The sequence below is a fragment of the Burkholderia sp. Tr-20390 genome (assembly GCF_017104595.1).
In the GTDB taxonomy this organism is placed as follows: domain Bacteria; phylum Pseudomonadota; class Gammaproteobacteria; order Burkholderiales; family Burkholderiaceae; genus Burkholderia.
The window spans coordinates 1-57,671 of the sequence record NZ_JAAGPC010000029.1; the positions used below are offsets into that span (position 1 = coordinate 1).

At 64.9% G+C, this 57,671-nt stretch carries 46 protein-coding genes; 14 read left to right on the top strand and 32 right to left on the bottom strand.

All coding sequences use genetic code 11. From position 1 onward, the window contains the following. Positions 1-405: MarR family transcriptional regulator (locus G3N98_RS11205; RefSeq protein ID WP_206148198.1), on the bottom strand; the 405-nt coding region annotated here is incomplete at its 3' end. 173 nt (positions 406-578) lie between these two features. On the opposite strand from G3N98_RS11205, the gene aceE reads away from it, so the two are divergent. Beyond that, a complete protein-coding gene (gene aceE / locus G3N98_RS11210; protein ID WP_206148199.1) occupies positions 579-3,263 on the top strand; it encodes a pyruvate dehydrogenase (acetyl-transferring), homodimeric type in 2,685 nt (894 codons plus the stop codon). Positions 3,264-3,322: 59 nt separating this feature from the next. Here aceE and G3N98_RS11215 read toward each other — a convergent pair whose 3' ends face one another. Genes G3N98_RS11215 through G3N98_RS11225 form a run of 3 tightly spaced genes read right to left on the bottom strand, consistent with a single transcriptional unit; the run spans position 3,323 to position 9,262 of the window. Then, positions 3,323-4,852, bottom strand: a complete 1,530-nt coding sequence (locus G3N98_RS11215; protein ID WP_206148200.1) for an efflux transporter outer membrane subunit — start codon at positions 4,850-4,852, stop codon at positions 3,323-3,325. Then, positions 4,849-8,022, bottom strand: a complete 3,174-nt coding sequence (locus G3N98_RS11220) for a multidrug efflux RND transporter permease subunit (RefSeq protein WP_206148201.1) — start codon at positions 8,020-8,022, stop codon at positions 4,849-4,851. Before G3N98_RS11220 ends, G3N98_RS11215 begins: the two co-directional genes overlap by 4 nt. A 13-nt stretch (positions 8,023-8,035) precedes the next feature. Further along, on the bottom strand, positions 8,036-9,262 hold the full coding sequence (locus G3N98_RS11225) for an efflux RND transporter periplasmic adaptor subunit (RefSeq protein ID WP_206148202.1): 1,227 nt from the start codon (positions 9,260-9,262) through the stop codon (positions 8,036-8,038). 80 nt (positions 9,263-9,342) lie between these two features. Between G3N98_RS11225 and soxR the strand changes: the two genes are divergently transcribed. After that, a complete protein-coding gene (gene soxR, locus G3N98_RS11230; protein WP_124585397.1) occupies positions 9,343-9,822 on the top strand; it encodes a redox-sensitive transcriptional activator SoxR in 480 nt (159 codons plus the stop codon). A gap of 58 nt (positions 9,823-9,880) precedes the next feature. Here soxR and G3N98_RS11235 read toward each other — a convergent pair whose 3' ends face one another. Next, positions 9,881-10,642: an SDR family oxidoreductase gene (locus G3N98_RS11235; protein WP_206148203.1), complete on the bottom strand. Its 762-nt coding sequence runs from the start codon at positions 10,640-10,642 to the stop codon at positions 9,881-9,883. Between the two features lie 108 nt (positions 10,643-10,750). Here G3N98_RS11235 and G3N98_RS11240 point away from each other — a divergent pair, with 108 nt between their 5' ends. Then, a complete protein-coding gene (locus G3N98_RS11240) occupies positions 10,751-11,662 on the top strand; it encodes a LysR family transcriptional regulator (RefSeq protein WP_206148204.1) in 912 nt (303 codons plus the stop codon). A gap of 24 nt (positions 11,663-11,686) precedes the next feature. Here the strand turns inward: G3N98_RS11240 and G3N98_RS11245 are convergent, their stop codons facing one another. Then, on the bottom strand, positions 11,687-12,340 hold the full coding sequence (locus G3N98_RS11245; protein WP_206148205.1) for a TetR/AcrR family transcriptional regulator: 654 nt from the start codon (positions 12,338-12,340) through the stop codon (positions 11,687-11,689). A gap of 149 nt (positions 12,341-12,489) precedes the next feature. Between G3N98_RS11245 and G3N98_RS11250 the strand changes: the two genes are divergently transcribed. Beyond that, positions 12,490-13,782: an NAD(P)/FAD-dependent oxidoreductase gene (locus G3N98_RS11250; RefSeq protein WP_206148206.1), complete on the top strand. Its 1,293-nt coding sequence runs from the start codon at positions 12,490-12,492 to the stop codon at positions 13,780-13,782. A 44-nt stretch (positions 13,783-13,826) separates the two neighbouring features. Beyond that, positions 13,827-14,225, top strand: coding sequence for a DUF3331 domain-containing protein (locus G3N98_RS11255; protein WP_206148207.1), 399 nt, complete (start codon positions 13,827-13,829; stop codon positions 14,223-14,225). A gap of 29 nt (positions 14,226-14,254) precedes the next feature. On the opposite strand, the gene G3N98_RS11260 is transcribed toward G3N98_RS11255, so the two are convergent. Both G3N98_RS11260 and ggt read right to left on the bottom strand, forming a co-directional pair. Further along, a complete protein-coding gene (locus G3N98_RS11260) occupies positions 14,255-15,583 on the bottom strand; it encodes a dicarboxylate/amino acid:cation symporter (protein WP_175238922.1) in 1,329 nt (442 codons plus the stop codon). A gap of 234 nt (positions 15,584-15,817) precedes the next feature. Then, a complete protein-coding gene (gene ggt / locus G3N98_RS11265; protein ID WP_206148208.1) occupies positions 15,818-17,575 on the bottom strand; it encodes a gamma-glutamyltransferase in 1,758 nt (585 codons plus the stop codon). Between the two features lie 364 nt (positions 17,576-17,939). On the opposite strand from ggt, the gene G3N98_RS11270 reads away from it, so the two are divergent. Next, on the top strand, positions 17,940-18,818 hold the full coding sequence (locus G3N98_RS11270; RefSeq protein WP_206148239.1) for a MurR/RpiR family transcriptional regulator: 879 nt from the start codon (positions 17,940-17,942) through the stop codon (positions 18,816-18,818). A 107-nt stretch (positions 18,819-18,925) separates the two neighbouring features. On the opposite strand, the gene tssJ is transcribed toward G3N98_RS11270, so the two are convergent. The 14 genes from tssJ to G3N98_RS11340 form a co-directional block, all read right to left on the bottom strand. Next, entirely contained in the window at positions 18,926-19,435 is a 510-nt protein-coding gene (gene tssJ, locus G3N98_RS11275; RefSeq protein ID WP_241025863.1) for a type VI secretion system lipoprotein TssJ, read from the bottom strand. Between the two features lie 17 nt (positions 19,436-19,452). Next, positions 19,453-21,303 carry a type VI secretion system baseplate subunit TssF gene (gene tssF / locus G3N98_RS11280; protein WP_206148210.1) on the bottom strand — a complete coding sequence of 617 codons (1,851 nt, stop codon included), beginning with the start codon at positions 21,301-21,303 and terminating at the stop codon, positions 19,453-19,455. Then, positions 21,300-24,839, bottom strand: coding sequence for an ImcF-related family protein (locus G3N98_RS11285; protein WP_206148211.1), 3,540 nt, complete (start codon positions 24,837-24,839; stop codon positions 21,300-21,302). The genes tssF and G3N98_RS11285 overlap by 4 nt, the downstream gene beginning before the upstream one ends. After that, on the bottom strand, positions 24,805-26,127 hold the full coding sequence (locus G3N98_RS11290; protein ID WP_206148212.1) for a hypothetical protein: 1,323 nt from the start codon (positions 26,125-26,127) through the stop codon (positions 24,805-24,807). The genes G3N98_RS11285 and G3N98_RS11290 overlap by 35 nt, the downstream gene beginning before the upstream one ends. Continuing rightward, positions 26,127-26,393, bottom strand: coding sequence for a PAAR domain-containing protein (locus tag G3N98_RS11295; protein ID WP_175842382.1), 267 nt, complete (start codon positions 26,391-26,393; stop codon positions 26,127-26,129). Before G3N98_RS11295 ends, G3N98_RS11290 begins: the two co-directional genes overlap by 1 nt. A gap of 28 nt (positions 26,394-26,421) precedes the next feature. Beyond that, positions 26,422-26,883 carry a hypothetical protein gene (locus G3N98_RS11300; protein ID WP_206148213.1) on the bottom strand — a complete coding sequence of 154 codons (462 nt, stop codon included), beginning with the start codon at positions 26,881-26,883 and terminating at the stop codon, positions 26,422-26,424. Positions 26,884-27,150: 267 nt separating this feature from the next. Further along, entirely contained in the window at positions 27,151-27,654 is a 504-nt protein-coding gene (locus tag G3N98_RS11305; protein ID WP_206148214.1) for a hypothetical protein, read from the bottom strand. A 337-nt stretch (positions 27,655-27,991) separates the two neighbouring features. Further along, positions 27,992-28,399, bottom strand: a complete 408-nt coding sequence (locus G3N98_RS11310) for a hypothetical protein (protein WP_241025864.1) — start codon at positions 28,397-28,399, stop codon at positions 27,992-27,994. 603 nt (positions 28,400-29,002) lie between these two features. Continuing rightward, positions 29,003-29,476, bottom strand: coding sequence for a hypothetical protein (locus G3N98_RS11315; RefSeq protein ID WP_206148215.1), 474 nt, complete (start codon positions 29,474-29,476; stop codon positions 29,003-29,005). Beyond that, positions 29,473-31,719: a peptidase M23 gene (locus G3N98_RS11320; RefSeq protein ID WP_206148216.1), complete on the bottom strand. Its 2,247-nt coding sequence runs from the start codon at positions 31,717-31,719 to the stop codon at positions 29,473-29,475. The genes G3N98_RS11315 and G3N98_RS11320 overlap by 4 nt, the downstream gene beginning before the upstream one ends. A 5-nt stretch (positions 31,720-31,724) precedes the next feature. After that, positions 31,725-34,076: a type VI secretion system tip protein VgrG gene (locus G3N98_RS11325; RefSeq protein ID WP_206148217.1), complete on the bottom strand. Its 2,352-nt coding sequence runs from the start codon at positions 34,074-34,076 to the stop codon at positions 31,725-31,727. A gap of 749 nt (positions 34,077-34,825) precedes the next feature. Then, positions 34,826-36,172 (bottom strand): nitrate/sulfonate/bicarbonate ABC transporter ATP-binding protein, encoded by a 1,347-nt coding sequence (locus tag G3N98_RS11330; protein ID WP_206148218.1) that lies wholly within the window; start codon positions 36,170-36,172, stop codon positions 34,826-34,828. 11 nt (positions 36,173-36,183) lie between these two features. Continuing rightward, positions 36,184-37,938 (bottom strand): ABC transporter permease subunit, encoded by a 1,755-nt coding sequence (locus tag G3N98_RS11335; protein ID WP_206148219.1) that lies wholly within the window; start codon positions 37,936-37,938, stop codon positions 36,184-36,186. A gap of 80 nt (positions 37,939-38,018) precedes the next feature. After that, positions 38,019-39,608: an inorganic phosphate transporter gene (locus tag G3N98_RS11340; protein ID WP_089427121.1), complete on the bottom strand. Its 1,590-nt coding sequence runs from the start codon at positions 39,606-39,608 to the stop codon at positions 38,019-38,021. A gap of 255 nt (positions 39,609-39,863) precedes the next feature. Between G3N98_RS11340 and G3N98_RS11345 the strand changes: the two genes are divergently transcribed. From G3N98_RS11345 to G3N98_RS11355, 3 genes are all read left to right on the top strand, one after another. Continuing rightward, on the top strand, positions 39,864-40,808 hold the full coding sequence (locus G3N98_RS11345; RefSeq protein ID WP_206148220.1) for a metallophosphoesterase: 945 nt from the start codon (positions 39,864-39,866) through the stop codon (positions 40,806-40,808). A 25-nt stretch (positions 40,809-40,833) separates the two neighbouring features. Then, complete coding sequence (locus tag G3N98_RS11350; RefSeq protein ID WP_206148221.1) at positions 40,834-41,166, top strand: cupredoxin family copper-binding protein; 333 nt, start codon at positions 40,834-40,836, stop codon at positions 41,164-41,166. 152 nt (positions 41,167-41,318) lie between these two features. After that, positions 41,319-42,458 carry a patatin-like phospholipase family protein gene (locus tag G3N98_RS11355; RefSeq protein WP_206148222.1) on the top strand — a complete coding sequence of 380 codons (1,140 nt, stop codon included), beginning with the start codon at positions 41,319-41,321 and terminating at the stop codon, positions 42,456-42,458. A 243-nt stretch (positions 42,459-42,701) separates the two neighbouring features. On the opposite strand, the gene G3N98_RS11360 is transcribed toward G3N98_RS11355, so the two are convergent. Further along, positions 42,702-43,862: an alpha/beta fold hydrolase gene (locus tag G3N98_RS11360; RefSeq protein WP_206148223.1), complete on the bottom strand. Its 1,161-nt coding sequence runs from the start codon at positions 43,860-43,862 to the stop codon at positions 42,702-42,704. A 247-nt stretch (positions 43,863-44,109) separates the two neighbouring features. On the opposite strand from G3N98_RS11360, the gene G3N98_RS11365 reads away from it, so the two are divergent. Both G3N98_RS11365 and G3N98_RS11370 read left to right on the top strand, forming a co-directional pair. Continuing rightward, a complete protein-coding gene (locus tag G3N98_RS11365) occupies positions 44,110-44,418 on the top strand; it encodes a helix-turn-helix transcriptional regulator (protein ID WP_089427115.1) in 309 nt (102 codons plus the stop codon). A gap of 82 nt (positions 44,419-44,500) precedes the next feature. After that, positions 44,501-45,562, top strand: a complete 1,062-nt coding sequence (locus tag G3N98_RS11370; protein WP_089427114.1) for an alkene reductase — start codon at positions 44,501-44,503, stop codon at positions 45,560-45,562. Positions 45,563-45,580: 18 nt separating this feature from the next. Here G3N98_RS11370 and G3N98_RS11375 read toward each other — a convergent pair whose 3' ends face one another. After that, a complete protein-coding gene (locus G3N98_RS11375; RefSeq protein WP_206148224.1) occupies positions 45,581-46,108 on the bottom strand; it encodes a GNAT family N-acetyltransferase in 528 nt (175 codons plus the stop codon). An 87-nt stretch (positions 46,109-46,195) separates the two neighbouring features. Between G3N98_RS11375 and G3N98_RS11380 the strand changes: the two genes are divergently transcribed. Both G3N98_RS11380 and G3N98_RS11385 read left to right on the top strand, forming a co-directional pair. After that, on the top strand, positions 46,196-46,807 hold the full coding sequence (locus G3N98_RS11380) for a LysE family translocator (RefSeq protein ID WP_206148225.1): 612 nt from the start codon (positions 46,196-46,198) through the stop codon (positions 46,805-46,807). Positions 46,808-46,854: 47 nt separating this feature from the next. After that, positions 46,855-47,811, top strand: a complete 957-nt coding sequence (locus G3N98_RS11385) for an alpha/beta hydrolase (RefSeq protein ID WP_206148226.1) — start codon at positions 46,855-46,857, stop codon at positions 47,809-47,811. Here G3N98_RS11385 and G3N98_RS11390 read toward each other — a convergent pair. After that, positions 47,808-48,728: a phosphatidylinositol-specific phospholipase C gene (locus G3N98_RS11390; RefSeq protein ID WP_206148227.1), complete on the bottom strand. Its 921-nt coding sequence runs from the start codon at positions 48,726-48,728 to the stop codon at positions 47,808-47,810. The genes G3N98_RS11385 and G3N98_RS11390 overlap by 4 nt on opposite strands. Before the next feature lie 6 nt (positions 48,729-48,734). Between G3N98_RS11390 and G3N98_RS11395 the strand changes: the two genes are divergently transcribed. Next, positions 48,735-49,757, top strand: coding sequence for a LacI family DNA-binding transcriptional regulator (locus G3N98_RS11395; protein ID WP_206148228.1), 1,023 nt, complete (start codon positions 48,735-48,737; stop codon positions 49,755-49,757). 32 nt (positions 49,758-49,789) lie between these two features. On the opposite strand, the gene G3N98_RS11400 is transcribed toward G3N98_RS11395, so the two are convergent. The 7 genes from G3N98_RS11400 to G3N98_RS11430 all read right to left on the bottom strand — a co-directional run bounded on the left by G3N98_RS11400 (position 49,790) and on the right by G3N98_RS11430 (position 57,559). Further along, positions 49,790-50,650: a carbohydrate ABC transporter permease gene (locus G3N98_RS11400; RefSeq protein WP_206148229.1), complete on the bottom strand. Its 861-nt coding sequence runs from the start codon at positions 50,648-50,650 to the stop codon at positions 49,790-49,792. Then, positions 50,647-51,516, bottom strand: coding sequence for a sugar ABC transporter permease (locus G3N98_RS11405; RefSeq protein ID WP_089442040.1), 870 nt, complete (start codon positions 51,514-51,516; stop codon positions 50,647-50,649). The genes G3N98_RS11400 and G3N98_RS11405 overlap by 4 nt, the downstream gene beginning before the upstream one ends. A gap of 34 nt (positions 51,517-51,550) precedes the next feature. Continuing rightward, the gene (locus G3N98_RS11410) at positions 51,551-52,789 is read right to left on the bottom strand and encodes an ABC transporter substrate-binding protein (protein ID WP_206148230.1); all 1,239 of its coding nucleotides are present in this window, start codon (positions 52,787-52,789) and stop codon (positions 51,551-51,553) included. Between the two features lie 289 nt (positions 52,790-53,078). Beyond that, positions 53,079-54,287: a porin gene (locus G3N98_RS11415; RefSeq protein WP_206148231.1), complete on the bottom strand. Its 1,209-nt coding sequence runs from the start codon at positions 54,285-54,287 to the stop codon at positions 53,079-53,081. A 167-nt stretch (positions 54,288-54,454) separates the two neighbouring features. Beyond that, the gene (locus tag G3N98_RS11420) at positions 54,455-55,393 is read right to left on the bottom strand and encodes a helix-turn-helix domain-containing protein (RefSeq protein WP_039344159.1); all 939 of its coding nucleotides are present in this window, start codon (positions 55,391-55,393) and stop codon (positions 54,455-54,457) included. Between the two features lie 61 nt (positions 55,394-55,454). Continuing rightward, entirely contained in the window at positions 55,455-56,060 is a 606-nt protein-coding gene (locus G3N98_RS11425; RefSeq protein ID WP_206148232.1) for a DUF3156 family protein, read from the bottom strand. Continuing rightward, positions 56,057-57,559: an APC family permease gene (locus tag G3N98_RS11430; protein WP_206148233.1), complete on the bottom strand. Its 1,503-nt coding sequence runs from the start codon at positions 57,557-57,559 to the stop codon at positions 56,057-56,059. Before G3N98_RS11430 ends, G3N98_RS11425 begins: the two co-directional genes overlap by 4 nt. Between the last annotated feature and the right edge of the window lie 112 nt (positions 57,560-57,671).

The following is a 57,671-nucleotide window of genomic DNA, read 5'->3' on the forward strand; positions in this document are numbered from 1 at the left end:
TGCGGCGGCCATCGCCGCCTGCTCCTTGCCGCCGAACTGATCGAGAAAGAGTTCCGAGACCGTCGACTGATACACCTTCCACATCTTCTTGCGCAGCGTCCGCCCCTTGTCGGTGATGCTCGCATAGGCGGCGCGGCCATCGTCCGCCGAACGGGCGCGCGTGACGAGCCCCTCCTGTTCGAGCCGGTCGACGAGCCGCGTGAGGTTGTAGCGCTCGATCGCGAGCACGTCGGCCAGCTCGTGCATGCGGCGCGTGCCGTCGGGCCCGCTTTCGAGCCCCCACAACGCGTCGTACCACGCATAGGCCGGCAGGCCGGCCGCCGCAAGGCGGCGCTCGATCTCGCGAATCATCGTCCGGTGTGCGCGGACGAACGAGAACCACAGATCGGGTTCGGGTGCGCTCATGTCAGGTCGTTCCTCTCGTTGAATTGCAGTTGCAATTAAATTTTACCTCGATAACAATTGCCCTCATACGATTGCAATTGCAACCATCTGCCCGCCGATCGGCGGGCGCTCCGTCGCGCGTCGCGGCGCCACGACCGTCGCCCCGCGCAGCCTTATGCTTCTGGAGACACTGCATGACCGCACCTCTCACGCTACCCGACATCGACCCGCAGGAAACCCGCGAATGGCTCGATGCGCTCGAATCCGTGATCGCGCTCGAAGGCCGCCCGCGCGCGCACTACCTGCTCGACCGGCTTTCCGATCTCGACGCGGCACGCCACGGCGACCTGCACGGCCGCGTGACGACCGCGTACGTGAACACGGTGCCGCGTGAACGGCAGCCGGCCTACCCGGGCGATCTCGCGCTCGAACGGCGCCTGAACGCGATGATCCGCTGGAACGCGATGGTGATGGTGCTGCGCGCCGGACGGCTTTCGAACGTCGGCGGGCACATCGCGACCTACCAGTCGGCCGCGGTGCTGTACGACGTCGGCTTCGATCACTTCTTCCGCGGCCGCACCGATACCTTCGACGGCGACATGGTCTACATCCAGGGCCATTCGGCGCCCGGCATCTATGGCCGCGCCTATCTGGAAGGCCGCATCACGGACGCGCAACTCGACAACTTCCGCCGCGAGACCGGCCGCGAAGCGGGACGCGACGGGCTGTCGTCGTATCCGCATCCGCGGCTGATGCCGGATTTCTGGCAATTCCCCACGGTATCGATGGGGCTCGGGCCGCTCACGGCCGCGTATCAGGCGCGCTTCATGCGCTACCTCGAATATCGCGGGCTGAAAGCGCATCAGGGCCGCAAGGTCTGGGCATTCCTCGGCGACGGCGAAATGGACCAGCCGGAATCGCTCGCCGCGATCTCGCTCGCCGGGCGCGAACGGCTCGACAACCTGATCTTCGTCGTCAACTGCAACCTGCAGCGCCTCGACGGCCCCGTGCGCGGCAACGGCAAGGTCATCCAGGAGCTCGAAGGCACGTTCCGCGCGGCGGGCTGGAACGTCATCAAGGTAATCTGGGGCGCCGGCTGGGATCGCCTGCTCGAACGCGACACGACGGGCCTGCTGCGCCAGCGCATGATGGAATGCGTCGACGGCGACTACCAGACCTTCAAGTCGCAGAGCGGCGCGTACGTGCGCGAGCATTTCTTCGGCAAGTATCCCGAGTTGCTCGAACTCGTCGCGGACCTGTCCGACGACGACATCTGGAAACTGGCACGCGGCGGCCACGATCCGGAAAAGGTGCACGCGGCCTATGCGCAGGCGATGCGCGCGGACGGACGGCCGACCGTCGTGCTCGCGAAGACGGTCAAGGGCTTCGGGATGGGCGAAGCCGGCGAAGGCCAGAACGTGAACCACCAGTTGAAGAAGATGAGCGCGGATGCCGTACGCGCGTTTCGTGACCGGTTCGCGCTGCCGGTGAGCGATGCGCAGCTCGACGAACTGCCTTATCTGAAGCCGGAACCGGGCAGCGCCGAGGCACGCTACTTCGCCGAACGCCGTGCCGCACTCGGCGGCCACGTGCCGGCCCGCTTCAGCACCGTGGCGCCGCTGCCGGTACCGCCGCTCGCCGCGTTCGACGGTCAGCTCAAGGACAGCGGCGAGCGCGGGCTGTCGACGACGATGGCGTTCGTGCGCATCCTCGGCACGCTGCTGAAGGACCCGGCACTCGGCAAGCTCGTCGTGCCGATCGTGCCGGACGAATCGCGCACGTTCGGGATGGAGGGCCTGTTCCGCCAGATCGGCATCCACTCGCATCTCGGCCAGCTCTATACGCCGCAGGACGCCGGCCAGCTCAGCTACTACAAGGAAGCGAAGGACGGGCAGATCCTGCAGGAAGGCATCAACGAATCGGGCGCGATCGCGTCGTGGATCGCGGCCGGCACTGCGTACAGCAACCACGGCCTGCCGGCGATCCCGTTCTACATCTTCTATTCGATGTTCGGGTTGCAACGCGTCGGCGACCTCGCGTGGGCAGCCGGCGACGCGCGTACGCGCGGCTTCCTGCTCGGCGCGACGTCGGGCCGCACGACACTGATGGGCGAAGGGTTGCAGCACGACGACGGGCACAGCCACGTGCTGTCGTCGGTGATTCCGAACTGTGTGTCGTATGACCCGACCTATGCGTACGAACTCGCGGTGATCGTGCGCGACGGCCTGCGGCGGATGTTCGCGGAACAGGAAGATGTGTACTACTACATCACGCTGCTCAACGAGAACTATCCGCATCCGGCAATGCCGGACGGCGCGGAAGCCGGCATTCTCAAGGGGCTTTACCTGCTGCGCGAAGGCACGTCGCACACGGTCGAAGCGCCGCATGTGCAGTTGATGGGCAGCGGCGCGATCCTGCGCGAAGTGATCGCCGCGAGCGACCTGCTCGCGCAGGACTTCGGCGTGTCGAGCGACGTGTGGAGCGCGACGAGCCTGAACGAGTTGCGCCGCGACGGGCTTGCCGCGGAACGCTGGAACCTGCTGCATCCCGAGCAGGCGCCGCGCGTGCCGTACGTGCAGCAATGCCTCGACGGCCGCACGGGGCCGGTGGTGGTGGCGACCGACTACATGAAGATCGTCGGCGACCAGATCCGCGGGTTCGTCGACGGCCGGCGCTTCGTATCGCTCGGCACCGACGGCTTCGGCCGCTCGGATACGCGCGACGCGCTGCGCACGTTCTTCGAGGTCGACCGGCACTTCGTCGTGATCGCGGCGTTGAAGGCGCTCGCCGATGACGGTGCGATTCCGCGTGCACGCGTCGGCGAAGCCATCCGGCGCTACGGCATCGACATCGACAAGGTCGATCCGGCCAGCGTGTAATCAAGCGGCGCGCGGCAGGCGGGATTACTCCGACCTGCCGCGCCGCCGCCCTGTCCGCGCTACTGCGCTGACTGCCCCGCCTGCGCGAGCGGGCCTTGCTGCGGGCCCTGCCCGGTTCCCGACGGCCAGCCGCCCGCCAGCGCCTTGTACAACGCCACCGTCGACGACGCGCTGCGCATCTGCCCGTCGGCCGCCGCATCCTGTGCCTGCAGCAGCGTGCGTTGCGCGTCGAGCACTTCGTAGTAGTCGATCGCGCCCGCCGAAAACCGCGCCTGCGCCAGTTGCGCGGCACGCGCGCTGTCGGTCGCGGCCTGCACCAGATGGCCCGTCTCGTCACGCGTGCGGGCGGCGCGCAGCAGCGCGTTCTCCGTTTCCTCCAGCGCCCCGAGCACGGTCTGCCGGTACTGCGCGAGCTGCCCGGCCGCTTCCGCATCGCTCGCGGCGATCCGCGCACGCACGCGGCCGACGTCGAGGAACGACCAGTCGATGCCGAGCGCGATCAGGTTCGTATCGCTGCCCGCGCGGAAGAACCCGTAGCTGCTCGTCGCACTGCCGAGCAGCCCCGACAGCGTGAAGCGCGGAAACAGGTCGGCCGTCGCGACGCCGACGCGTGCGGTCGCCGCGTGCAGCCGTGCCTCGGCGGCCGCGACGTCGGGCCGACGCCGCAGCAGGTCGCCCGGCGTGCCGGGATCGATGTCGGCGGCCAGCGCCGGCAGCGGCACCGGTGTGCCCGCCGACACGGCGGCCTTCGGGAGATCGAAGCGGCCGATCAGCGCGTCCGGCGTCTGTCCGGTCAGCACCGCGAGCCGGTGCTCGTCGACGCCGATCGCCGCTTCGTACACGGCGATCCGCGACGTCGTCGATTCGTATTGCGCGCGGGCCCGCGCCGCATCGAGTTCGGAGCCTCTCCCCGCGCCGACGCGCGCATTGATCAGCGCGAGCGTCTGCTTCTGGTTGTCGGCGTTCTCGCGCGCGATCCGCAGCCGCTCCTGCGAGCCGCGCAGATCGACGTACGTGCTCGCCACCTCGCCGGCGATCGCGACGCGCACCGCGCGCACGTCCGCCGCGCTGGCGGCCGTTTCCGCACGCTGCGACTCGATCGAACGGCGCACGCGGCCGAACAGGTCGAGCTCCCACGCCGCATTGATCCCGACGCTGGACGTCGGCGTATCGCGCTGGCTGCGCGGCGCGCCGAACGCCTGGTCCTTGCTCATCAGTTGATGGCCGATGTGTCCGCTCGCGGTGATCGTCGGGTAACGATCGAACGTCGCCTGTGACAGCAGCGCATTCGATGCGTCGTAGCGCGACACGGCGACCTGCAGGTCCTGGTTAGCCGCGAGCGCCGTGTCGATCAGCTGCGTCAGCGCAGGATCGCCGAAGCCGCGCCAGAACGCGGCATCGGCATCGGCCGACGCGTCGGGCGGCATATCCGGCGTATCCGGCGTCATACCGGACGACCCCGCCGGATGCGCATCGCGCGCGAACCGCGCGGCCGTGGCCGTGTCGGGCCGCTTGAAATCGGGGCCGACTGCGCACGCGGCGAGCGTCACCGACATCGCGAGCGCGGAAAGACGAAAAACGGCGCTCATCGGTTTTCTCCTTCGAGGGTGCCGTGGTGTTCGCTCCACACGGCCGGCGCGCCGCCCGCGAGCTTGCGGATCGCCACATAGAACACGGGCGTCAGGAACAGCCCGAACAGCGTGACGCCCAGCATCCCCGCAAACACGGTGATGCCGGTGGCCGCGCGCACTTCGCTGCCCGCGCCGCCGCCGATCAGCAGCGGCACCGAGCCCGCGATGAACGCGACCGACGTCATCACGATCGGGCGCAGCCGCAGCTTGCACGCTTCGAGCGCGGCGTCGATCACGCCCTTGCCCTGGATTTCGAGCTCGCGCGCGAACTCGACGATCAGGATCGCGTTCTTGCACGCCAGCCCCATCAGCACGACCAGACCGACCTGCACGAACACGTTGTTGTCGCCCCCCGACAGCCACACGCCGAACAGCGCGGCGCAGATGCACACGGGCACGATCAGGATCACCGCGAGCGGCAGCGTCCAGCTCTCGTACAACGACGCGAGCACGAGGAACACGAGCATCACCGCGAGCGGGAACACGACGATCGCCGCGTTGCTCTGCGTGACCTGCTGGTAACTGAGGTCGGTCCATTCGAGCGTGATGCCGGGCGGCAGCACGTCCTTCGCGATCTGCTGCAGCTTCTCGATCGCCTGCGACGACGACATCACCTTCGGATCGGCGTCGCCGATCAGGTTCGCGGCCGGATAGCCGTTGTATCGCACCACCGGGTCAGGCCCGTACGCCGGCGCCACCGTCACCATCGAGCCGATCGGCACCATCTCGCCCTTCGCGTTGCGCGTGCGCAGGTTCGCGATGTCGGCGGCCGTCTGCCGGTGGCCGGCATCCGCCTGCGCCATCACGCGGTACACGCGGCCGAACAGGTTGAAGTCGTTCACGTACATCGAGCCGAGATAGACCTGCAGCGTGCTGAACAGGTCGGTCAGCGCGACGCCCTGCGCCTTCGCCTTCAACCGGTCGACCTTCACCTCGAGCTGCGGGATGTTCGCCTGGTACGAGCTGACCGGGTAGCTCATCCCCGGCGTCTTCGCGACCGCGCCCTGGAATGCGGTGAGCGCATTCTGCAAGGCCCCGTAGCCGAGCCCGCCGCGATCCTCCAGGTACAGCGAATAGCCCGAGCCGTTGCCGAGGCCCTGGATCGGCGGCGGCATCAGCGCATAGGTGATGCCGCCGCCGATGGCCGCGAAGCGCGCGTTCAGGTCCGCGTTGATCTGCGCGGCGCTGCGGTGGCGCTGGTCGAACGGCTTCAGGATCACGTACGAGTTCGTGATGTTCGGCGTGTTCACGCCCTGCAGCGCATTCAGCCCGGCAAACGCCGGCATCATCTCGACACCGTCGGTGCCGAGCGCGATCTTCGTCATCTGCTCGGTCACCTCGCTGGTGCGCGCGAGCGACGCGCCTTCCGGCAGCTTCGCGCCCGCGAACAGGTACAGCTTGTCCTGCACGGGGATGAAGCCGCCCGGCACCGCGTTGAGCAGCAGCGCGGTGGCCGCGAGCAGCACCGCATAGACCGCGAACACCACGCCGCGCCGCTTCAGCGTGCGGCCGACGAAGCCGTGATAGCGATCGGAACTGCGGTCGAAGAAGCGGTTGAACGGATGGAACAGCCAGCCGAACGCGCGGTCGAGCCCGCGCGTGAGCGCATCCTTCGGCGCATCGTGCGGACGCAGCAGCTTCGCGGCGAGCGCGGGCGACAGCGTCAGCGAGTTGATCGCGGAGATCACCGTCGAGATCGCGATCGTCACCGCGAACTGCCGGTAGAACTGGCCCGTGACGCCGGACATGAACGCCATCGGCACGAACACCGCGCACAGCACGAGCGCGATCGCGACGATCGGCCCCGACACCTCGCGCATCGCCTGGTGCGCGGCGTCGCGCGGGCTCAGGCCCTGCGCGATGTTGCGCTCGACGTTCTCGACGACCACGATCGCATCGTCGACGACGATCCCGATCGCCAGTACCAGCCCGAACAGCGTCAGCGTGTTGATCGAATAGCCGAGCAGATAGAGCCACGCGAACGTGCCGACCACCGACACGGGCACCGCGACGAGCGGGATGATCGACGCGCGCCACGTCTGCAGGAACAGGATCACGACGAGCACGACCAGCACCACGGCCTCGATCAGCGTGTGCTGCACCGCGCGGATCGATTCGCGCACGAACACCGTCGGATCCCACACGGGCCGGTACGCAACGCCGGGCGGAAAGCGCTTCGACAGTTCGTCGAACTTCGCATACACGGCCTTCGCGACCTCGAGCGCGTTCGCGCCCGGCGACAGGAAGATGCCGACCACCGCCGATGGCTTGTCGTTGAAATACGAGCGCAGCGTGTAGTCGCCCGCGCCGAGTTCGACGCGCGCGACGTCGGACAGCTTCACGACCTGCCCGTCGTCGCCGGTGCGCAGCACGATGTCGCCGAACTCCTGCACCGTGCGCAGCCGGCCGCGCACGTTGATCGACAGCAGGAAGTCGTTCTTCTTCGGCGACGGCTCCGCGCCGAGCTGGCCGGCCGACACCTGCACGTTCTGCTCGCGCACGGCGGCAATCACGTCGCTCGCGGTCAGCCCGCGCGACGCGAGCCGGTTCGGGTCGAGCCACAGCCGCATCGCATAGTCGCCGGAACCGGACAGGCCGACGTCGCCGACACCCGTGAGCCGCGACAGCTCGTCCTTCACGTGCAGCGTCAGGTAGTTGCGCAGGTACAGCGAATCGCGGCTGTTGTCCGGCGAATACAGGCTCACGTACATCAGCGGCGTGGGCGACTGCTTCTGCGTGGTCACGCCGTACTGGCGCACCTCGTCGGGCAGGCGCGACAGCGCCTGGCTCACGCGGTTCTGCACGCGCACGGCGGCCGTGTCGGGGTCGACGCCCTGCAGGAACGTGACGACCACCTGCAGGCTGCCGTCGGAACCGGCGACCGACTTCATGTACATGATGCCTTCGACGCCGTTGATCGCCTCTTCCAGCGGTTCGGCGACCGATTCGGCGATTTCCTTCGGGTTCGCGCCCGGGTACGTCGCTCGCACGACGACGCTCGGCGGCACGACTTCCGGGTATTCGCCGGCGGGCAGCATCGGGATCGAGATCAGGCCGATCGCGAAGATGACGATCGACAGCACGACCGCGAAGATCGGCCGGTCGATGAAGAATCGGGAGAAATCCATTGGCTGTCTCCCGTTACTGCGCGGCCGGCGCGCCGGCATCGGCGACGGCCTGCGCGCCGTTGACCGGCCCGTTGCCCGCGCCATTGCCGGCACCGGCGTCGGCGCGTGCGGGCAGCGTCTTCGGCTTCACCTGCGCGCCCGGATAGTAGATCCGCTGCATGCCGTCGACGACCACGCGGTCGCCCGCCTGGATCCCCTTCTCGATGATCCGCTCGCCCTCCACCCCGCGGCCGATCGTCACGTCGCGGCGCAGCGCCTTGTCGCCGGGCCCGATCACATACACGTACTTGCGGTCCTGGTCGGTGAGCACGGCCTTGTCGTCGACGAGCAGCGCATCCTGGTCGCGGCCGCTGACGAGCTGCACGCGCGCATACAGGCCCGGCGTAAACGTATGGTCCTCATTCGGCAGCCGCACGCGCGCGCGGATCGTGCCCGTTTGCGGGTCGAGCCGGTTGTCGAGGAAGTCGACGGTGCCCGCATGCGGGAAGCCCGTCTCGTTCGCGAGGCCCACGCGCACCGGATCGGCGCCGATTGCGCGATGTTTCGGATCGGCGCGCCGCGCGTTGTAGCGCAGGTAGCTCTGTTCGTCGCAGTCGAAATACACGTAGACGGGGTTCTGCGACACGACCGTCGTCAGCAGCGTGTCGTCCGCGCGCGCCAGGTTGCCGACGGTGGCGACCGCGCGGCCGACGCGGCCCGCGATCGGCGCGCGCACTTCGGTGAAGCCGAGATTGAGCTTCGCATCCGCGACGGCCGCGTCGGCCGCCTGCAGGTCCGCACGCGCCTGCTCGGCGGTGGCGCGCGCGTTGTCGAGTTCTTCCTGCGACGTCGCATGCGCATCGATCAGCGTCTGCACGCGCTTGAGCTGCACGTTCGCGAGGCTCGCGGCCGCACGGGCCCGCTGCAGCTGCGCATTGGCGCGATCGAGCGCGATCCGGTACGGGCGCGGGTCGATCTCGAACAGCAGCGCGCCCTGCGCGACCAGGTCGCCTTCCTTGTAGGCGACGCGCTGCAGGTAGCCGCTCACGCGCGGCCGCAGTTCGACCGCGTCGACCGCTTCGACGCGTCCGTTGAATTCGTCCGCGAGGCGGATCGTGCGCGGTGCGATGGTGGCGACGCCGACTTCGGGAAGGGATTGAGCCGACGATGCGCCTTTGCCGTCGTGACAGCCCGACAACGCCAGCAGCAGTGCACAGGCCGCGCCCAAAGGCGACGTCCTGCGTAGGGATAAGGAGAGCATGATGCCTCGCGACGGGTTAAACTGCCGCGTAGCATAAAAGTTGAAGTTAACTTTAAGTCAAGTTTTCCCGGAGGGGCAACATGGGTATCCAGGAAACACCGCAATGGCCGCTGATGTCGATCCGCGAAGTGGCCGCGCGCAGCGGCGTGCCGGCGTCGACACTACGGTTCTACGAGACGCGCGGGCTCATCAAGTCGCACCGCAACGGCTCGAGCCATCGCCACTATTCGCGCGCGGTGCTGCGGCTGATCGCGTTCATCGTGTTCGCGCAGAAGATCGGCTATTCGCTCGACGAGATCGCCGAGCAACTCGTCAGCCTCCCCGAGGACACCGCGCCGAGCAACAAGGACTGGCAGCGGCTGTCGCGCGGCTGGAAGCAGCGCGTCGCGAGCCGGATCGAGGAGTTGCAGCGCCTGTACATCAACCTCGACGAATGCATCGGCTGCGGCTGCCTGTCGCTGAAGCGTTGCAAGCTGACGAACCCGGAAGACCGCGCGGGCCGCAACGGGCCCGGCGCGCGCCGCTGGCTCGGCGACAAGCCGCCCACGGATATCGAATGACCGGCGGGCCGGATGTGGCGCGCGATGCCGCCGCATCCGGCCACCTGGGTAGATTGCGTCACCCGACCCGCCAGCCGCCGTTCACCGCGATCGTCGCACCGGTGACGAACGACGCACGCGGCCCGGCGAGCCACGCAACCGCGTCCGCGATATCGTCCGGATGCCCGGCGCGGCCGGCCGGCGTCTGCTCTCGGATCGTCGCCGCAATGGCCGGCGCGACGCCGCTTTCGCCGAAGAAGCGCGTGTCGGCGATATAGCCGGGCGCGACCGTATTGACCGTGGCGCCGCGCGGCCCGAGTTCGCGCGCGAGCGCGACGGTGAACCCTTCGACGCCGGCCTTCGCCGCCGCGTACGCCAGGCCACCCGGCAGCAGGCTGCCGGCGCGCGCCGCGATCGAACCGATGTTGACGATCCTCGCGGCGCGCTCGGCCAGGTGCGGCAGCACCGCCATGGTCGTCACGAACAGGCTTTTCAGGTTCGCGTCGAGCACGGCGTCCCACACGCGCTCGGCCTCGCCTGCCTCCGTATCCGCGCCGACGCGGCCGGTCGCCCCCGCGTTGTTGACCAGTACGTCGATGCAACGGCACTGCGCGACGATCGCGGCAACCGCCGCCTCCGCTTCGCACCGCACGCTCAGATCGGCCGCCCGCCCGATCGCCACGCCGCCGAGACGCGCAACTGCCGCCTCCAGCCGCGCCGCGTCGCGCCCGACGATCGCGACCCGATACCCGTCCTCCACCAGCCGGCGCGCGATTGCGAAGCCGATCCCGCTCGACCCGCCCGTGACGATTGCCGTTCGCTGCTGTTCGATCCCTGTCATGACCTGCCCTCCCGAATGTCGACCGTTGATGACAAGGCCATTCTGGGCAGCACAGTGCGATAGTTAAAATACGAATTCGATGATCCACTGATACGCGAAAGGTATCGCATGATCGATCTACGCCAGTTCAGGCAATTCATCGCGGTCGCCGAGACGCTCAGTTTCCGGCGTGCGGCCGAGCGGCTGCACATGGCGCAACCGCCGCTCAGCGCGGCGATCCGCAAGCTCGAGGACGAGCTGGGCGTCGTGCTGTTCGAGCGCGACAACCGCGGCACGGCGCTCACGCCGGCCGGCGACGCGTTCCTGCTCGAAGCACGGCGCGCGCTCGAACAGGCCGAGCGCGCGGTGGCCGTGGCCCGCCGCGCGGGCGCCGGCCTCGGCGGCACGCTACGGTTGCGTTTCGTCGACAGCACGGTCAACGCGCTGCTGCCGCTGATCCTCCGCGCGTTCCAGGAACGCCATCCGGACGTCGATTTCCAGCTCGAGGAAGGCACGACCGCCGAGCAGGTGCTCGCGCTGCGCCAGGACCGCACGGACGTCGGCCTCGTCGTGCTGCCGGTGGCCGATGCGGGCGACGTGCGCGTCGAGCCGCTGCTGCGCGACCGGATGGTCGCCGCGCTGCCCGACGGTCACCGGCTCGCACACCGCCGGCGCATTGCGCTTGCCGAACTGGCGGACGAACCGTGGGTCATGTTTGCCGCGCACCACGGGCCCGGCATGCACGCGCTGATCGTGACCGCATGCGCGCAGGCCGGCTTCGCGCCGCGCATCGTCCAGCAGCCGCGCCAGATGCAGACGACGGCCGGGCTCGTCGCGGGCGGCATCGGCGTCGCGCTGATGCCGCGCCTGTTCGTGCCGATGCAGCCGCAAGGCATTACGTTCTGCGAACTGAAGGATGCGGGCAGCCCGCTCGCGTACGAGCTGGCGATCGCGTATCGGACGCCCTCGCCGCTCGTCGATGCGTTGCGCGAGACCGCACGAAGCGCGGTGCGCGAACTGGGGCTGGTGCTGGCGACGTGACCGCGCGCGTCACGCGCGCGGCGCTCAGCCGCCGACGACGTTGAATGCAATGTCCACCACGGCCTGCCGGAACGCGTCCTGCCGCGTGGGCAGCGACGTGTACTCCAGCATCATGTGACTGTATGACACGGTCGTGCCGATCGCGCTCGCGATCATGAAGAACAGCACCGCCGGATCGACCGGGCGGATCACACCGGCCTCTACCGCCTCCGACAGCAGCGGGAACATCACGTCGTAATACGGGCGCACGAGCCGCTCCTGCAACCGGTCGAGCCGCGCGCCCACTTCGGTCGCCGCCGTCGAGAAAAACATGCCCAGGTCGGGCTCGTCGAACTCGTGGTCGACACACAGCTCGATCGCGCGCCGTACACGGTCGCGTTGCGGCAGCGGCGACGTGCGCAACGCGCGCAGCGCGTCGAACATCGGCTCGGCCAGCTCGGCGATCTGCTCGACGACCGCCAGCCACAACGTTTCCTTCGTCCCGAAATGGTGCGCGATCAGCGCCGCATCGACGCCCAGCTCGCGCGCGACTTCGCGCACGCTCGTGGCGTCGTAGCCACGCTTCGCGAACGTGCGGCGCGCGGCCCGCAATATCACGTCCGGCCCCACGGACGCCCCGGCCAGCGGCCGCCCTCGCATACGCCGCTTGGCCGGCGCGCGCTCAGTGACTTCAGCCACGTCTTCCTGCTCTCCTTGAATGATTCGAATACCCGTGTTCCGGCCCCGCGTGAGCGATGCCGAACACCGGGTGACCCGCCCCGCTCCGTTGACACGCGAAGCCGGGAAGCGCTAGGATCATACCTTATTCATCACGTGATGATTTATCCATGACAACCCCTACACGCATCGTCATCGTCGGCGGCGGGATCGCCGGCCTGCAGCTCGCCACCCGCCTGGGCGAGCGCCTCGGCCGGTCCGGGCGCGCCCAGGTGACCGTCGTCGACCGCAGCCCGACCCACATCTGGAAGCCGATGCTGCACACGATCGCGGCCGGGACGCGCGACGTGCAGCAGCAGCAGGTAATCTTCCTCGCCCATGCACGTGATCACGGTTACTCGTACCAGCCCGGCGAACTGACGGGGCTCGATCGCGCGCGCCGCCGCGTGCAGCTCGGCGAGATCCGCTCGCAGGATGGCGAACTCGTGCTCGACGCACGCGAACTCGAATACGACGTGCTGATCCTCGCGCTCGGCAGCCAGGCCAACGATTTCGGCGTGCCGGGCGTGCGCGAGCACTGCTATTTCATCGACAGTCAGAAGCAGGCCGAGACCTTCAACGAAGCGTTGCGGATGCGCGTATTTCGCAGCATCGCGCGCGACGAGCCGTTTCGCGTCGCGATCGTCGGCGCGGGCGCGACCGGCGTGGAACTCGCGGCGGAGCTGAGCCGCTTGCTGGAAGTGGCACAGGCGTACCGTGACGCGACGGTGCGCGAGCGGCTGCAGCTCACGCTGCTCGAGAGCGGCCCGCGCATCCTCGCCGCGTTTCCGCCGCGGATTTCCGCGTCGGCGCAGCGGCGGCTCGAACAGATCGGCTTTCATGTGCTGACGTCCACCCGCGTCACGTCGGCCGACGCAAACGGCTTTCACTACGGCGACGGTTCGTTCGCGGAAGCGGACCTGATGGTATGGGCAGCCGGCGTGAAGGCGCCCGATTTCATGCAGGCGCTCGACGGGCTCGACACGAATCGCGCGAACCAGATCGTCGTCGGGCCGACGCTGCAGGCCACCGGCGACGAGCACGTGTTCGCGATCGGCGACTGCGCGAGCCTGCTGCCCGACGGCCAGGAACGGCCGCTGCCGCCCACCGCGCAAGTCGCGACGCAACAGGCCGAGCATCTCGCGAAGCACCTGCCCGCGTGGCTCGACGGCACGCCGATTCCGCCGTTCGCGTTCCACGATTTCGGCGCGCTCGTGTCGATCAGCGACTACGACGCGTTCGGCACGCTCGGGCAGTTCGGGTTCTTTCGCGGCGGCTTCATCCAGGGGCGTTTCGCGCAATTCAGCCACCTGATGCTCTACCGGCGGCACCAGCAGGCGCTGCACGGCTTCTCCAAGGCGACCCTGCTGTGGATCGCCGAACGGATCAACGGCTGCGTGCAGCCGCGCATCCGCCTGTCGTGATACCGCACGTGGCGGTGTCGCATAACGTTTCGAGGAAAACCGACATGAACAACCGTTTAGCGCCCTGGCTCATGACCGTCGCCGCGATCAGCAGCTTCGACATGCCGTCCGTCTCGTGGGGCGTGCCGCGGCGGCGCAGCGTCACGCGCGACCGGCTGCCGTCGTGGGACGCGACGAGCCAGCCGTCCATCAGCGTGCTCGAGCGGCCCACGGCCGACACCGTGATGATTTCATGGCGCGACGCCTGCACCGGGCACTACGGTTATCAGAAGTGGCGGCTGTTCACCACGCGCAAGCGCGGCGTGTGCGCGCTGTCGGGGCAGCCCATCGAGATCGGCGACAGCGTCTATGCGCCGCAATTGCTCGGCTCGACGCCGGGCAACGCCGCCGCGATGGTGCTGGCCGCGTGCATCGACGCGGCCCGCCCCGCCGAGGCGGCCTGACAGCCCGGGATTCGACCCGGGGCCCCGCTTCAGCCAGAGGTGACGCGATCCGTATCGCGAACCGCCTCGTTCATGCGTGCTTCGGCTTCCGCATCCAGCCGTGCCGCATTCGCTTCGGCTTCTGCTTCTGGCATCAGCTCGCCTTCCCATTTCGCGACCACCGCGCTGGCGATCGAGTTGCCCACCGCGTTCGTGGCCGAACGGCCCATGTCGAGGAACGTATCGACGCCCAGAATCAGCAGCAGCCCGGCTTCCGGAATGTTGAACTGGTGCAGCGTCGCGGCGATCACGACGAGCGACGCGCGCGGCACGCCGGCCATGCCTTTCGACGTCAGCATCAGGATCAGCAGCATCGTGACCTGCGTGCCGAGCGACAGGTGAATGCCGTAGGCCTGCGCGATGAACAGCGACGCGAACGTGCAGTACATCATCGAGCCGTCGAGGTTGAACGAATACCCCATCGGCATCACGAAGCTCGAGATCTTGCGGCGTACGCCGAAACGGTCGAGCGCATCGAGGATCTTCGGATACGCGGCTTCCGAGCTCGCGGTCGCGAACGACAGCATGAACGCTTCCTTGATCAGCACCAGCAGCTTGAACACGCGGCGGCCGAGGAACAGCAGGCCGGCCGCGACGAGCGTGCCCCACAGCAGGAACAGGCTCAGGTAGAAGTCGCCCATGAACACCGCGAACTTCAGCAGGATCGACAGCCCGTTGATCGCGACGGTCGACGCCATCGCCGCCAGCACCGCGAGCGGCGCGAGCTTCATCACGTAGCCGGTGATCTTCAGCATCACGTGCGCGAGCTGGTCGATCGCCGCGACGAGAATCTTGCCGCGTTCGCCGAGCGACGCGAGCGCCACGCCGAAGAACATCGAGAACACGACGATCTGCAGGATCTCGTTGTTCGCCATCGCCTCGGCGATCGATTTCGGCACCATGTGGCCGACGAAATCCTTCAGCGTGAACTTGGACGTCGCGAGATGCGCGGACGCGCCGATATCCGGCAGCGGCAAACCGAGGTTCTCGCCCGGGCGCAGCAGGTTCGCCATCAGCAGGCCGAGCAGCAGCGAGATCAGCGACGCGGTGAAGAACCAGCCGAGCGCCTTCACGAACACGCGGCCCACCGACGACGCGTCGCCCATGTGCGCGATGCCGACGACCAGCGTCGAGAACACCAGCGGGCCGATCACCATCTTGATCAGCCGCAGGAACACGTCGGACACCAGCGAGATGTAGCCGGCAATTTCCGCCGCCGACTGTTTGTCCGGCAGCTGCGTGTAGATCATGTAGCCGATCAGGATGCCGGCCGCCATCGCCAGCAGGATCCAGCCTGCCGCGGACATTCGTTTGTTCATATCGAAATTGGACGCACGGGAAGAAGTTGACGGATGAAAGGCGCGCACGCCTGTGCCGTGCCAGGGTGCGCGCGTGGCGAGCCGGTCGTGCCCGGTGTATCGGGCACGGTCGCCGGCGCCGGTCGCGCTCGCGGATCTCCGCGAACGACGTGCTGCCGCCGCAACGGCATTCGCGCGAGGGCGAGCGCCGTTGCGGGGCAGCGATTCAGCATGAAGCGATCAGGTCCGATCAGGTCAGTAACCGATTGCCGAGCCGGCCGGACGGCGCGGATCGTTGTAGCCGTAGATGAAGCCGACGCGCACGTTCCCGGACACGGACGAATCGTTCCCGGAACTCTGGCGGCTCGCCGCTTCGGTGCCCGCCAGGCCGACCATGATCAGCTCGGCGGCGCCCCACGGCGTCTGCTCGACCATCTTGTAGCCCATGTTGCGCAGGATCGCGAGCGTGTCGGGCGACAGGCCGTAGGTTTCGTAATAGACCTCGTCGGGCAGCCACTGGTGGTGGATGCGCGGCGCGGTGACCGCGTCCTGCGGCGTCATCCCGTAGTCGATCACGTTCAGCACCGTCTGCAGCGTGATCGTGATGATGCGCGAGCCACCCGGCGAGCCGACCACCATGAACACCTTGCCGTCCTTCTTCACGATGGTCGGCGCCATCGACGACAGCGGACGCTTGCCCGGCGCGATCGAGTTGCGCGTGCCCTGCACGAGACCGAACAGGTTCTGCGCGCCGACCTTCACGGTGAAGTCGTCCATCTCGTCGTTCAGGAAGAAGCCCGTGCCCGGCGCGATGACCACGGCGCCGAAGCGGCCGTTGACCGTATAGGTCGTCGACACCGCGTTGCCGTCGTGGTCGACGATCGAATAGTGGGTCGTCTCCGGCTTCTCGTGCACGCCGACGCCCGGCTGCACGTCGACCGACGGCGTCGCCGTATCCGAGTGGATGCTCTTGCGGATCTGCGCCGCGTAGTCCTTGCTCGTCAGCTTCGCGACCGGGTTGTCGATGAAGTTCGGGTCGCCGAGCAGCGTGTTGCGATCTTCGTATGCGTGACGCATCGCTTCGGTCATGTAGTGCACCGCCGCGGCCGAATGGTAGCCAAGCTTGCGCATGTCATACCCTTCGAGGATGTTCAGCGTCTCGCACATCGTCACGCCACCCGAGCTCGGCGGCGGAGCCGACACGAACTCGTAGCCGCGATACGTGCACGTCAGCGGCGCCATGTCCTGCGCACGGTACGACGCGAAATCCGCCGCCGTGATCAGGCCGCCGCCCTTCCTCGCCGCCGCCTCGACGATCTTCGGGATCTCGCCGTGATAGAACGCGTCGGGGCCCTGCTCCGCGATGCGCTCGAGCGTGCGCGCCAGGTCCTTCTGCACCAGGCGATCGCCCGGCTGCAGCGGCGTGCCGTCCGGACGCAGGAAGATGCGGGCCGCTTCCGGATCCTTCTTGAAGCGGTCGATCGTCGTGTCGAGGATGTCCGTATCGCCACGCGTCAGCACGAAGCCGTCGCGCGCGAGCCGGATCGCCGGCGCCATGACCTGCTTGCGGGTCAGCTTGCCGTACTTGCGCTGCGCGAGATCGAGGCCGGCAACCGTGCCCGGCACGCCCACTGCGCGATAGCCGTACAGGCTGTCGTCCGGAATGACGTTGCCCTTCGCGTCGAGATACATGTTCGCGGAAGCCGCAGCCGGCGCGGTTTCGCGGAAATTGATGAAGCGGTCGCGGCCGTCGGCCAGGTGGACGGTCATGAAACCGCCGCCGCCGATGTTGCCGCAGCACGGATTGGTCACGGCCTGCGCGTAACCGACCGCCACCGCGGCGTCCACCGCGTTGCCGCCTTCCTTCAGGATGTCGACACCGATTTGCGACGCGAAATGCTGCGACGACACGACCATGCCGTTCTTCGCTTCGACCGCGGGGTCCGATGCGGCGAACGCGCACACGCTCATGGCCGACAACAGGGTGAGTACTACGACTACGAGCCGCCTCATGACGGGATCCTCCAGACAAATAAAACCGTTGCATGCCGGAACGCGACGCCGCATCGGGGTGTGTCGACGCGTCAATCGACGCCTGTAATAAATAATACATTCCAGCGAGGCCGCGATCATAGCACTCGCTTTTTTGCGCCAAAAACTAGGGTTATCACTGAACAACGAACGAATATCCATCGAATGGGTCATTTTCCAATGTTTGTTTTATTACAATGGTGAATGAGCCGGTCCACCGTGCGATGCGTCCCTCTAATTTCGGAGCGTGCACGGCCCGCCTGACGTCGATCGGCTAACATGCGTGGAGTCACCGGCAGACACCCGTCTGCCGTTTGTTATTCAGATACGAGAGTTGGAGTGCCCGATGGGGACGAGCATCAGGGCGTTGCTGCTATCCCAGATGGATAGCTTCACGCCGTCGGAACAGAAGGTCGCGCAGGCGTTGCTGGATCGCTACCCGAGTCTCGGGCTCGGGCCGATTGCGAGCTTTGCCAAACAGGCGGAAGTGAGCGATCCGACCGTGTTTCGCTTCGTCGTCCGGATCGGCTTTCCGAATTACTCGTCGTTCCAGCAGGCGCTGTACGGCGAGATCGACACGGCGATGAATTCGCCGCTCGCGCGGATGGATGCGTTCCACTCGGCCGCGGGCATGCGCGACAGTCATTCGGCAATCTTCCAGCGGCTGTCCGAGTCGCTGGCGACCACGATCGAAGGGCTCGATGCGGCAGCGTTCGACGCCGCGGTGGCGCTGCTGGCCAATCCGGATGTGCGTGTCTTTTGCGGCGGCGGGCGTTACACGGCGCCGCTCGCGTCGCTGTTTTCGTTCACGCTGACCTACGCGCGGCCACATGTTCAGTATGTCGAACCGAATGTGAACCTCGCGTCGGTCGCGCTGGCGGACATGGGGGCCGGTGACGTGCTCGTTATTTTCGATTTTCGCCGCTATCAGCGGGACAGCATCCGGTTCGCGCAGGCCGCGCATCGGCTTGGCACGCGCGTGTTGCTGATCACCGATGAATGGCACTCGCCGATCGGCGAGTTTGCGGAGATCGTGCTGCGCATCCGGGGGCAGCCGTTCGCGATGCTGCAGACCAACGTGCCGGCGCTCGCGCTCGCCGAGGCGCTCGTGATCGGTGTGACGAACCAGCTGCCGGAGATGGCAAGGCAGCGGATGGAGAAGATCGAGCATCTCAATTCCGGGGGGAGCGAGCCGGATATCAGTCAGCGGGATTTGCCGGAGTGAGGGCTCATCGCCATTCAGGCATGGGTTTCAGCGTTCGATCGAATTTGATCAAATCCTGCAACCCATGACATTCTTGAGTTACGCCAACAATCTTCGCGATGTTGCGCTCACGGCACCAGCTCCATGCGGTTGCCCCTCACGACCAGCTTGACGGGGTCCGTCTTTTTCCACTGCGACTTCGGAATCGTCAGTTGCCACTCGGCACCGCCCTGATCACGAAAGAACCCTGCTATACCCACAATTTGCGCGTCATCCTCCATTGGCATGGACAGCCGCACCGTGGCATCAGGCGCAAGCGTGACCTCCCGACTGCCGAGCAAATCGGCACTCAGCAACACCCTGTCGTCGTCGATCAGCTCGACGTAAGCGGCACGCTCGAAAACCTTCGCATCCTTTAACTGGTAGACGCGCATCACAACCGGCAGGGACTCTCCTTGGTCGTTCTGGTTGAGTGCGGAACGGCTCTCGATGACGAGATTCATCTGCTTGATCTTAGCGACGAAAATCGCTCGCGTCACGTCGACAGTCGTCTCCTTCACCGATTGCCACGTGCCACAGCCGGCCAACACCCCTGCCGTAAGCGCAACGGCGCTCGCCAAACGAACGCTTCGCATCATCCGATATGTTCGTGGTGTCACAACCAATCTCCCGTTTTGATCGAGCCTGGATAGCGCCGGATCGGCCCACCCACACCTTCATACAGAACGAGCCGCACCGCAAAATGGAAACTCGCGTAGCGGCCTACGAAGCGGCTGAGTACGTCCCCGAACAGCGCAACGTCGCCCGGTCCGGCGAAACCCGCCGGCTCGATACCCACGTTCACATTCACGATGCGGTCGACACGCGCGCCTGCCAGTTCCGTTTCCTCGTCGAGCCAGACGTAATGAATCGCCTCGATACGGCGCCGGTTATCGTCCTGTCGCGTCCAGTCGTACAACGACAGTGCGCCGCGCAGCACGTTCGCGTCCATCATGTTCAGCTCGGTTGTGCCAGCACCATTGAAATGAGAAATCACGTGCCAGTGATAGTCGCCGCCGCGTGGGGGATACAGCGGCATCGTCGGGGCAGTCAGATTGCGCACGCGTTCGACACCGTTGAAATTCGAAGCAGGCGTGTTGATCATCGATTCACGCAGCGCCATCCGCGGCAAGCGCCCGTTGTTTGCCAACACCCGAACCGTTACGTACGCATCCGGCAAGCTGCCGGGTTCGTCCCAGAGATGCCCGCCCAACGTCACGACCATCTCGCGCCGGCCCGTCACGCCCGGCCGAACCAATGAGTGGTAGTACCGATCCGGCGACTCGTATCGGATCATCCCGCCCCGGTGCCGGAATTCCTTGATCGATTGATAGGTGTATTGCCTGGCGGTGCGTGGATCGTTCGCCACTACCGACAGTACGTCGTAGGGCTCGACGTGCTCGCCCGCTGACGCCGGGGCGCATACCGGATAGTCGCGGTCGTGAACGTTGGGTCGGATTGCTTGCGCATCCAGTTCGAACAGATTGATCACCGGCGTGCAGAATAGCCGGATGTTGTCCGCGCCGAACGTGACGTCACCAGGTATCCGATCACGGATCACGATATCGAATTCAAGGCGCGTTTCGCCAGGTGGCACACTGGCCGCGTCGAAACCGCACAAGTCGACGAAGTGAAACTTCTCGGGAAACGAGAAATATTCGAGCATCGTCTGCTCGCGGTCGAGATTGGCGTCGCGCTCATCGAGATCGATCGGCCACAGTCGCGCCTGCGTGCCGAAGCCAGCCGCCTCGATAGACATTCCCGGCCCTGGTTGCAACTGGCCGTCGAGTATGCGCGGCATGCGCACGCCGATCGACTCGACCTGGCGCGTAAAAACGCCGTACAGCGCCGATGCAGTCGGTCGGTCGCCATGCAGGTATAGCCGGATACGCGACAGGTCGTCCAGCAACCGCTGCTCGCGGTGCAGCAGGTCAAACGCGAGCCGGATCACCGTACGACCGTCCTCGCGCATGCGCGCGCCCGCGTCGCGCACGGCGAGCGGAAGCAGGCGTATCGCCTGAGTGGTTCGATAAACACATATCGTCCCGCCCGGTCCAACCGGTGTCGAACGTACCTGCAACCCCGGCGGCAACGTATCGAGAATCCGCGCCTCGCCGGTGCGCGGCAGGCACTCGAGGATTGCCAGCGACGGAATCGTGCGGCCGGCATGTGGCCACAGGTGATCGACCAGCGGATCGGTGATCTCCGGTAGCGCGTCGTCGAGCTTCATTCGCAGCCGGCTCGTGAGGAACGCGAAACCCTCGTAAGTCTGCTCGACACTATCGTGGCGCGCGCCGAGCATCGCCATCCCCACACGGCGCGCGACATGCGGCTGGGATTTCGCAAACTCCCTCCCCGCTTCGCGCAGGTAACGCATCTCCGCATCGAAGTAGCGCAGGCACGGATCGTCGTCCGCACCGAAACCGCCCCCCTCAGGCATCATCGGTTCGTTTTTTTCTTCACTCATGGTTGGAGATCCGGTGGCAGCGGTGGCAGGAGCGACATCTTCGAAGCGGCGCTCGCCTTGCCGACGACGAAAATTCGATCAGGCATGCGGAATCCGCGTAGTTTCAGCAGGTCGACCGGCCCTGCACCGATCTGCGTGCGCAACACATACGACAGCGGCTCATCGCTCCCGGCATTCCACGTGAGCCGATAACGCGTGCTATCGAGCCGCTTGATGTCGGCCTTGCTCAGCAGCCGCAGGAACGCCCAATCTCCAGTCGAATCGAACGCCTGCTGCGGGCCCGCATTCAGCGTTTGCCATGTGAGCCGCGCGTGCCCGTTCAGGCCGTTGCCGGGCCACGCCAATGGCGCCCAACGCTCCTGCTGATTGAAATAGACGATCTGCTTGCCGTCGACCGACAGTTCCGAGCGGGTCACCTTCGGCGTCGGCAGCGCCATCATCTCGAATTTCGCCCCCGCATCGCCTTGCAGGTAGAGTTGCGCGCCAACCGCCGACAACTGCCTGACTGCGCTCAGGAATGCCGGGTCGAACTGCACCGCCTGCGGCGCCAGTTCACTAGGCGCCCAACGGTCGCCCTCGGGTTTCATTACACCGGCCAGTTGGGTCGCGACAAAGCGCGAAATCAATCCTGTATCGGGTCGCACATAGCGTCCAAGTTCCGCGAAGGACGCATCGGCCTGCGTATCGAAGAATGGATAGCGGCCGCTCATCGCCGCGTTGAATGGCGCTGCAACACTCGCTCGCCAAGCGTCATTCAGACTCGCTGCGGCCGGTTGCAGGATCGTCTGCCATGCGGCCTCGAGCGGCTGCGCAAACATCGCATCGCCGAACCCTGCCCATGCCGTACCCAGGCTTGCGGCAGTGAGTGCCGCGTCATCGCGTGCCTGGGACAATTCCGACAACTTGCCTTGGAACACTGCCTGCGCGAGCGTGCGCGCCATTGCCTGCGCGTCAGGACTGCTCGCGATCTGTTGCAGCTTCAGCCGCATCATCGTGACCGCCGTCAGGTAACGCGACAGGCTCACGCCGCTTAGCGCGATGTTGGCTGGTGCGCTGCCCTTCCCATTTGCAGCGGCAGGTGACGCGTTCGTGTCGCCCGTCAGCACCAGCAGTGGCCCAAACGGCTTGTCGAGCGGGTAGACGACGGTCGATGCGTCCTCGTCGGTCCCGATCAGATTCTGCGCCTTTCTAACCAGCGTATCGGCCAGCGCCTGCGAAGGCCGCCCCGCCTGCGCCTGATATCGCACGGATTTCATCAATGCGATCAACGGCGAAGTCTGTGCATCCGCCAGTCGAGAAAGCTGTTCTATCGCGCCACTGAGATTGGATGTCGGTTGCCACTGCATACTGTTGAGCATGCGCTGCCATGCGGCCGTGTACTCGCCGAAATAGCGTGCCGTCAATCGCTGTTTCAGTTCCTCGCCTGCACGTTTCTCGTCCACGATCGTCGTGGTCTGGATCGCACCGTGCGCGAGCGGGTTGCCGGTTGTCTGCCGCGGCTGTTTGCCGGTCAGCACCCAATCGCTGCTGAGCTGGCGCTCGCCGGCAGCCTTGTCGATCGCCGTGGCGATCATGCCGTCCCACGCCGCACGCGTATAGATTCCGGGTACGGTCTGCGACGCCACGAACATCCCTCGCGCATCGGCGCCATTCAGGAGCGTTTCAAGCGACACGTCGGCGTATTTGTTCTTGACGTCGTCGAGGATGCGTTGGTACACCATGTCGTCCGCCGACGCGAGCCCAATCTGCGTGACCAGCATGTTGCGAGTTGCTGTCACGAGTTGATCGTCCGTCTCAATTCGCCATTCGGGATGCGCTTTCAGGTGATCGGCGTAAAACCCTGCGAGCCGTCGGCCGGTATCGTCACGCTCACCCAGCGGCATCTCCACGGGGCGCGACCAAAGTGCCACGAGCAAGCGCTTCAGAAACGCTGAATCGGCCCGCGACGGATCGCCGAGCATCAGGTAGGTCTTGAGCGCGTTGTAGGTGCTGCCCCGCGTGTCCTGCGATTGAAGGCTGTCGGCTCGCGCCTGATCCGCGGCCTGCAACAGCTTGCCGATCGTTTGCACGACAGGCGTCTGCAGGTTGCGGGTCGCCGCGACCTGATACGGTTGCCAGAGACCGTCAAGGATATCGTCATTACGCGACAAACCCGCCCGCAGGTACCACGGTACGCCATGCTGCTGCCGGTATTCGAGCGTTTCCATCACCTGTTGCAGCGCCAGTTGCGCGCGCCATGCGGCGGCCGTCTGCGGCCGCGCATCGACCGCCGCGCTCGCTGCTGCCCGCGCATCTCGCATGAGCCGCTGGTTGGCGATGAACGACACGGACATCCATACGCACCACGCGATGGCCGCAACGATCAAGCACATCGCCAGCGCGTTCGGCCAGTAGAATCCCACTCGCCGGCCAATGCGCCTCCGACTGGCGATTGCGTGCCATGCTGGCAGCAGAGCGGCCGGTTGCGGCGGGAGCTCGATCGGGACGTTCGGAACTGTCGCGCTCCCGTCCACGGTGACCGGCACCGGCGTCGGCATTGCCACCGTTGTCGCAAATACGGGTGCGAACATCACGCCCGCCAGCGGTGTGCGCAGCCAGGGTGAACCAAGGAGCGTTTGCCAACTGGCGACGATATCTTCGCGCTGCTTCCCGATGTATTGTGAGATTTCGGCCAGGCAGGTGATGCGTTTGGGCGCTGTGCACAGGCGAACGCCTGCATCCGCCGTCCCACGCTCGATCTCGGCAAGCTGATCGCGTAATGCCTGCGCCGGCTGCCCGCCCTTGTACGCCAGCCCGGGAAATGCGCCGATCGCCTCGAACGTTTCGGGTCGATCGCCGTGCGCGGGCACTGCGTGCAGGAGCGCGACAGGCGCGGCGCAGCCGATGTCGGTCACAAGCGCGGCGAGTGCGCGCGGCAGTTCGGTATCGCGATCGTCCGAATGCGTAACCTGCACAATGCTGTCGACCGGCCGCCGGCCCCGCAGCTTACGGATTTGTCGGCGCCATGCGCCAGCCTCGATGCCGTCCGGTGCCACGTGCACGAGAATCGCGTTGCCGACGGCTATCGCGCCCGCTCGCTTCAGGCCCGGCGCGACCTGGTCGATCAATGTATCCGCGCCGCTCACCATCAGCCACGGCAATCGGTATCGCCAGAGCCTGCCCCGCGAGGCGCGTAGTTCCTCGGCCACGCGTTGCAGACGGACGTCGAATTTCAACGACTTCTGCGCCTTCGTCGCGTCGCCGATATCCCTGCGAAACGTCCGTCCGGAAATGGTGTATGCACCGATAAAAAACAGGCAAAGATGCATGGCGACGAAGACAATCAGCGCGATGACGATGACGATCACCACTTGCATGCGTGCCACACCGGGCGCGAGATCGAACAGGTCGCCCCGGCTCCATACGAGGCCAATTGCGCACGCCGCGACAATCAGCGCGGCGACAATCACGCCCCAGAGTGCGAGGCGTCCGGAGGGCGCAGACGCCGCAGCGGGTGCTGCGTCAAGCGATCGCAAGGTCAGTTTCGGATCGGTCATGCTGAGCGTGTCCAGGCAATGAAGAATCCTTCCCGCGTGGACCGGGAAGCACATGAATGACGGCGGACTGCACGCCATCGATGATCAGTTGTGGCGCATCCACAGCACCACATTCGGTAGCGGCTGCGACGGACAGCCATCCGCTCGCGCTGCCAAAATCGCCCACGATGTAGGCGAGGTCACATTGGGCCTCGCTGTTCGCAAGCGCCTCCAGGTTCGCGATGCGCAGCCCCTGATTGCAACGCTTGACGGCACGCGTGACCCAGGCACGCGTCACGGCAGCGACATCTGACCTGCCCCAGATCACGGCATTCGCGAAACCGTATTCGATTTCGTCGGCGTTGCCCTCGACGGGGCGATGCAGCGTCGCCATCGTGTGTACACCTTCGGGTAGAGCGTAGAAGCCGGCGTCGAGCAGCATCGCGACGCATCCCTCCGTGCTGCCGGTCGGTGGCCGCGCCTCGTGCCATGCCGTTGCGATCACGAGCAGCGGGCATGCGTCGCGGGTGTCGAGCCATGCGTCCGCGATCAGTAAACCGTGCGCAGCCGGCACGACTGACACCTCAAGCAGCGGCAAACCGGCCAATTGCAACGCGTCGTACATTTCCTGCTCGCGCAAAGCTTCTTCGCCGGGTTCGGCCAGTACGCGCACTTTTGGCCAGTAGGCGGCTTCGTAGTGCGTGAGCGCGTGGAGGCTCGCAGCAAGCGGTTCGAGCGCTTCGGCGATCCTGAGTGTGAGCTGGGTAACGGGTCGCTTTGGAGGCGTATCCGCTACGGCGTCGCTCTCCTCGGTCGGGTCGGCCACGTCGGCTTCGTCGGATCGTTCCAGCGGGTCGTCAAAGCGGCAATGCTCAACGACACCCGCGCCCAAACGGGGCTGCTGCTGTCGCGGCAAACGCACCCCTGCATCGATCGCCTGTGCAAGCGTCTGGTCGTTCAAGGGCAAGCAATAGCCGACGCGCAGCACCCGAAGCGGCTGCTGCGCGACACGGATTCGCTCCGCCAGCCATCGGTCGCGGTGGAGGTTGCGGTGGTATGCGCGGTACCACATAGCCTCATAGCGAGCGCGCTCGATCGCGAACAGAAAGCCGAAAAAGCCGTTCGGGATACCGACAACGCAGAACCAGAACCATGGGCCGCCCGCCCGCTCACCCTTTGGCCAAATCAGCAGAGTGGTGGCCGCTCCGAGCACCGCGCAGGCCAACCAGACGCAGAACCACCACGGCCAGAAGCGCGGGCGACTCGGATAGGCGTTTGGGAGCCCCGCCTGAGAGAGGTCGACGGGCATTATTCGAAGTGGACGTTCGGCAGCGACGAGATCAACCGACAACCGCATGCGCAGCGATGGCCGTCGAGCGCGAATGGCTTGTTGTCGCGATCGGGAAACTTGTTGGCGCCTTCGTCGATAAAGGTTGGGCCATGCAGATTGCAAGTCGCCTCATCGCCCTTGCGGGCAAGCGGCATACCCATGAATGTCGTCCATGGTGAGCCACCGGTGACTTCGCCGCCGTGTTCGAGTTTGTCGCCTTGTCGGATGGGTGATTTTCTATTCATGTCGCCACTTAAATTAGATTGCCCCTCATCATTCAACAGACAATCGTGTGATACATCTTTTTGGGATATTTTTGTCCCAGTAAGTGCTGGTTAGGAGATGACTCTTTCCATCCACCTTGAGGTTGACAAATTCATCCCCACACGACGGAAATCTCTCCACAAAATCAGATGACGACGAGGAAAATGTGAAAATTCTTGCAATTTCATACACCCCCATTCCATCGTCCATATACGACACCAAAAAACCGAGTCGCCCGCTAAAATCATAGCTCCCGACTTCGAGGCTCAATGGTTTATCCGTATCGAAACTTACCTCCCCTCGCCTAACCACGTTCCCCCCAGTTAATTTCCAAACCAAATTCCTGCCATCAATACTGATCACGGCCACTTCACCTGGATATGGAGAGAGAGTTTTATATATATCTGCCGCATGCAAGAAAGGTGATGTCGCAAGCATCATCACAGCCACGAAGCCTCTGACAGCCCTCATAAACCACTCCGATCTATACAATTTTTAAATTCATCTTTAGAAGCGAAAGAATCAGTTGAAATTAGATCAACAACATCAACCCCATCGCCCGAAGCATTCACTATCAGCATGGGGCACATCTCCTCTCGCAGCGCGCACCTCACAACCATCGACGATTTATTAATCGAAAAAATCCTTCAATCCAAAAAAAATCCGTCACAAAAAAATCGTCGACAGGCAAGAAACAATAAAATGCACATCAAGCCCCACCTAAACTCACACCTTCGACTATCTATACACTTTTATCGATCTAATAATGGAATTTATCACCCCAATCTTCCTCACCGCCTGCTTGCTTATATTTCCATCAGAAGTGGGCGGCTGATCAACAATAGAAAAGACGAAGACTGTCGGATTCATATTGACATCCCCCTCCAAAACTAACGCAGCAACATAGCAAGTTGCTGGGCGCTCCCTACCCTCCGAACCACCCTTACAGAGCACATTGACAACCTCATATGCTATGAAATCGCCAATTCTTTTCTTATTCGTTGGATAAAGAAAGCCATACCCACCCTCCGAATACACAAAGGCTTCATCTGCCAACAAAGGAACTTGTCTTACGTGCTCCAGAGAGAGATCTTTATATTTAAAAAATCCATTACTCCCAGCAGCACCATCAGCAGACTTGCCATATGAACATATGGTTGCAACTACATTCAACCGACTCACATCCACACACACGGCGCCATCCGGATTGACTTGCTTGTTCTTATAAATCGGCAAATCCATCTTGACCCCATTTTAGAATGCAGAGGCAACCCAACCCAAAGCAACCCAAGAAATAGCACAATTCCGATAATATTCACATTATTCATTTCATGGATATCAACACTTTCACAATCCTCTGAGTGCGTGCAACTCTTTCACTCAGCCCCTTCAAGCTTCTTGCTCTTCGCACCGGACTCTAGGCGCATGCCACTATGCCAGCGTCGATTACTTGTCTGCCACATCCAACATCGGATAGAGATTCGCCTCAGTTTGTGCCAAAAAACCAGCTACGTGCCGAAATAGTGGTTAGTGATCAACAATGACGTTGGCGCAACATAAACAACTTTACGGACCAGAATCATTTTCCACGCACCTGGGAAGCTGGATATTTTCTCTCAAGCACCTTTCGAATAGATTCAGCATTCTTATATCCCGCACGCGTTGATCGCCCATCGCGAAAATCACACTCACATTGATCCAAGAAAGGTGCACTGGCATCACTTTGCAGTCCAGCAAAAACCACTCCCGTTCGAGGGTCACCAGTCAGCTTGTAGACATAGCCGTCGTAATAATCCCCTCCGTAATCGTAATGATTAAGGGGAGTACGCACCATAACAACGATCTCCTTATTTTTTTTATCGCGATCCGCATTCACGAAGAATACACTAGAAATTTCCGGAATCCCGTCGTCCTTTACATAACGATCAAATAGCACATCATGCAAAACTTGATTTTCATCAGAAAATATCAGATGAGCGTCAAGCATGTACGGCCTCCCACCCTTAGCATAACCAGGCACGTCGGACGTATTGATCATGAAATAAATATACACCCCCTTCATCGCAGGACCAGCGTCGATAATAGGTGACTGCAATTTATGGCCTTCGTCGGCACGAGCATTTATTGCGTCCACAATGATAACCGGAGCATCGGCCGCGTGTAATCGAGACACAGAAAGCAGAAAAAGTAATGCTATCGCGACACCGAATACATTAGCACATTGATTACCCACAACAATGAACCCTCGCGAAATTCAACTCCATAAGGCCTCTCGGCACAAAGAGAAACTCGAGTATTTCCAAGAATCCTTATTTTAAAATTAGCGCAAACAATAATTACCGACAAATTGACGTCTCAAGGCTCTTTCCACTGGAAAATTTGATACATCATTAAGTACAATGAGAGAACCACTGGCATGCGGACAATCCACCTGCACCTCCTATCAAGCGAAAGCACGCCTCGACATCAAGATCGCGCACCCTTGTCAACTTTCTTGTCAATGCGAGTCTCAATCCAGAAGTAGCCAGTCGAATCTGCAGCCACTTCACATCGCTTTGAAATAGAAAAATGCTTGATTCCCGAGCCAAAATTAATCCCCCCCACATTTCTGAGTCGCAAAATTAGGAGTATAGGTTGGATCATAAAACGTCGATTTTCGCTTGATTAAATCGATAACATCTATCCCAAGCCTACTATCGACAACCACAAACCGCCGGTTATTACTGAATAAAACGCCGTAAACTCTACTCCCATACTCCTCTCTTCGAACAAGAGTTGCCGAAGGAACCCTTAAAATGGAAAGAAGAGTTCTTTGAGGATTCCTCCTACTTATCTTTTTAGGAAATCCATAAACCATTAATAGCGAGTCGTCCATACTGAACACTCCGCCGTCAACTTCATGATCGATCTTTGACTTGCCCACTACTTTACCCGCACGCTCAATAACGATCGACCCATGACTGCTTTTTGCAGAAAATAAAGCATCGCACGACTTAATCATGGTTTCTGCTGTCGCGTTCGCAGCCAACATCATTACCGAAACGGCAAAAACGTATTGTCTCACACCCATTCCCCCAGCACTTTGCTTGCCTCAAGAGTTTCCCGCCAACGCTCGGGCGGACTTTCCTTGTCAAAAGGGTTGACAATTTTTGAAACTGCCGCCGACACCTTTTCCGTAACGCCACCGTCGGAAGCCTTCGTGACAAGATACCTGACGCAAAATAATCCGGCCGTGTCGACGGCCGCATAAGCGTCATCCCCAACGAATTCTGGATTTATAATTTCAGGGCCAGGAAGAAATTTGCCATTAATCTTTTTCTTGAACCAAGCATGGTCGTAAGAGTTTGATTTGAGCCACCCTCGATAAACCCAATACTCGGAATAATTATACCTACCTGTAAGTTGCTTAAATCCTCTGCCGCGGAACTTCACACCGTCTCCGGCGTCCGTGTTACCAAGGGACAGCTTCCCCTCGTAGCGCAAGAAGCTTTTGACATCTGCCGCCGCGGCTGGAGGAGAACGTAGATAACCACGCTCTTCCGGCATGACGGAGATGTGATTTTTTTTAATAGCGATTCCGACCGATATCGAACTTTCCCTTGGTGCCATCATATAAAATGACTCAATCGCACATTGGCCGAAAAAATGTGAACATCTAATCGAATTGCTCAATCCATACTTTCTGATTACGACATTGATGTTGGCTCGATATTTCTCTTTGTATTCTTTCCCAGTCTTCCCAACGGCCCGGTATTTTGATTCGGGGTAGATTTGGGAGAGATCGGCTTCCGAAAGCCACCCACTTCTTCTGAAATGCCGAATAAACGCAAGCGGGTGAAAAAACCACAGCCCCAGCCCCTCCGGCAGCCCCGTTCTGTCCCAGAACTGAACTTTATTCAGGTACTCCAGGAATTTCTGGTAACCCGTCTCATTACCGTGGTAGAAGCCATCCTCATCGAGCAATCTCGCATAGCGCGCCTCGTTGTTCGTGCTGTCCCATTCACTCGGCGCGTTGCAGACAAGGCTGCGCAACTGCTGTCGTATCTCCGCGTCACCATTTACATAGGCCGACAGCATTCTTGCCTTGTGATCTTCCTGTGTTTCCCCCGTCACTGCGGGTACTTCGTGCGGAGCAGCATCGTTCAGTATTGTCTTCAGTGCGTCCACATCGCACAGACCATCGCTACCGAACGGTGTATTGTCTTCGCTGATCTTCTGCCAACCCACTGGAGACAGGAAGTCCGCATCGGAAAACTTCTGAATACTTGGATCATTAATATCGATGTAGCCCGCCTTGTCTGCCGCCCAATTGACCCGCATCCACGTCGCTCGCGCATCTTCCGCCAATGTTTGAGACGGAGACAGGATGCGACCGAAACGCAGCAGTTCGTATCCGTCGCTCGGACACGATGAATAAAGCGCCGTCGCACGCTTGTACAGGTCGTACTCGTAGTCCTTTTCCTCGACGGGTTGCGGCGTGAGCAGTGTGCGGCTGCCGTCTTGCGCAACGCTCCATACCTTGGTGTATTTCGAGCCGAGGCTGAAGTAGGTCTCGACAAGCAACGGCAATGTGTTTGAGCCCTCCTGACCCGGCTTGAACTCAATCCCATGCAGTTTGCTTCGAGCATCGGCCTTCTCAGGCAAACGACGAAAGTTGCTGCCTGCCGGAATGATGAAATACGCGTGCCCCCACCAGTCCGGTCCATCCGACGGGGTGGGCGTGCTGTTCCCCAGTTGCGTTCTCCCGAAATAAGCATCGAAATCCTCCGGCAACATGAAGATTTCGAAGTGCAAATGCGGCATATCCTCATATGTGCCAAGCCACCCCACCACGTCCTTGCGCCTGACCTTCTTACCGTCCCCGGAGGCCGCCGGCGCCACCTCCCCCATGTCCACCGAACCAGTCGGCATACGCAGAAACTCCGGCATCGCCTCGGCATTCGCCCCGTGCTCCTGATACTCCGCCAGCGGCAGGAGATGCATGTACAGCGAATAGAAGGTCAGCGTACGACCTTCACCCGTCTCGGTCGTATGCTTCAGCAACACAAATCCCGCATGGCTTTTTCCGCTGTCAACGGCATGCTGGCAGACGCGATAGGCAACGACTTCCCCATCGGCAATCGCGTGCACCTTGCCCTTCGTATCGGGTTGAAGATGCACGCCACAATGCCAGCGCCGATCGTGGGCGATCGGATAAACGCCGTGATCGCATTCGAACTTGTCAACAGCGTCCATCATCGGATCAGGGTTCGCCCCCGTCGGGGCCACGAGACCGGCTTTGGGCAGAAATGGCGGGCTGATGATCATGATCGTTACCGTGTGTGGCTGTATTTGGCGCTGGGCTGGTAGTCGCTCACCGGCAGTTGCGGCAAGCTGATGGACGTATTGCGTGGCCCTTCGAACGTGAACGAGGCAGCCCTGATACGAAACTCACCCGGACAGTTAAATATGACATTGCCTTTCTCGATGGTCATCGACGCGCCGCCGCTGGCCACCATCGCCCCAGTCTTGGCGCTCACGAGCACATTCGCGCTGGCGCTCGACACATGCAATTGCTCGTCGGCGAAGAGATCCATCGACGCGCGTTGTGCCTGCAGTTCGATTTTCCCTTTCGAAAAAATCTTGATGCCGAGCTTGTGCGCGCACAGCGAGATCAAGTCACCCGCCACCATGCGCAGCCGCCTGACGACGCTCACGTCCAGGTCCTGACCTGCGGTGACGATCACGTTCTCGCCCGCCGAGTGCTGCACCGATTTCGGTGTCACGAATGCCATGCCGCCGGGTGCACTCGCGAGCAACCCCGCGTCGCGGAGCTGATTCAGGCCGTCCAACAGCGCCGCCTGCGTCGCGCGGTCCGCAGGATCGGCCTTGACCTGCGTCGCCGCAGCCGCAAGGTCCGTTACACGCTGCAATGCAGCCTTGAGTTGCGCGACAGCAGCGGGCATATCGAGGTGCGGCTTCCCGGACCCGCCTGCTGCATCTGCCGAGACGAACAACCCCTTCGGCGCACGCAGCGTGCCCCAGTCCTGCGTGGTCAGCTCGAAGCCCTCGCCGCGCTTGTTCTTCTCACTGTCGACGAGACAACCCATGTTGAGCGACGATTGCCCGAACACCGTCGCCAGGCGGATGCCCTCGTGGTCTTTCAAATCCTCGAAACGCAGCTTGTTGCCGAGCAGCGGGGAGCGGAACACAGCGCGGCTGTACCAGCCCTCCTTGCCATGCACGAGGTCCCGATGCGCATAGTCATGCAGGGCCCCAGCGATAAGCAGGCGATCGCAATTTCCGTGCGTCGCGACGACGCGTACTTCCGACCGCGGCAGCAGAGGGATGTGCAGGCCGCCTTGATACGACGCAGACGTACGCAGCAGGCGCAACGGCATGCTGTTCGTGCCGCGCTTGCCGCTGTGCCGGGTGAACAGGAGCCTGACGCGATAGCGGCCGTATTCATCCATCCACGCGTACGGCTCGTCGTCGCCGGATTCGACCACGCCGATCAGCATGCCGGTGACCCATCGCCAGTGCTTTTCAGGAACATATTCCGGCCGATAGGTCTGGTGCGCGGGAATCGCTTCGAAGGTGTTGATCACCGACTGGCTGCGGCTGCCGGTCGTGACGAGCTTCGTGATCACCATCCCGTGCGGCGCCTCCGGCACCACGTCATTGGCAATCCGCACCACCATGCCGGGCGTCATGCCAATGACGTTGCTCGTACCCGCGAGCCGCATCTGCCTCGTGAGCAGTTCGTCACGCCGCGCGTCGGCCAGCGCCTGCCCTTCTTCGACCGAGTGGAAATGCTCGATGCTGCGGTTCACGCTCCCATACACCGAGCGGTCGTCGTGGGCCACGACCGCTTCGACCTGTAGCGGATCGTCGGGTATGCGGTAGTTGTGATCCCATTCGCGCACCGTCTGTGGCACCAGGGCGCGCGCGACTTCCAGCGTCAGAATCGCGTCGTGCCAGCTCACCAGACCGGAATGCGGCAGCAATGGCACCTCGAGCGCTCGCATGTAGCCGCGCGGCGTATTGCTGAACACCAACGTGTCGCGTTGCGGGCCGTCCTCCTTCCTGGCCTGCTTGAAGTAGTAGTAGACGCCCGCGCGCCGGCAATGCCGGTCGATAAAGTTCGCGACCGTCTCCTCGTACATCACGGTTTGTTCCAACTTCCCGTCGAGCCCCTCGAGTTCGAACTCGACATCGAAGGATTGGAACAAACTGCGATCGACGATCACGTCGGCCAGCAGCTCGTGCAACGACCTGTCCAGAAATACGGCCGAATCGTGCACCTCTTCAAGCAGCGAGAGACGCGGCTTCAGGTGCAATCGATAGGTCGCCTCGTCGCGAGACGCCTTGACTCGAGTCCATTGCGTGACAACGCCGTGCACGGTACGCGCCGCATGCTGAACCGGAGCGATCATCCCCGCCATCGACGGAACGGACGCGCGTTCCTCGATCGTGAAAATCGCCGGCCGGCCGACGATCGCCGCACCGTCGATCCGTTTGTCCTTCGACGTCACGGTGATGTCCGCGAGGAATCGCGTATTCATCTCCTCGGTCAGGACGAAGGACACAACGGAGATCGGTGCATCCAGCGTCGCGATCTCCAGATGCAATGGTTGGGTAACGACCGAACCGGGGTGTTTCAGCACATCCTGAATGGTTAGCATGGCTGCTGTTGAACGAGAGGTTGTACACCGGCACGTCCGTCCACTCATGCATTCGGGGACGCAGTGCCACTACGCTCTCGCCAGTGAAGCATAGGCTCATGGAAATGAACACACACTGCCCAAGACCTGATAAGCCGTTATCTTTTACGATATTCCAGAAGATCAGCGTCGCGTTTTATTAAATTGATTTTTATACTTATCGACCTGGAACATCTCGACATCTTCCCGCTCATGGCTCCGACAGAGCCGAGTCCTCGGTGAAGCAATGGCCCCGCAAGCCTCACTGCCTCGGAGGTACGCGGCAGTCACCCTCCAGCGCCATTCCCCATCGGATAAAATCAATCTTTCAAAAAATTCGAGTTAGTGAGCACTCGACAACCATTCAATAAATCATCCTCGCAATCCACATCCCCATACGACAACGAACGATTATCCCCGCGAATAATCGAATCGAACAATGTAGAAAATTGTCACGCGATAGTTGCGATTCGAACTTGCCGTTTTTGATATGGCTAATCGAGGCCGTCAGACCGGCAGTGCGGTCAGAGAGTGGCATGACAGGTGTTGCACTCATGCCAGAATGACGCCCGGATTCGTCGCCGATCTGGTCGGCTCGCTCTTCCGTCGGCAGGCCGGAACCGTCACGGTCAAGCCCGTCGGCAACCCTGCCTGGCTATGCAGCAGGCTACGACGTGAGTGCGACATCGATAACGGACGGATGTCGCACCGCATGAATCAGCTTCCAGACTTCACGACTCGACATCCTCGAGACTGAACACCTCGGTCTTGTCGTTATACGAGAACACTTCCCCGTAACGCCCCCAGTCGATCACCGCATCGAGCGTTTCCTCGGCTGCTTCGTCGGACAGGAAATCCTCCAGTTCCTGCTCGAACCGCACGCGCGGCGCCCTATGGCCCGGGCGCTCGTTCAACACCTTCCGAATACGCGCAGCAAGCGGCACGTGCTTCAGCAAATGATCCGCGAACATCAGCTTGCGCTCCTGCGTGCCGAATTCCGCGAACACGCGTGCAGGCGGCGTGAGGAACACGTCCCCTTCCCGCACGTCCGCGAAGCCGAGGTACTGCAGCACTTCGGCGATCGGGAACAGTTCGTCGACTTCCAGATGCAGCGTACGCGCGATTTCCGGCATGTCCGCGCGGCCGTGGTACGGCGCCATCGCGAGCGTTTCGATCAGGCCGGCCATCAGGTTGGTCGACACGCGCGGCAGCCAGCTGCCGAGCTCCAGCCCCTTCTTCGTCGCCTCGTTGGTCTGGCGGGCCGTCATCTTCGCGTAGATGTCGTCGACGAGCTTGCGGAAATCGGTGTCGAGCCGGTTGCGCGGATGCTTGAACGGCACCTTGATCTCGGCGATCACACGGCCCGGGTTCGACGACAGCACGAGGATCCGGTCGCACATGAACACGGCTTCCTCGATATTGTGCGTGACGATCAGCACCGACTTGATCGGCATCCGGCCCTGTGTCCACAGATCGAGCAGGTCGGTACGCAGCGTCTCGGCGGTCAGCACGTCGAGCGCGGAGAACGGTTCGTCCATCAGCAGGATCGTCGGATCGACGACGAGCGCGCGCGCAAAGCCCACGCGCTGGCGCATGCCGCCCGACAGTTCGCGCGGATAAGCGTTCTCGAAGCCGTCGAGACCGATCAGGTCGATCGCGGCCAGCGCCCGCTCGCGCCGCTCGCGTGCGCCGACGCCGAGCGCCTCGAGGCCGGCTTCCACGTTCTGCAGCACGGTGAGCCACGGGAACAGCGCGAAGGTCTGGAACACCATCGCGACGCCTTCGGCCGGCCCGCGCAGCGGCTGGCCGAGATAGGTCACTTCACCGCCGGTCGGCTCGATCAGCCCGGCGATGATGCGCAGCAGCGTCGACTTGCCCGAGCCGGAACGGCCGAGCAGCCCGACGATCTCGCCTTCGCGCAGCGACAGGTTCGCATCGTCGAGCACGAGCAATTCGCCCTGCGACTTGTTGAAGCCGCGGTTCACATGCTCGACGCGCAGGATTTCGTCACCGAGGCGCGGCGGCTGCAGCGGCTGGGACGTCTTGGCGGGGGCGTTGATAACGGTCGAATTTTGCATCGCGCTTACTCTCAATCGAGACGGAGCCGGGATTCCGCATAGGCGTACATCGGACGCCACAGCAGACGGTTGAACAGGGTAACGAACAGGGACATCACGGCGATGCCCAGGATGATCTTCGGAAAATCGCCGGCGGCGGTGGTCTGCGCGATATACGAACCCAGGCCGTGAGCCACGACCTTCGTGTCGCCCCACTGCACGAACTCGGACACGATGCTCGCGTTCCACGCGCCGCCCGATGCGGTGATGGCGCCCGTCACGTAGTACGGGAAGATGCCGGGCAGGATCGCCTGCCGCCACCACTGCCAGCCGCGGATGCGGAAATTCTTCGTCGCTTCCTTGTAGTCGTTCGGATAGGACATCGCACCGGCGATCACGTTGAAGAGGATGTACCACTGCGTGCCGAGCACGATCAGCGGCGACAGCCAGATGTCCGCGTTCAGGTGGAAACGGACGATCACGATCACGAACACCGGGAACAGCAGGTTCGCCGGGAACGCGGCAAGGAACTGCGCGAGCGGCTGGATCTTCTCGGCCAGCGCGGGGCGCAGCCCGATCAGCACGCCGAGCGGCACCCAGACCACCGACGCGATCGCGATCAGCACCAGCACGCGCAGCAGCGTGATGAGACCGAGCACGAGCACGTGCCCGACTTCGCCCATCGTCACGCCGGTCGCGACGAACGTGACGACACGCCACACGACGTACGCCGTCAGCAGGATCACGAACGCGCCCCACACGATGTCGCCGATGCGCGACGCGCCGCGCGACGATGCACCGCGCGCACGCGTGCTCGTCAGCGACGGAAAGCGCAGCGGAATCCGCGCGGCCTGCGACAGCAGCCAGCCGGCCGGCACGAGCAGCTGATGGATCAGGTGCGTGCGGCGCATCATGTCGAGCAGCCAGGATTGCGGCGCATCGCCCGACGCGGTGTTCTCCATCCGGAACTTGTCGGCCCATGCGACCAGCGGGCGGAACAGGAACTGGTCATAGGCGAGGATCACCACCGACATCGCGACGATCACCCAGCCCACCGCGCCGAGATTCTTGTCGGAGATCGCCTGCGCGAGATAGGCGCCGATGCCCGGCAGCGTGATGGTCTGGTTGCCGACGGTGATCGCCTCCGACGCGACGACGAAGAACCAGCCGCCCGACATCGACATCATCATGTTCCAGATCAGCCCCGGCATCGAGAACGGCACCTCGAGCTTCCAGAAGCGTTGCCACGGCGTCAGGTGAAAGCCGCGCGACACTTCGCTCAGGTCGCGCGGCACCGTGCGCAGCGACTGGTAAAAGCTGAACGTCATGTTCCACGCCTGGCTCGTGAAGATCGCGAAGATCGCGGCCAGCTCCGCACCGAGCACGCGACCCGGAAACAGCGCGAGGAAGAACGTGACGGTAAACGAGATGTAGCCGAGCACCGGCACCGACTGCAGGATGTCGAGGATCGGGATCAGTACCATGCCCGCACGCCGGCTTTTCGCGGCGAGCGTGCCGTAGACGAGCGTGAAGAGGAGCGACGCGACCATCGCGGCGAGCATCCGCAGCGTGGTGCGCAACGCGTATTCGGGCAGGTTCGACGGATCGAGCGAGATCTTCTGCGTCTGCAGCACGCCGATCGGCGCCATCGTCTGGTGGAAGCCGACGATCGCCATCGCGAGTATGCCGATGATCAGCGGAAACGCGACCACGTCCCAGCGGTTGGGCAGCACGCGCCACGCGGACGCGTTGGCGGTGCGATTCGGATCGAAGAAACTGATATCCATCGGTAGCGTCTTGTGTTGAATTGAAAATCGATGGGTCCAGCCGCGTGTCGCGCGGCCGGGCGTCGCGCCCCCGGCGCGAATCAGAACAGCCCGTGCAGCAGCCAGTACAGGGCGGCGGACAGCGCGATCGACGCGGGCAGCGTCAGCACCCACGCGAGCACGAGGTTGCGCACCGTATCCCAGCGCAGGCCCGCGCCGCTGGCCGTCATCGTGCCGGCCACGCCCGACGCGAGCACGTGTGTCGTCGACACCGGCAGCCCGTACGCGTCGGCCATCCCGATCGTCAGCATCGCGACGGCCTCGGCCGATGCGCCCTGCCCGTATGTCAGGTGCGACTTGCCGATCTTTTCGCCGACCGTCACGACGATCCGCTTCCACCCGACCATCGTGCCGAGGCCAAGCGCGATCGCGACCGCGACCTTCACCCAGGTCGGGATGAATTTCGTCGCGCGGTCCATCTGCTTCTTGAACGCTTCGAGCGCGCTCGCGTCCTCGACCGAGAACGCCGGCGCCTTCGCCTTCTCCATCAGCCGGATCGCCTCGGATGCGACGTACATGTTGTTGCGCACGTTGTCGACGAGGTTCTGCGGCACGCTCGAGATGCCGCCGGCCTGCGCGACCTGGTCGGCGATGGTGTCGGTGAGCTTGCCCAGTGCGGGAATCGTCGCCGGCGTCAGCTTGTGCGTGCGCACGTAGGCCTCGACATCGGCGCGCGGGTCGGTCGACCGGGCAGCCGGGTCCGCATATTTGACGAGCGTCGTCGACGCGTGGCGCGCCACCGCGACGAACGTGCTCGTCTGATCCGGCGTCACGGCCTTGTTCAGCGCATACGCGGTCGGCATCACGCCGATCAGGATCAGCATGATCAGCCCCATGCCCTTCTGCCCGTCGTTCGAGCCGTGCGCGAACGACACGCCCGTGCAGGTGAGGATCAGCAGCAGGCGGATCCAGAACGGCGGCGGCTTGTTGCCCTTCGGCTCCTGGTACAGCGCCGGCACGCGCACGAGCGCCTTCAGCAACAACAGCACGAGCGCGGACAGCACGAAGCCGATCAGCGGCGAGAACAGCAGCGCCTTGCCGACGCCGAGCGCCTGGTTCCAGTCGACGCCGCTCGTGCCCGACGGGCCGCTGACGATCTGGTTCATCAAACCGACGCCGATGATCGAACCGACGAGCGTGTGCGAACTCGACGACGGCAACCCGAAATACCAGGTCGCGAGGTTCCACGTGACGGCCGCGATCAGCAGCGAGAACACCATCGCGAAGCCCGAGCCGCTGCCCACCTGCAGGATCAGCTCGACCGGCAGCAACTGCAGGATCCCGAACGCGACGGCGCCGCTCGACACGAGCACGCCGAACAGGTTCCAGAGGCCGGACCACACGACGGCGAGGTGCGGGTCGAGCGAGTGCGTATAGATGACGGTCGCGACCGCGTTCGCGGTGTCGTGGAAGCCGTTGACGAATTCGAAGCCGAGCGCGATCAGCAGCGCGACGATCAGCAGCAGGAACGGGAGGACCGAGCTTTCCTTGACGGGACTGAGGTCGGCGCTCAGGTGGATACCGACGTAGACGATGCCGCAGGCAATGATCAGAAAGAACAGCGCGAGGCTGACGATGCGCGTGCGGGTGCTGACCGCACCACTGGTTTCCGTTGCCGCGAGATTCGGCATGAAGGGGCTCCGGATAGGTGACTCGGAGTGGCAGGCTATCGATCGGTCGTGACGCAAATGTGACGTGTCACTTACAGGACATTGACAGGTCATCCGACAGGCATCCCCGATCGCCGCGCAAGCCGCAAACACGGGCGTTCGACCTTGTAACTGGCGGGAATAAATTCGCCGCTGCGCCGGTATGGCACACGAAGGCGCCGGCTTATTCCAGGACGATCCGGCCGTCCGGTTTCGTCACACGAATGCGAGGCTCACATGTCTTCATCGCCCCCCACCAACCCGTCGCGCCGCAAGGCGCTGCAGTGCATGGCCTTCGGCGGCCTCGGCACGCTGTTTACGCTGTCGGGCGGCATCCTGACGCCGTTCGACCTCGCGCTCGCGCAGACCGGCGACGCGCTGCCGGCCAACGCGGGCCGCCCGCTGTTTGTGCAGATCAGCGACACGCACATCGGCTTCAACAAGGACGCGAACCCCGACGTATCGGCCACGCTGAAGCAGACGATCGACCTCGTCAACGGCATGCCGGCGATGCCCGCGCTGGCCATCCATACCGGCGACATCACGCACCTGTCCAAGCCCGAGGAGTTCGACCACGCGTCGCAACTGCTCTCCGCGCTGCGCGTGCCGGAACTGCATACGGTGCCCGGCGAGCACGACGTCACCGACGGTTCGGGCGCCGAATATTTCGGCCGATTCGGCAAGGCGTCGGACAACCGCGGCTATTACAGCTTCGATCACGCCGGCGTGCACTTCATCGGCCTCGTCAACGTGATGCACTTCAAGCCGAACGGGCTCGGCAGCTTCGGCGACGACCAGCTCGCGTGGCTCGCGCAGGATCTCAAGGGCCGCTCGTCGAGCACGCCGATCGTCGTGTTCTCGCACATGCCGATGTGGACCATCTACGAGCCGTGGGGCTGGGGCACCGGCGACGCGCCGCAGACGATGGCGCTGCTGCGCCGCTTCGGTTCGGTCACCGTATTGAACGGGCACATCCACCAGATCGTGTCGAAGGTCGAGGGCAACGTGACGTTCCACACCGCGCGCTCCACCGCGTTCCCGCAACCGACGGCCGGCAACGGCCCGGGCCCCGTGCCGCTCACCGTGCCGCGCGACCGGCTGCCGTCGATGCTCGGCGTGACGACCGTCGAATTCGCGGGCCATCCGGTCGCGTCGTCGCTGCGCGATGCGACGCTGGCCTGACGCACTGAATCCAAGGGAGACCGACATGACCCGTTTCAAGCGATCCAGCCTCATCGCGGCGCTGCTCCTGTGCGCCACCGCCCCGCTCAGCGCGTTCGCGCAGGGCCCCGACGGCACGCTCGTGACGATCCGCAACTTCATGTTTTCGCCGATGTCGACGACGATCAAGGCCGGCACGACGATCACGTGGAAGAACCTCGACGGAGAGCCGCACACGGTCGTCAACGACGCGGGCATCTTTCATTCGAAGGCGCTCGACCAGGACGAGACGTACTCGTTCCGCTTCGACAAGCCGGGCGTCTACAAGGTGTTCTGCGGGATTCACCCGTACATGAAGGAGACCATCACGGTCGAATGACGCGGCGCGTCACGCGCTTGAGGGTCGGAAGCGACTGACGTCGAATCGAACGCGGCCGCCCGTTGCACTGCGGGCGGCCCTGCGCCGTCGATCGCCTAAACTGAATCGAACCGTTCAGACCCGACCCACTATCACACGCAGCGAGGCCAGCCATGACCGCGACCCAGCCGGCACGCATGGATCTCCCCGGGCAAGTGGTGCTCGTGCTCCAGGGCGGCGGCGCACTGGGCGCCTTCCAGCTCGGCGTCTTTCAGGCGATGGACGAAGCCGGCATCCGGCCCGACTGGGTGGTCGGGACGTCGATCGGCGCGATCAACGCGGCGCTGATCGCCGGGAACCCGCCAGCACAGCGTTACGAGAAGCTGTCGGCATTCTGGCGCCGCGTGACCGAACGGACCCGTTTCGACACTGCGCCGCTGCTGCCCGGCTGGAACCGGACGCTGGCCGAGCTGATGATCATCGGCGGCGGCATCGCGGGATTCTTCCAGCCCAATCCGGCCTCGTGGCTCGGGCCGATGGTCCGCCTCGGCGTCGATCGCGCGTCGTATTACCGGATCGCGCCGCTGCGCGACACCCTTGCGTCGCTGATCGATCCCGAGCTGCTGAACGCGGGCCGCCCGCGCCTGACCGTCAGCGCGGTCAATGCGTGCTCGGGCACGATGCGCTATTTCGATTCCCGCGATACGCGACTGGCGCTCGAGCACATCATGAGCTCCGGCGCGCTGCCGCCCGCGTTCCCGGCGATCAGGATCGACGGCGAACCCTACTGGGATGGTGGCGTGTATTCGAACACACCGGTCGAGGTCGTGCTCGACGACAATCCGCGCCGCAGCTCGATCATCTTCTCGGTCCAGATGTGGAACCCGGCCGGCCCCGAGCCCCAGAGCATCTGGCAGGTGTCAGAGCGGCAGAAGGACATCCAGTACGCGAGCCGCACCGACAGCCACATCGCGCGCCAGCAGCAAATTCACCGGCTGCGCCACGTGATCCGCGAGCTGGCCCGGCACGTGCCGGAGGCCGAACGCGCGTCGCCGGCCGTGCGCCGGCTCACCGCGTGGGGATGCGAAACCACGATGCATCTGATCAAGCTCGCGGCGCCGCGACTCGCCGACGACAATCAGTTCAAGGACATCGATTTCACGCCGGCCGGCATCGAGGCCCGCCGGCAGGCCGGCTACGAGGCCGCACAACGGGCCATCGCGGCGCGTCCGTGGGATACGCCGACGGACCCGACGGAAGGCCTGACCGTATTCGACGCCAGCGGGCCGCCGATCACGGAAGATCCGGCGTGATACGCGGCGCCCCTATCGCGCGCCGAGCGCTTCGGCTCGATCACGCGCGACCAGCCTGAAGCCGGGCACGGCCGGCCTCATTCACCTCGACCATCAGCACACCGTTCCGCGCGGCGTGTCGAAATAATCGTCGAGGATCGTGATGTTCATGGGAGCGCGCCCGGCACCGCCGTCATCCTGAACCGGGAGCCTGCATGTCTCTGACCGATCGATTTTCGCCGTGCGCGGATCTCGCACGCACGCTCACTGCCCTGCCGCGCGCATGTCCGGCGCCGTGCCGGCAACGACCGGACACGATTGCGGCAACGCGTGCCCGAACAGCACGGCCAGCCCGCAAGCGGACGTGAACATCCCGAGGCCGTCATGCCCGACGCCCGGCACTTCGACGACCTGCTGCGCGAGATCGTCAGGATGCCGTTTCTTCAGATAGTCGAAATACGCGAGCCCGCGTGCGAGCCGGTACGGGCCTTGCGCCATGGCCGCGCATGAGCGGTCGATGAAGTGGGTGTAAGGGTTCGTGTCGGCCTGGCCGAGCAGGTACACGACATGACGCGCGACATAGCGTGTTTCGAGATCGCGCACGTCCTGCGACGCGACATAAGGCGGTGCCGACTTCAGCCCGTATTTCCATACCGTCGCGCTCGGGCAGGTTCCGCCTGCGATCGCCCGGCCGTCCGGCCGTTCGTCGTCGAAATACAGGTAGCTCGACGGGTTCGCGACCACATAGCGCACTGCGATGCCGGCCCGCGCGAGCGCATCGCCTTCGTGCCCGGCCACCGCGTAACGCTGCAGCAACTGCGCGCCGGCGGAGTGGCCGATCACGACGACCGTCGACAACGCGGGATACAGGCTGCGGTCGGCGAAATGCGCGAGCAATGCGTCGAGCGCGGTGAACGAACTGATCGGGGCTGGCTGGCGGGCCGGTTCGCCGCCCTTCCATCCTTCCTGGGTCCAGGCGAGCGTGGGCGCGGGCAGCGAGAACGCACGCGTATCGGCGCGTGTCAGGAATTGCGGCGCGATGACCATCGTCCCCTGGCCCGCTGCACCGGCCTTCTCGACGACTTCGAGCCCCGATGCGTAATAAGCGTCGGCGTTGCGCAGCGTGCCGTGAATCACGATGAACACACGCGTGACGTCGGGTGCCGCCTTGTCGACGGGATGGTCGGCATAGACGGGCAACATCGCGCTGCCCTGCGGCGTGTCGACGGTCAAGCGCTGGTCGGCGACTGCCTTCACCGGTGCTTCGAGACGTTCGCGCTGGGTGGGCGTGGCGGCTTCGGCCGGATGCGCGCCGCCCAGGACACCGATGGCTGCCGCGACCGAAATCGCGAACGCCAGGGTTCGGGCGGCCGGCAATACGCGTGAGCGCCGGATGCTTGCAAAGGCAACGGAAATGAGTGACATGGCGACGGATCGAGTGGCGGATATGACTTTAACGGCGATGGTCGCAGAATCCGTCGCGCGCTGCGGGGCGGTTACGGGAAGCGCACACCCGCCCTGCACCCTCGAGAGTCATCACGATCCATCCCCGTTATCGCATTTCACTATCAACCCCATTGCCAGCAATGCTTTCAAACATATCGTCAAGTTCCGATATAAGATTCGCCCATCGACGATACTTCATTGCCTGACCGAAACGCCCAACCCATCCATGCCGACCGAACTCGACATCGAAGCCATCCTGAAAGCGCTCTCGAACCCCGTGCGCCGGGAAATCCTCCTCTGGCTGAAAACGCCGGGCGAGCATTTCCCGAACCAGACGCTGCCGTATGAGCACGGCGTCTGCGCGGGCCAGATCGACGCGCGCTGCGGGCTGTCGCAGTCGACCGTCTCCGCGCACCTCGCGACGCTCCAGCGCGCGGGGCTCGTGACGTCGACACGGATCGGCCAGTGGGCGTTCTTTCAGCGCAACGAGGCCGTCATCGACGCATTTCACGACGCCCTGCGCCGCGAACTCTAGTCAACACGGCCGAACCGGCCATGCGGAACGCTGTCGCCCATGACGCGACGGTTTCCCGCCTTTCGTGAAGAGGTTATTTGCCATGCCCACCCTGTTCGATCCCGTCACCCTCGGCGACCTGACCCTGCCGAACCGCATCGTGATGGCGCCGCTCACCCGCTCCCGTGCGGGCGCGACGCGCGTGCCGAACGCGCTGATGGCCCGCTACTACGCCGAGCGCGCGACGGCCGGCCTGATCATTACCGAGGCAACGTCGGTCACGCCGCAGGGCGTCGGCTACGCGGATACCCCCGGCATCTGGTCCGATGAGCAGGTCGAGGGCTGGAAACAGGTGACGCAGGCCGTGCATGCGGCCGGTGGGCGCATCGTGCTGCAACTCTGGCACGTCGGCCGGATCTCCGACCCGGTGTTCCTGAACGGCGACCTGCCGGTCGCGCCGAGCGCGATCGCCGCCGGCGGCCACGTGAGCCTCGTGCGTCCGCAGCGCCCGTACGTGACGCCGCGCGCACTCGAGCTCGACGAAATCCCGGGCATCGTCGCCGCGTACCGCAAGGGTGCGGAAAACGCGAAGGCCGCCGGCTTCGACGGTGTCGAGATCCACGGCGCGAACGGCTACCTGCTCGACCAGTTCCTGCAGGACAGCACCAACCACCGTACCGATGCGTACGGCGGCCCGATCGAGAACCGCGCACGCCTGCTGCTCGAAGTGGTCGATGCAGCAATCGACGTGTGGGGCGCCGGCCGCGTCGGCGTGCACCTTGCCCCGCGCGGCGACGCGCACACGATGGGCGATTCCGATCCGGCGGCAACGTTCGGTTATGTCGCGCGCGAACTCGGCCGTCGCAAGATCGCCTTCATCTTCACGCGTGAGTCGTATTCGGGCGACCACTTGAGCCCGCGCCTGAAGGAGGCATTCGGCGGCCCGCTGATCGCGAACGAGCAGTTCACGCTCGACACCGCGCAGGCTGCGCTCGAGGACGGCAGCGCCGACGCGATCGCATGGGGCAAGCTGTTCATCGCGAACCCCGACCTGCCGCGCCGCCTCGAACTCGGCGCACCGCTCAACAAGCCGGTGCCGGAAACGTTCTACGCGGAAGGCGAAACGGGTTATACCGATTACCCGGCGCTGAGCGACGCGGCCTGACGGCCCGGCAGCGCGTGTTCAGCGGCGCACGTCCGCCCGCATGAACACGCGCTGCGTCTCGTCGAGGCCGAGCGCGACGTGGTGCGCGCGGATCGCGCGCAGCGTGTCGTCGAGCGTGGCGTCGTCGACGATGCTGAAACCCAGGCGCGCGTAGTACGGCGCATTCCACGGCGCGTCGCGAAACGTCGACAGCACGACCTCCGCGATCCGTTCCTGCGCCGCGCGTGCCATCACCTGTTCGATCAGGCGCGCGCCGATCCGCTGTCCGGCATGCGACGGCGCGACATCCAGCTCTTCCAGATACAGCCGCTGCGCATCGAGCAGCCGGTAGAACGCAAACCCGACGCACGTACCCTGCGGATCGACCGCGACATACGCGCGGCCGTCGTCGATGCGCACGCGCACGGCAGCCGCATCGGTCGGCTCGGCGTCGGCGATGTGAGTCATGCCGATTGCGCGGAACCGCTGCGCGGCGGCGACTTCGACGGCGGCCATCGCGGCCGCGTCTTCCCGCGTGGCGGGACGGATCAGGATCGATGCAGTCATCACGGCAATTCAGGCAGACAGTCTGGAACGGCCGTCACTATAATCGAAACCTCATACGTTTCGAACGCCCCACCCACGAGGTTCGTCATGACGCTGTCCGCGCTCGCCGTCTTCGCTGTCACCCTGCTCGTCACCGCCGGCACGCCCGGGCCGAGCGTCGCCGCGCTGGTCGCGCGCGTGCTGACGAACGGCGTGCGCGACGTGCTGCCGTTCCTCGCGGCCATGTGGGTCGGCGAAGCGCTGTGGCTCACGCTCGCGGTCGCGGGGCTGTCCGCGTTCGCGCGCACGTTCGAAACGGGCCTGATCGTGCTGAAGCTGCTCGGCGTCGCGTACCTGCTGTTCCTCGCGTGGAAGATGTGGACCGCGCCGACCGCGACCGACGCCGACGACCTGCCGCGCGGCCAGTCGCCGTGGCGCATGTTCGTCGCGGGGATGCTCGTTACGCTCGGCAACCCTAAGATCATGGTGTTCTATCTCGCGCTGCTGCCGACCATCGTCGACCTCACGCATGTCGGTGTGACCGCGTGGGCCGAACTCGTCGGCACGATGCTCGCGGTGCTGATCCTCGCCGACTGCTTCTGGTCGCTGCTTGCGTCACGCGCACGGGCCTTCCTGACGTCGGCGCGCGCCAAGCGGTTCGCCAATCGCACGAGCGCGACCGCGATGGCCGGTGCGGCGGTGGCGATCGCGACGCGCTGAGCGCATCTCTCCGGCACACGTCGCGCCGCGCCCCCTCGGGAATCGACATGAAGACCTGGCTCCCGGCTGTCCTGCTCTGCCTGTCCGCCACGGTCGCGCACGCGGCCGGCGTCAAGTTCGTCACCATCCCTGCCGACACGGCCGGCCCCGAACTGCGCGCGGTCATCTGGACGCCCTGCGCAATCCCCGCGCAATCGCTCACGATCGGCCCGTTCCTGCTGAAAGGGCAACGCAACTGCCCGACCGTCGGCGACAAGCTGCCGCTCGTCGTGATCTCGCACGGCCACGCCGGCACGTACTTCGGGCATCACGACCTCGCCGAAACGCTCGCCGACGCAGGCTACGTCGTCGCGGCGATCAACCATCCCGGCGACACGCATACGGACATGAGCCGCGCGGCCGACCTGCGGGAGCTGGTCGAGCGGCCGGACGACATCAAGCGCCTGATCGACTACATGCTGGCCGACGGGCCCGACGCCGGGCATATCGACGCTGCCCGGATCGGCTTCTTCGGCTTTTCGCGCGGCGGCTACACGGGCCTCGTGCTGGCTGGCGCCAATCCGGATTTCGTCCACGCGCACGTGGCCTGCCCGGACCCGACCTGGCTGATCTGCAAGCAGATCCGCGACCACGACGTGCCGCGCCAGCCGTTGACGCACGATCCGCGGATCAAGGCCTACGTGATCGCCGATCCGATGAACGAATTCCCGAGCGCCGATACGCTGAAGGACGTGCATGCGCCGATCCAGCTCTGGGGATCCGAAGCCGGAGGCGACGGCGTGGAGCCGGAAACGGTCCCCGCGCTGGCCGACATGCTGCCGAAACGGCCGGAATTCCACGTCGTGCCGAATTCCGCGCATTTCGCGTTTCTCGCGCCGTGCGCCGAACAACTGGCGCAGGTCTCGCCCGAAGTCTGTACCGATGCGAAGGGATTCGATCGCGCGGCCTTTCACGAAACGCTCGACGCAAAGGCGCTCGCGTTCTTCAGCGCCAATCTCCACTAACAGCGAAACGTCTTGCGCCAGACGCCCGGCGCCGGCACATGGTCGTTGCACGCGATCAGCGCGCGTACCAGCGCCCAGTCGTCGTCATCGCAGAAGTCGAGCAGCATCGCGCCATACGGGCCGGGCTGCTCGCGCAGCCGTTCGGCCAGCCGTGCATGAATGCCCCGCACGTTGCCGTCGCCGTGTGCGACCACCGACGGATTCGCGCCCATTCCCGTCCCGCTGCAGAAGTTGATCGCCCAGCGGCCGCTGTCCGGCGACGGCAAATCCGTCAGCAGTGCGTCGATCGCACGCCACTTCCAGCCGATCGACGCGGCAACCGGCACGCGGTATTCGTCCTGGATCACGAATGCGCCGTCGGGGTGGTCGATCGTGAACGTCGCATTGTCGGGCCACGCAGTCAGGTCAATGCCGAGCGGCCGGCTGCTGCGAAAGCGCCGCAGCAGCACGACCCCACCGCGCACGTCGCCGAGCGCGGGCAGCGTGCCGCCGGCATGCCAGCGCAGCCGCGGATGCCGCGCGCGATGCGCGTCGAACGTCGCATCGAAACCGCGCGTGCACGCGTGCGCCGGCCATTCGTCCTTCACCGACATCACGATGCATTCGCGCGGATGCGCGTCGAGAAAACGCGCGCAGGTTGCCAGCACGTCGTCGAACGTCATGCCGAGCGCGATGCCGCCGTGATGGATGTCGAACGCATCGCGCACGTGCCGGCAGCGGATGTCGAGTAGCCGCACGCCATGCGCGAGCTGCGCATCGAGCGGCGCACGCTGGGTGCGCACGAGCCGATCGTCGACGGTATACGCACAGGTGTCATGGCTGCCCGGTAGGGTCAGCGTATGCAGCAGCCGCGCATCGTCGAGCGCCGACATCCAGTCGGCGGGCGGCATGCACGTATCGTGGCTCGAAGGGATCATGAATCGATGAATGACAAGGAAAGAAAGCCGTGGGTCACGGCATCGGATGTCGCGGCGCGCGCCGGCGTGTCGCGCTCCGCGGTATCGCGTGCATTCTCGCCGACGGCGAGCATCGCCCCGCAGACGCGTGAGCGCGTCATGGTCGCCGCGCGCGCGCTCGGCTACCAGGTCAACCTGATCGCCCGCGACATGATCACGCAGCGCAGCAGCATGATCGGCGTCGTGACGGCCGGGTTCGAGAATCCGTTTCGCGCGCGGCTGCTGTCGGACCTGATGGCCGCGCTCGGGCAGCGCGCGCTCACGCCGCTCGTGACCAATGCGGAAGATCCGCGCCAGGTCCGGCAATCGCTCGAACAGTTGCTCAGCTACCGGATCGCGGGCCTCGTGATGACGTCCGCGTCGCCGCCGCTGTCGGTCGCGCAGCAGTATCTCGAACACCGGATCCCGGTCGTGATGATCAACCGCGAGGCGAACCTGCCGGGCGCGGACATCGTCGTCAGCGACAACGCGGCGGGCGCCGTCCACGCAGCGCAGCGGCTCGTGCGGGCCGGCGCGCGCCGGCTCGCGTTCGTCGGGCCGCGCGGCGCGAGCTACAGCGCGCAGTCGCGTGCCACCGCGTTCGAGCAGGCGATCGGGCGCGGCGATGCGTTCGATGCAACGCTCGCGCACGTGCTCGACACGCCGTCCGACACGCATGCAAGCGGTGTCGACGCCGCGCGGCAACTGTTCGCGAACGGCAAGCGGCCCGACGGCGTGTTCTGCTCGTCCGACCTGCTCGCGCTCGGCGTGATCGACGTCGCGCGCAGCGAATTCGGGTTGCGCGTGCCGGACGACGTGCGCGTGATCGGCTTCGACGACATCCCGGCCGCCGAATACGATGCGTACCGGCTCACGACGCTGCGGCAGGACACGCGCGGCCTCGCGCAGGCGGCGGTCGACCTGCTCGCCGACCGGATGCAGGCGTTCGAAGGCCCGTCGCGCACGCGCATCGTGCCGGTCACGCAGGTGGTGCGGGCCAGCTGCGCATAACCAGGGAAAATCGGGCGCGGCGACGCCGCGCGTCACTTCAGCCCGCCCGCGAACCCGCGCAACAGGTAGCGCTGCACATAGCCGGCCACGGCCAGCGTGGGCAGCGACGCCATCAGCCCCGCGCTCATCAGGTCGCCCCAGTCGATGCCGTTCTCCGTCACGTAGCCGGCAATCGCGAGCGGCAGCGTGAAGCGGCTCGGCGTCGACACGAACAGCAGCGCGATCAGGAATTCGTTCCACGCGGCGATGAACACGAAGATCGCGGTCGCGATCAGCCCCGGCGCGCAAAGCGGCAGCACGATCTGCACGAGGCGTCGCGCGAGCCCCGCGCCGTCGATGCACGCGGCTTCCTCGTATTCGATCGGCACGTCGCGCACGAACGCGAGCAGCATCCAGATCGCCATCGGCAACGCGTAGATCTGGTACGCGAGCATCAGGCCGAGCGTCGAGTCGAGCAGGTGCAGCCGCTTCGCGAGCGCGAACAGCGGCACCGCGATCGTGATCGGCGGCATCAGCTTCAACGCGAGCACGAGCACCAGGAACAGCAGGTCGAGCCGCGCCGGAAACCGCAGCCGCACGAGCGCATACGCGGCCGGAAACGCGAGCGCCAGCGCGAGCAGCGTCGTGCCGAAGCCGACCAGCAACGAATTGAACAGCGGCGCGCCGATGCCGTTCGACCAGACCGACGCGAAATGCTCGACGGTCGGCGCGGCCGGCCAGATCCGCAACGGATGATCGAGGCGTTCGAGCGTCGGCATGAACGCCGCGCCCGCCATCCACAGGCACGGCAGCAGCAACAGCGCGAGCGCGGCGATGCGCAGTGCCCACGGCATCGCGCGACCCAAAGCGACGCCCGTTCGTGCGCCCGTGATGCGGGCGGGTTGCGCCGTCATGCGCGCCGCTTGCGAACCGTCTGCCATACGTACCCCGAGACCAGCAGCGCGGACGCCGCGAGCATCAGCACCGACGCGGCGCTCGCCGGGCCGACGTTGAAGAAGCGGAAGCCCGTGTCGTAGATATAGGTCGACAGCGTCTGCGTCGCGTTGCCGGGGCCGCCGCCCGTCAGCGCATAGACCTTGTCGAACAGCTTGAACGTGTCGATCGAGCGCAGCAGCAGCGCGAGGCCGATCTGCGGCGCCGCGAGCGGCAGCGTGATGTCGCGCAGGCACTGCCACTCGCTCGCGCCGTCGGTGCGCGCGGCTTCGTACAGCTCCTGCGGGATCGACTGCAGCCCGGCGAGTACGATCAGGAACGCCATCGGCGTCCACTGCCACACGTCGACGAGCGCGAGCGACCACAGCGCGAGATGCGGATCGGACAGCCAGCGCACGCCTTCGATGCCGAACGCCGCGAGCAGCGCGTTCAGGAAGCCGTCGAAGTTGAGCCAGTTGCGCCAGATCGCCGAGCACACGAGCGTGGACAGCATCATCGGCAGGATCGCGAGCGGCAGCGCGATGCGCCGCCCCGGAAACGCGCGCACGAACAGCAGCGCAAGGCCGAAACCCAGCGCGACTTCGGCGAGCGAAGCGACGATCGTGAAGCGCAGCGTGTTGCCGAAGCCGGCCGTGAACGCATCGTCGCCGAGCACCGCACGATAGTTCGCGAGCCCGGCGAAGGCGCGCCGGCCGGCCGAGTAGTCGACCCGGCAGAACGAATCGATCAGCACCTGCGCGACCGGATACAGCGCGAGCGCGGCGAGCACCAGCAGCGCGGGCCCGAGCAGCGCGACGAACGGCAGGCTGCGGCCGAAAGCTTTCATGCGCCGGGTTCCGGTGAGGGTTCCAGGCGAGCGGTCACTTGCCGGCCGCGGCCGTCGCCTGCGCGATCTTCTGCTGCGCCTGGCGCAGCGCGGCGTCGGGCGTGGCCTGCCCCGTCAGCGCGAGCTGCAACTGGTCGCCGAGAATGCTCTCGACCTGCTGCCAGTCGTTCACGCGCGGCCGCGCACGGCCGGCTTCGAGCGCCTTCAGCTGATCCGGATACCAGCGGTACTGGCGCACCAGCGCCGGATCGTTGAACACGCTGCGGCGGGTCGGCGGAATGCCGATGCCGGCGAGGCGCGTCTGCGTGTCGCGGGCGGTCAGGTACGCGAGGAAATCCTGCGCGAGCTTCGCGTGCGGCGCGTCCTTCGGGATGCCCATCTGCCAGATGCCGAGCATCGGCGCCGGGCCCGCGGTCTGCCCGGGCGGCGGCTGCAGCGCGATCTGGCCGACCACGCGCGACTGCTTCGGATCGTCGAGCGCCGGCACCCACGCCGGCCATACCTCGATCGACTGCGCGGCGGTGCCGCGCTGCAGCGCATCGCGCACTTCCGCCGCGCCGTACACGTCGACGTCCTTCGGCGCGGATGCCTTCAGCGCGAGGAAGGTCTTCAGCGCGGCCTGTGCCTCACGCGAATCGATCGTCACGTTGCCGGAACGGTCGAACACGTCGCCGCCATAGGCCCACAGGATCGGCAGGAAGCCCGTCACGACCGGGTTGCCCTTCGTGCCGCGGAACACGACGCCCGACACGCTCTTGTCCGCGCCGCCGACGGTCTGCGCGATCTTCAGCACGTCGTCCCAGTTGCGCGGCGGCTGCAGCTTGTACTTCGCGAGCAGGTCCTTGCGGTACGCGAACATCTCGACGTTGCCGACGATCGGCAGCGCATACAGCGCACCGGCCGCGTTGCGGCCGAGCGCGACGGCGGACGGCACGAGGTCGGCATCCGCGAGCGACGCGGGCAGCGGCTTCAGCCAGCCGTTGCCGATGAATTCGGGCGCCCACGTGTCGTCCATCATCACGAGGTCGTATGCACCGGTGCCTTCGCGCATCGACAGCTTGAGCTTCTGGTACAGGTTCGCGTTCGGCAGCTTGAGCAGCTCGATCTCGGTACCCGGATGCAGCTTGTTGAAGCCGGCGACGGCGTCGGCCAGCCCCTTGCCGTAGATATCGTCGCGGCCTGCGATGACGAGATCCGCGGCAACGGCGTGCGTGGCGGCGAAGGACAGCGCAAGGGCGGCGGACAGCGCGCGCAGGCGGCTCAGCAAGGTCATGAAGTCTCTCTCGTTCGGCGTGGTGGCGGGACGGCCGGGCGTTGCACACGTGTGCAACGCGGGAGATGTTTCCGGCCGCCTGTAGCGAACGCCATTGTTCACGCCGATCGTTAAGAATTTATGGCACATGGCGATCGCCGGTGCGCGGCGCCTGCCGAGCGCTTGCCACGGCGAATCGGGCGGCAACCCGGCCGCCCGCCACCCGCCTGCTGCTCGCCGCCCGTTGCTCGTCGCCCGTTGCTCGTCGCCGGCCGCCCGCGTTTCGCGCGCCGTGTCCCATGCCCTGCGCTTAAAAGTTCACACGAATGCCCGCCATCACCGCCAGTTGCCGGCTCGAATTGCTGTTCGCGAGCACCGGGATCTGCGCGTAGTTCACCGCGTTGCCGTCCGCGTCGGTGCCGAGCCCCTTCCCGCTCGCGATCTGGCCGATCGCGACCGCATACAGCGCCGTGCGCTTCGACAGGCTGTAGTTCGTGCCGACGTTCACCTGGTGGAACCGCGTCGTGCCGCGCCCGTCGGTATGCGCGGCGTTGAAGATGTACGCAACACCGCCCTGCAGCGCGGGCGTGAATATGTACGTGGCGTTCAGCTCGCCGATATCGAACGTGAACGCCTGCGTGCGCGGCTGCGCGGTGGTCGAGAAATAACGGCTGTCGCCGAGGCGCGTATGCGTATAGGTGAGCGCGATCGTCGCGTCGCCGAACGTGACCGAGCCGCCCGCGCCGAACGCGCGCATCGAGCCCGCATCCTGCAGCAGGCAGTACATCGCCCCTGGGTTGCTGCATGCGAAATCGCCGATATAGCCATTCGCGCCGCCGAGCGCAGCGTCGAGCGGCTGGTGCAGGTCGAGGTAGCCGACCGAGAACGCGACCGGCGCACGCGTGTACGTCGCGGCCACTGCGTAACCGCGCTTCGCGGAGAAATCGCCGGCCTGTCCGCCGAAGCTGAACGTGCCGCCGAACGTGAGGCCGTTGAAATCGGCGCTGGTGAACTTCACCGCATTGTTGAAGTTGAATGCGGCGTTCAGGTTGTCGACGTCGCCGAGATGCGAGCCGTACGGCGTCGCCCAGTTGTTGCTCGACACGTACGCACCGAGCATGTCGGTGTACGTGTCGTACTGGCGGCCGAGGCCGAGCGTGCCGATCCCGTCCTGGCGCAGCCCGACCCACGCCTGCCGGCTGAAGGCCGTGCCGCCCTGCAGCGCCTGCCCGTTCGCCGAAAGAAACTGCTGCTCGAGCGTGAACACCGCATTGAGCCCGCCGCCGAGCGGCTCGGCGCCCTGGAAGCCGAACCGTGACGGCACGAGGTTGCCGCCGCCCATCTGCCACGCATGGCCGCCGCCCGTGCTGCCGTCGGCGCGCGTGAACTGCTGGTTCGTCGAGTAGATGATGCCGGTGTCCACGGTGCCGTACAGCGTCACGCTGCCCGAGGTCTGCGCGTGTGCGTGCATGCAACCCAGCGTCGCCGCAGCCGCGGCCAGTCGTCGTCCGATCTTCATGTCCCGCCCCTCTGTTGTCATCGATTCGCAGTGCAGATCGATGGGGTTATCGATATGGGTGACAGGACTCTATCCAGCGAAAATTCAGGACCTCTATCGCAAATCGGCAAACAGTCGCACGCGTTGCCCGCGACCGTGCCCAGCGGCGCCGTTGCGGCGCGCGTGCGTCATTCGGGGCGCGTCGTCTGCGACGGCAGCTCGCCGAACAGGTCGCGATACTCGCGCGCGAAATAGCCGAGGTGCGTGAACCCCCAGCTCGCGGCGGCCTCGCCGACGCCGAGCTGCTGCACGGGCGTCGTGCGCAGCAGGCGGCGCACCGCATTCAGCCGGATCGTGCGCAGATAGCCGACCGGCGTGACGTCGGCCACGCGTTGAAAACTCGTTTGCAGCGTGCGGCGGCTGCAGCGCAGCGCGCGACACAGTTCAAGCACGGTGACGGGTTCCTCGGGCCGGTCGCGCAGATGCTTCTCGCAACGGCTCACGATGTCGCTGTAGGTGGCGTGCGTGATGTCGCGGCGCTCGACGCCGATGCCCTGCTCGAGCGCATCGAGGAACATGCCGAGCATCGCGTCGCGGAACATCTTGCGGGTGGCCGCGTATTCGAGGTGGCCCGGGTTGCGCTGCGCATCGTCGATCAGCGACGACAGCCGCACGCCGAGCGCGACGCCCTGCTCATCGGACAGTCGTGTCACGTGGCGCAGCTTGCGCGCGCCGGATGCGCCGAATTCGGCTTCGCAGAGCTCGTCGACCATGTCGGACGCCGCGCTGATCCCGACGAGCCCCATCCCTTCCGGCGTGTGGAATTCGAAATCCTCGCCGGCGCGCAGCGCGAGCAGCGCATAGCCGTCGACGGGCTGGCCCTGAAACGTGCCCGCGAGCGGCACGGACAGCGGCACCGCGAGCGACGTGCGCCCGGCCGGCGCGAGCCCGGTCTGCGCGACTCGCCGGTTGGTCGTTTCGCGGAAGAAGTGGAAATCGTCGTACAGCACCTGCGTGACGGTGCCCTTGAAGCGGCCCGGCGTCATCTGGCGGTAGACCTGATGCCAGCCCGCGATCGCGAGCCCGTGATCGTGCACGTCTTCGTGTGAGCGTGACTGGAACAGCATCGGCATCTCCGGTAAAACCCCTAAACGCGGCCGCCGGTTCCCCGGCGCGCAACGCCACAGCTTACCCGTGCAAAATCCTGCGTAGTGCGGTTTCGAACGCGAGGCAGGCCGCCGACAGCGCGGCGGCCTGCTCGCCCGTCAGGCGGACGTAGCGGCGGAACGACGGCATCCGGTTCACGACCTCGCTGCCGCCGAACGGCACGATCGCGAGCGTCCAGCGCCCGTCGCGCGCGTCGATCGTACAGTCGGTCAGGTGCAGCGGCCGCAGCGCGTCAGCCAGCGACGGCTCGTCGACCAGCGACGGCTCGTCGACCAGCGCAGCCAGCGTGTCGGCGAATCCGGGGTCGCATCCTGGCACGATCACCGCGTCGATACCCGTGCAGCGCAGCCAGCCGGTCTGGCGCACGCGCGCGCTGCCTTGCACGGCCGGGCCGGTTGCGGTTACCGCCACCTTCACGCTGACCGTGTGCATCAGGAACTGGCGGTCGACGCGCTCGTCGACGCTCACGCGCACGCCGTTCGGCAGCCTCGCCGTCGGACTGCCGACGTGATCGGCATCGCGCTCGGCGCGCAGGTCGGCCAGCACGCGCGCGGCGATCGCGCCGGGCCGATGGCCGGGCGGCGGCGCATCGGACGCCGCGCGCCAGCGTGCGAGCGCGAGCTTCACGATGCGACGTGCTCGTTGCGCAGCACTTCCTCGACCGGCACCGGCTTGAACGGATGCCGGCGCTGCACGACGAGCGTCCAGAACAGCGCGTACAGCGCGGTGAGCCCGAGCATCGCGCCGAACGGCACGTAGATGTCGCGCGCGTTCATGCCCGGCGGCGTGATGTACCAGATCGCCAGGATGATGCCGACGCTCGACACGATCTGCGGCAGCGGGAACAGCGGCGAACGGTACGGGCGCGGCAGGTCCGGGCGGCGAATCCGCAACATCACGACCGACGCGGTGACAAGCAGGTACGCGGTGCCCCACGCGCAGGTCGCGGCGAGCACGAGGTGCAGGATGCTGTCGAGATTGCCGTTGATCAGCCACGCATGAAAGATCGGCACGATCGCCGCGGCGACGATACCGACCACCGGCGTCTTGAAGCGCGGATGCAGGTACGCGAAGCAGCGCGGCAGCGCGCCGTCGATCGCCATCCCGTACAGGATGCGCGGCAACCCGGCCATCAGCGTGTTGATCGTTGCGGCGCCGGCGCACAGGAACGCGATGCCGAACCACACGCGGCCGAACGGCCCGAGCACCTGCAGCGCGAACGCGGGAATCGCACCCGGCGTGTCGAGCAGGTGCGTGAGGCCGTCGGCGCTCACCGGCACGTTCGCGACCTGGCGGCGGATCGCCGCGCCGTACAGGAACATGCAGATCGCGACGCCGACGAGGCCCAGCGCCATCGCGCGCGGAATCGTCTTGCCCGGCGCCTTCATTTCCGGCGCGAGCGGCGTGACGAACTCGCAGCCGACGAACATGAACATCGCCATCCCGACCAGCGACAGCACGGCCGGCACCGACGTGCCGACTTCCGAGCCGCCGAACCAGCCGTCGAGATGCACGGCGGGCGCGGCCGCGAGCCCGAGGATCCCGAAGATCATCAGCGACAGCCACATGCCGGCCGTCAGCACGATCTCGAGCTTGCTGAACACCTTGATGCCGATGATGTTGGTGATCGCGAACGTGACGACGAGGCCGACGCCGACGAGCCACGAGCTGTTGTGCTTCTCGAACGCGGCATTCAGCGATTCGAAATTGACGAGCGCCATGATGCCGCTCAGGATCGTTTCCGCCGTGCCGGCGAACACGTGCACGAGGAAATACGCGGAGATCGTGCCGGTGATCGCCCAGAAGCGGCCGAGCCCGCACGACAGGTAATCGTAAACCGAGCCGGCCGTCGGCAGCATCGCGGCGGCTTCCGAGAAGGTGGTCGCCTGCGCCTGCATCATCACGAACGCGATGATCATCGCGACCGCGAACGCCCAGCCGCCCATCCCGAAGCCCGACGTCGCGGTGAGAATCACCGGGCTTGCCATGATGAGGCCGACGGCGCTCGCCAGCGCGGTCGGAAAGCCGACCGCCCCCGCCTTCAGCGCCGTGCCGCCTCCCGCTTCAGCCGGCGTGCCGGCGGGCGTGTCGCCCGCTGCGCCGGTAACTCCAGACCATCCCGACATCCCTGTCTCCTTCCTGTGTCGACCCGGACTGCCGCTTCGTCGGCGACCCGGGTTCCATGGCTATGCGGTCGGCCCGGGCGGCGCTTCAGCGCTTCGATTCCCGGGCCCCTTG

What these genes read in the sequence shown, in the direction of transcription:
- G3N98_RS11415 (WP_206148231.1), bottom strand. Translation starts at nt 54,287, where the DNA reads ATGAAGATCGGACGACGACTGGCCGCGGCTGCGGCGACGCTGGGTTGC.
- G3N98_RS11430 (WP_206148233.1), bottom strand. Translation starts at nt 57,559, where the DNA reads ATGTCGGGATGGTCTGGAGTTACCGGCGCAGCGGGCGACACGCCCGCC.
- ggt (WP_206148208.1), bottom strand. Translation starts at nt 17,575, where the DNA reads ATGAGGCGGCTCGTAGTCGTAGTACTCACCCTGTTGTCGGCCATGAGC.
- G3N98_RS11250 (WP_206148206.1), top strand. Translation starts at nt 12,490, where the DNA reads ATGACAACCCCTACACGCATCGTCATCGTCGGCGGCGGGATCGCCGGC.
- soxR (WP_124585397.1), top strand. Translation starts at nt 9,343, where the DNA reads ATGGGTATCCAGGAAACACCGCAATGGCCGCTGATGTCGATCCGCGAA.
- G3N98_RS11240 (WP_206148204.1), top strand. Translation starts at nt 10,751, where the DNA reads ATGATCGATCTACGCCAGTTCAGGCAATTCATCGCGGTCGCCGAGACG.
- G3N98_RS11295 (WP_175842382.1), bottom strand. Translation starts at nt 26,393, where the DNA reads ATGAATAGAAAATCACCCATCCGACAAGGCGACAAACTCGAACACGGC.
- G3N98_RS11395 (WP_206148228.1), top strand. Translation starts at nt 48,735, where the DNA reads ATGAATGACAAGGAAAGAAAGCCGTGGGTCACGGCATCGGATGTCGCG.
- G3N98_RS11305 (WP_206148214.1), bottom strand. Translation starts at nt 27,654, where the DNA reads ATGGATTTGCCGATTTATAAGAACAAGCAAGTCAATCCGGATGGCGCC.
- G3N98_RS11215 (WP_206148200.1), bottom strand. Translation starts at nt 4,852, where the DNA reads ATGAGCGCCGTTTTTCGTCTTTCCGCGCTCGCGATGTCGGTGACGCTC.
- G3N98_RS11360 (WP_206148223.1), bottom strand. Translation starts at nt 43,862, where the DNA reads ATGTCACTCATTTCCGTTGCCTTTGCAAGCATCCGGCGCTCACGCGTA.
- G3N98_RS11255 (WP_206148207.1), top strand. Translation starts at nt 13,827, where the DNA reads ATGAACAACCGTTTAGCGCCCTGGCTCATGACCGTCGCCGCGATCAGC.
- G3N98_RS11380 (WP_206148225.1), top strand. Translation starts at nt 46,196, where the DNA reads ATGACGCTGTCCGCGCTCGCCGTCTTCGCTGTCACCCTGCTCGTCACC.
- G3N98_RS11320 (WP_206148216.1), bottom strand. Translation starts at nt 31,719, where the DNA reads ATGATCATCAGCCCGCCATTTCTGCCCAAAGCCGGTCTCGTGGCCCCG.
- G3N98_RS11390 (WP_206148227.1), bottom strand. Translation starts at nt 48,728, where the DNA reads ATGATCCCTTCGAGCCACGATACGTGCATGCCGCCCGCCGACTGGATG.
- G3N98_RS11325 (WP_206148217.1), bottom strand. Translation starts at nt 34,076, where the DNA reads ATGCTAACCATTCAGGATGTGCTGAAACACCCCGGTTCGGTCGTTACC.
- G3N98_RS11335 (WP_206148219.1), bottom strand. Translation starts at nt 37,938, where the DNA reads ATGGATATCAGTTTCTTCGATCCGAATCGCACCGCCAACGCGTCCGCG.
- G3N98_RS11350 (WP_206148221.1), top strand. Translation starts at nt 40,834, where the DNA reads ATGACCCGTTTCAAGCGATCCAGCCTCATCGCGGCGCTGCTCCTGTGC.
- G3N98_RS11225 (WP_206148202.1), bottom strand. Translation starts at nt 9,262, where the DNA reads ATGCTCTCCTTATCCCTACGCAGGACGTCGCCTTTGGGCGCGGCCTGT.
- G3N98_RS11330 (WP_206148218.1), bottom strand. Translation starts at nt 36,172, where the DNA reads ATGCAAAATTCGACCGTTATCAACGCCCCCGCCAAGACGTCCCAGCCG.
- G3N98_RS11285 (WP_206148211.1), bottom strand. Translation starts at nt 24,839, where the DNA reads ATGACCGATCCGAAACTGACCTTGCGATCGCTTGACGCAGCACCCGCT.
- G3N98_RS11345 (WP_206148220.1), top strand. Translation starts at nt 39,864, where the DNA reads ATGTCTTCATCGCCCCCCACCAACCCGTCGCGCCGCAAGGCGCTGCAG.
- G3N98_RS11220 (WP_206148201.1), bottom strand. Translation starts at nt 8,022, where the DNA reads ATGGATTTCTCCCGATTCTTCATCGACCGGCCGATCTTCGCGGTCGTG.
- G3N98_RS11270 (WP_206148239.1), top strand. Translation starts at nt 17,940, where the DNA reads ATGGGGACGAGCATCAGGGCGTTGCTGCTATCCCAGATGGATAGCTTC.
- G3N98_RS11290 (WP_206148212.1), bottom strand. Translation starts at nt 26,127, where the DNA reads ATGCCCGTCGACCTCTCTCAGGCGGGGCTCCCAAACGCCTATCCGAGT.
- G3N98_RS11420 (WP_039344159.1), bottom strand. Translation starts at nt 55,393, where the DNA reads ATGCTGTTCCAGTCACGCTCACACGAAGACGTGCACGATCACGGGCTC.
- aceE (WP_206148199.1), top strand. Translation starts at nt 579, where the DNA reads ATGACCGCACCTCTCACGCTACCCGACATCGACCCGCAGGAAACCCGC.
- G3N98_RS11340 (WP_089427121.1), bottom strand. Translation starts at nt 39,608, where the DNA reads ATGCCGAATCTCGCGGCAACGGAAACCAGTGGTGCGGTCAGCACCCGC.
- G3N98_RS11260 (WP_175238922.1), bottom strand. Translation starts at nt 15,583, where the DNA reads ATGAACAAACGAATGTCCGCGGCAGGCTGGATCCTGCTGGCGATGGCG.
- G3N98_RS11405 (WP_089442040.1), bottom strand. Translation starts at nt 51,516, where the DNA reads ATGAAAGCTTTCGGCCGCAGCCTGCCGTTCGTCGCGCTGCTCGGGCCC.
- tssJ (WP_241025863.1), bottom strand. Translation starts at nt 19,435, where the DNA reads ATGATGCGAAGCGTTCGTTTGGCGAGCGCCGTTGCGCTTACGGCAGGG.
- G3N98_RS11300 (WP_206148213.1), bottom strand. Translation starts at nt 26,883, where the DNA reads ATGAGGGCTGTCAGAGGCTTCGTGGCTGTGATGATGCTTGCGACATCA.
- G3N98_RS11410 (WP_206148230.1), bottom strand. Translation starts at nt 52,789, where the DNA reads ATGACCTTGCTGAGCCGCCTGCGCGCGCTGTCCGCCGCCCTTGCGCTG.
- G3N98_RS11235 (WP_206148203.1), bottom strand. Translation starts at nt 10,642, where the DNA reads ATGACAGGGATCGAACAGCAGCGAACGGCAATCGTCACGGGCGGGTCG.
- G3N98_RS11370 (WP_089427114.1), top strand. Translation starts at nt 44,501, where the DNA reads ATGCCCACCCTGTTCGATCCCGTCACCCTCGGCGACCTGACCCTGCCG.
- tssF (WP_206148210.1), bottom strand. Translation starts at nt 21,303, where the DNA reads ATGAGTGAAGAAAAAAACGAACCGATGATGCCTGAGGGGGGCGGTTTC.
- G3N98_RS11385 (WP_206148226.1), top strand. Translation starts at nt 46,855, where the DNA reads ATGAAGACCTGGCTCCCGGCTGTCCTGCTCTGCCTGTCCGCCACGGTC.
- G3N98_RS11355 (WP_206148222.1), top strand. Translation starts at nt 41,319, where the DNA reads ATGACCGCGACCCAGCCGGCACGCATGGATCTCCCCGGGCAAGTGGTG.
- G3N98_RS11310 (WP_241025864.1), bottom strand. Translation starts at nt 28,399, where the DNA reads ATGCTTGACGCTCATCTGATATTTTCTGATGAAAATCAAGTTTTGCAT.
- G3N98_RS11375 (WP_206148224.1), bottom strand. Translation starts at nt 46,108, where the DNA reads ATGACTGCATCGATCCTGATCCGTCCCGCCACGCGGGAAGACGCGGCC.
- G3N98_RS11400 (WP_206148229.1), bottom strand. Translation starts at nt 50,650, where the DNA reads ATGACGGCGCAACCCGCCCGCATCACGGGCGCACGAACGGGCGTCGCT.
- G3N98_RS11365 (WP_089427115.1), top strand. Translation starts at nt 44,110, where the DNA reads ATGCCGACCGAACTCGACATCGAAGCCATCCTGAAAGCGCTCTCGAAC.